Here is a 55844-nt window from a genome sequence, read left to right on the forward strand (position 1 = left end):
TATTCGGGTACTTGGCAATGCCGTCCTTGAAGCCCTTGCCGCGGTCACGCGAGGCCGAGGATCCTGCGATGCCCTGGAGGACAAGGATCTCGCCTTCCTCGCCGATGGCCTCCGCTAGCACGTCAGCTGCTTGCTCACCGCCGGCGACGTTGTCGGAGGCGACGAAGGAAGCGACGTCACCGCCGTTGGAGGAACGGTCCACAGCGATCACCGGAATGTTGGCCTTGTTCAGCGACTCAACGGCCGGTACAACCGCGTCGGAGTCGGTCGGGTTCACAATGACCACCTGCGCACCGGAGGTGGCGGCGTTGTTGAGCTGGTTGGTCTGGGTCGCCGCATCGTCGGAGGCATCCTGAATGTTGAGGTTGATGCCCAGCTCGTCGGCCTTTTCCTGCGCGCCGTCGCGAACCTGCACGAAGAACGGGTTGGTCTGTGTCGACAGCGCCAAAGTGACGTTGCCGCCCCCGCCTGCGGAGTCGCGGTTGCAGGCCGTGAGGCTGAGCGCCATCGCTGCAGCGGTGATGACAGCGGTGGTCTTGCGGAAGATGGATTTCTTGGACATTGGTGCTCCTTCGGGAAACAGGTGACTCGGGATGTGGAGTTGAGAGGACTATGTAGTTGTTTTCTTGCGCAGGACGTCGAAGCCGACCGCAGCGGCAATCACGATACCGATGACGATCTGTTGCCAGAACGAACTGACGTTGAGCAAGTTCAAGCCGTTGCGGATCACGGCAAGCAGGATGGCACCCACCAAGGTGCCGGTCGCCTTGCCGGTGCCGCCGGCCAGGGACGCGCCGCCGATAACGACGGCCGCGATGGCGTCCAGCTCATAGCCGACGCCGGCCTGCGGCTGCGCGGATGAGAGGCGGCCCGCCATGACCAAGCCGGCCAGGGCGGCGAAGATACCGCTAAGGGCGTAAACCGCGACCAGCACGCGACGCACCGGGATGCCGGAGAGCCGCGCCGCTTCGATGTTGCCGCCGATGGCGTACATGGAGCGACCAAGCACCGTCCGCGACAGGATGAACCAGCACAGCACACCGGCGAGCAGCATCATGATGATCGGAATAGGGAAACGCCCGACCGAGGAGCCGAGCCAGTTGACCTCGGGCGCAGTGGCGATCGGCGAGCCCTGGGAGATCACCAAGGTAGCCCCGCGCGCAATGGACATCATCGCCAGCGTGGCGATGAACGCGGGCAACTTACCGTAGGCAGTGGCCAGGCCACTGATGGCGCCGGCGGCGAACCCGGTGAGCAGGCCGAGGATAAGCGTGACCCAGCCCGGCAGTCCCGCGTTGGCCCACATGTGCGCCGACACCATCGCGCTTAGCGCCGCGACAGCGCCGACGGAAAGATCGATGCCTGCGGTGACGATGACGAAGGTCATGCCGAAGGCAAGGATTGCTACCGTCGCTGCCTGGACGCCAACGTTGATCAGGTTGTTGACGGTGAGGAAGTGTGGCGTGGCGATGAACAGCGCGATGCACAGGACGATGAGTCCCACGAGCGCGCCGTTGTTCATGATCCAGTTGATCGCACGTTGGCGCCCGGAGATCTGCTCTGAGGCGGCCGGAGCCGACGGTGATGTCTGAGGCTTTGGTGCCCCAGACGTGGTTACTGACGTGCTCATAGTTGCGCCTCTCTTCTCGTTTTGTCGTTCTCGCCGGGCTCCGCTGCGTCGGCAGCCCCTACGGTGCCTGGCGCATCCACGATGGCGTCGTCCACGTTGGACACGGCCAGCGCCATGATGTCGTCCTGCGACGCACCTCGCGGCAACTCGCCGGCAAGCCGCCCGCCCGACATCACCAAGATTCGGTCAGACATTCCGATCACTTCCGGCAGCTCGCTCGAGACCATGAGCACGGCACCGCCGTTTTGGGTGACGGAGTTAATGATGTTGTAGATCTCCACCTTCGCGCCAACGTCGACACCACGGGTCGGTTCGTCGAGCAGCAGCACATTCGACCCCGCCAGAACCCAGCGGCCGAACACGGCCTTTTGCTGGTTACCGCCGGAGAGGTTGCGGATCTCCTGGTCGATGCCGGCCATCTTGATGCGCAGCGTTTCGGCGACCTCGCTGGCGCGGCGCCGCTGGCCGGAGATGTCAGCCAGCCCCGCTTTGGAGGTAGAGCGCAGCGTCGCAAGCCCGATGTTGTCGGAGACCGATGCCCCCAACACCAGGCCCTGCGCCTTGCGGTCTTCCGGGACGTGACCGATGCCGTGGCTGATGGCATCAGCGACGCTGCCGGACTTGAGCTGGGAGCCGTTGATGATTGCCGTGCCCGAATCCACCGGGTCGGCACCGGCGATGGCCCGCACGACTTCTGTGCGACCGGCACCGACCAACCCAGCCAGCCCGACAACTTCGCCTGCGCGGACCGTGAAGGAGATGTCGTGGAACTTGCCCTCCGAGGTCAACCCGTTGACCTCGAGCAGCGGCTCACCAATCGCCTTTTCTACTTGCGGGTATTGGTCTTCGATGTCGCGGCCCACCATGTGGCGCACCAGCACCGGCTCCGGGGTATCGGCGGGGACCTCCGCGACGAAGTGCCCGTCGCGCAAGATCGCCACGGTGTCCGCGATCTCTTCGATTTCGTCGAGGTGGTGGGAGATGAACACCATGCCAACCCCTTCGGCCTTGAGCTCGCGCATCACCGTGAACAGCTGCTCGATCTCGTGGCCGGTCAGCGCCGCGGTCGGCTCGTCGAGAATGAGCATGCGGGCGTCCATCGAGAGTGCCTTGGCAATTTCGACGAGCTGCTGGCGCGCGATTCCGAGCTCCCCTACCGGGGTGTTCAGGCTGACATCGAGCTTGATCCGATCCAGCGCTTCTTTCGCGCGTGCGCGCAGCTCACGGAAGTTCACCAACCCGCCGCGCTGCGGCGTTCGGCCGAGCATGACGTTTTCGGCTACGGACAGGGTCGGCACCAGGTTGAGTTCTTGGTGGATCGTGGCGATGCCGAGCGCTTCAGACGCTTTGGTATCGGAAATCGTCACCTCCTGGCCGTCGACAAGAATGCGCCCAGACGTCGGCTGGTGCACACCCGCCATCATCTTGATCAGCGTCGATTTGCCTGCGCCGTTCTCGCCGAGCAGTGCGAGTACGCGCCCGGGTTCGACCGTAAGTGAAACGTCCTCAATGACGCGCACGGGTCCGAAGGACTTGGACACGTTCTCGAACTGGAGAATCGGTGTTGTCACCCTTGCACCTCCTTAAAATGATCGGACTGTTGAATATCGCTCTGGCGAGCCCGAGGCTGAGCAGTGCGCTTGGAGGATTCGCGGACAATGAGCCGTGTGGGCAGGACTTCCTCCGACTCGTAGTCCTCGCCCTGCAACATGGCGTGGAGTTTCGCCCATGCGCGGCGGCCAAGCTCGGTGACGTTTTGGTCGATCACCGTCAGCGGGGCCGGTTGAATCCGAAACGCGGGCTGGTCGTCGAAACCGATCAGCGCAAGGTCCACACCGGGCTGCATGCCCATCTCGTAGCAGGCCTCGAGCGCACCCGTGGTCATCATGGAGTCGCCCGCGATCACTGCTGTCACCTGGTCCCGCAGCAGCGTCATCGTGCCGGCGTGACCTTCTTCGCGACGATACCCGCCCCGGTAGATCACCGGTTCAAGGTCGGGGTGGTTGGCCACAGCGGATTCGAAGCAGGCCAGGCGCTGCACACCAGTGGATGTGCTGCTCGGCTCCGCAAGGTAGCCAATCCGTCGGTGGCCGTTCTCGTACAGCAGCCCAACCGCTTCGTGAATCGAAACCTCCGGATCGGAGACCACCGACGGCAGGTCAAGGCCCTGAAGTCTGCGGTCCACTTGCACGATCAGGTGCCCGTTCTGCTTCAGCTCCTCGATAGCGTCTGCGCTTTCCGCCGCAGGCACGATGATGAACCCGCTGAGCTGCTGGCTCTGAAATACGCGCAGCGCGGCATCGAACTGGGTGGCGTCTTCGTGCGTCGAGGCAGTGACCGTCGAATAGCCGTCGCGCTCGGCGGCCTGCTGGATCGCCGTGGCCATCTCCGCAAAGTATGGGTTGACCAGGCTGGGCACCGTCAGTCCGATGGCCGCGGAGTTGGAGTTCCGCAGGCCCCTCGCCTGCAGGTTGGGCAGATAGTTCAGCTCGCGGGCGGCCTTTTCCACCCGGTCTCTCGTGGTGGTTGAGATCGCGGGGAATCCGGAAAGCGCACGCGAGGCGGTGGAGACGGACACACCGGCCTGCTCTGCGACGTCTCGCAAAGTCGCGCGACGAGGACTCACCGTGACCACCTCCTTCGATTCCGGGCTAGCAGACTGCTGCAATTGCTTGTTGCAAACGTTTGCATCTCACCCTCAACCCTAGGAAAATCCAGCGAAAGCCGTCAAGTGATTCAGTTCACCAATAGCCCCTTTAGTGCCCCCGGTCGCGCAGCTAGAGAAATTATTTACTCAACTTAGTCGAAGTGGCGGTGATGCGCCACATCATTGAATGCTCGCACAACCCCGAAGTCACCGTAGAACTCGACCACGGACACGCTCGCCAGATCAAGGAAAATGTGTTTGAACGTCTCCGCGTTCGTGCCCAGTGCCTGCCGGATCACCGACTTAATCGGCGTCATGTGCGCCACAACCAGCACCGTCTGCCCCTCGTGCGCCTCCTGCACCTTCAGTCGCTCGCGGGTCACCCGTCGGTGCAACTTGGCCAGGGATTCGCCGTTCGGAGGGCTTTCGCTTGACGACGCCTCCCACACGCCCACCTGCTCCGGGTACCGCTCAAGAGCCTCGTCCCGAGTCAGGCCTTCGAAGTCCCCGAAATCAACTTCTCGGAAGCCGTCGTACACCTCGATGTCCGACGCGTCGCGGCCGAGGGCTTCAGCACAGTGCTTTGCAGTCTGCAGCGCGCGGCGTTGCGGCGATGAGATGATCGCATCGATCTGCCCCATCTGTGCGACTGCCGCGGCAGCGCGCTTCGCCTGCGCGTGACCGATATCGGTGAGCTCCGGTTCGGCAGCGCCGGAAAATCGGCGCTGTGCGGAGTGCTTAGTCTGGCCGTGGCGCAGGAGGACGAACCGGGTGCGCGGCGCTTTCGCATCGGACCAATGCGCAGGGCCAGCGACAACGTGTGATTGCTTCTTCTCAGCCTGCGCTTCGCGCTCCGCAGTCGCGGGAGAGGCCGACACGTCCAGCACCCGCGGGGTGCCGTCCTTCGCGGCGGCGTCCATGGCCACGTTGGAAAGCTCGTCGGCTTTCTTGTTCTTGGCGCGCGGCACCCAGGTGTAGGTCACCTCATCGAAACCCTGCGCAATCTTGCGGGCCTCAAGCGCGAGCTCTTTCATGTCCGGGTGCTTGATCTTCCACCGCCCGTTCATCTGCTCGACAACCAACTTGGAGTCCATCGACACGTCCACCGCGGTGGCCCCCAGGTCGCGCGCGGCTTCGAGCCCGCGCAGCAGACCGTGGTACTCGGCGACGTTGTTCGACGCTTTCGCGCCAACTACGTAGGCAATCTCCGCGAGGGTCTCGCCGCCCTCGCCGTAGACCACGGACCCGGAACCAGCCACACCCGGGTTGCCGCGGGAGCCGCCGTCGCAGAACATCGCTACACGCATGCCAGCCCCTTCTACCTACTGTTCCGGGGTGACGCGCACGAGCAGCGCCCCACAGTTCGGGCACGTTGGCAGCTCGTCGGCATCCGCACCCATGACTTCAGCGCGCTCCGCCGGCGGAAGCTGGATAAAGCAGGAGTTGCAGGTCCGGCCGTTGAAGGCCGCGGCGCCAATGTCGTCGTAAAGCGAAAGAAGCTCCTCCGGCAACCCGGCGCGAAGTGCGGCCGTGTCCACCTGCTCGACCTCGGGCAGAGCGTCGACGGCACGCTGAGCGGCCTCGACTTTGCGGTTCGCCTCGTCCAGGCGTGCGCCGTGGTTGTCGCGGTTGTTGCGCAGCGCGGCGATCTCGTTGTGTGCCTCCTTGAGCTCGGAGAGCAGATCTGCGATGCGCGACTTCGCGGCGTAGCGGTCATGCTCCAGATCCTTGCGGCGCTCCGGGTCAGTCTCGGCGGAAAGCTGGTGCTTGTCGTCCAGCTCGCGGCGCTTGAGCTTGCGCTCGTCTTCTTGGATGCGGAGGATCTCCAGCTCCATGTCATCCACCGCCATCTGTGCGGCAGATGCAGCGGAGGTAATGCGGTCGCGTTCAGCGGTGAGGCGCTCGAGCTCCTTCTCCTCCTCGCGTTTGCCGCCAGGGTGGGCGGCTGCACGCTCGGCATCGGCGAGCTGCAGGAGTTTCAGCTGCTGGTCTTTGGGCAGGTGCATGACGTGACTCCTTCAGTGCTTCGGGTGCTCGGTCTTCGACGGGTGCGCGGACACGGTCCACGGGTCGGTGCGGATCGGGATGATCTCGGTCTCCACACCCAACTCGGCCACGATACCCGCGGCCTGCTCGGTCCAGGGGAACTCGCTGGCCCAGTGGGCGGTGTCGATCACGGCAGGCCCGCCTGCGCGCAGGTGCTCATCGACGGGGTGGTGGCGCAGATCCGAGGTCACATACACATCCACACCCAGCTTGGCGACGTCTTCGAGGAAGCCGTCGCCCGAACCGGACGAGACCGCGACCTTCTGCACGATCCGCTCCGGGTCGCCGGCGGCGCGCACGCCCCAGGCGGTTTCCGGCAGCGCGTCGGCGACCTGCTGCGTGAATGCCGCGAGCGTCATCGGTTCCGGCAGCTCTCCGACGCGACCCAACCCGGTGGCCTTGGAAAGCTCCCGGGTCTCGGCCATTTGCACCACGTCGAAGGCGGGTTCCTCGTAGGGGTGGGCGTTGCGCAGGGCGTCGATAAGCTTGCGACGAAGTGTGGTGGGTGCGACAAACTCGACGCGCGTCTCGCTGTCGCTGTAGTGCTTGCCGATCGCGCCTTCGGTGGGGTCGGCACCTTCGACCGGGGTGAAGCGGCCGGTGCCGTCGATCGCGAAGGCGCACTCGCGGTAGTTGCCAATCTCGCCCGCGCCAAGCTCGAACAGCGCCGCCATCACGCGCTCCACATCAGCCGGTGGGATGTGCACGCCCCACTTGTCAATGCCGTCGAGGTGCACCGGCTTGATCGGCCGCCCCGGAGTAATGCCCACCAGCTCGGCCAGCTTGTCCGAGACTCCCGGGCGCGCGGAATCCGCGTTCGTGTGCGCCGCGAACAACGCCACCCCACCTTTCAACAAAGTGTGGATGACCTTGCCCTTTGGCGTATCCACTGCCACGGAAGACACCCCTCGCAGCAGCAGTGGGTGGTGCACGACCAGCATTTGCGCTTGGCTTTCGACGGCAGCCTGCGCCACCTCCAAAGTGCAATCCAGCGCGAAAGCGACTCGGCTCACCCCGTCGTCCGGGTCGCCACAGATCAACCCGACCTTGTCCCAGCTTTCGGCGAGCTGCGGCGGGTAGGCGGCCTCCAGCGCGGCGACGACATCTGCAACGGTGACACTCATGGCACCCAGCCTACAAATTGGGCATGCTGGTGCGCGTGACTGCATCATCTGGCCCCACCACCTTGCTCCTTGACGTCGACGGCACTCTCATCGACTCCTACCCCGGCATCCGCGAAGGATTCGTGCGCGGGCTCGACGCGGTGGGCCACCCGCTGCCCGACGAGAGCTTTATCAAGCGCATCCCCGGCCCACCGATGCGGGAGTCGATGGCGGCGGCCGGTCTCGACGAAGCCGACATCGACCGCGCGCTAAGCGTGTATTCGGAATTCATGTCGATCGAGGGCTGGCAGGTCTTCACCGTGTTTGACGGCGTGGTCGAGGCAATCCGGGAGTGGAAGGAACAAGGGTTGCAGGTGGTCACGGCGACGTCGAAAAGCGAAAAATTCGCTCGGCTGGCGCTGGAAGAAGCTGGAATTCTGCCGATGATCGACTTCCTGGGGGCCGCGGACTACGACGTAGACCGCACCACGAAGATCGAGGTGATCCGGCACGTGCTGGACTCGGTGAACCCGCACAACCCGCTGATGGTGGGCGACCGCAAGCACGACTTTGCGGGCGCGGCGGAGTTCAACCTCCCGTCCGTAGCCGTGACGTGGGGCTATGGTGATGCAGACGAATGGGCGCAGGCGACGCACATCGCGCGCGACACCGAGGAGCTGAAGGAGATTGTGAGGAACCATGTCGGACGCTGAGCAAAGCGGCAACCAGGGCGAGAACACAGCGCAGCTGCACATCGACTTTGTGTGCACGGGCAACATCTGCCGCTCGCCGATGGCGGAGGTCATCGTTCGCCAGAAGCTTGAGGACGTCGACTTGGGCGACGCCGTGCGCGTCACCTCCAGCGGCATCGGCGACTGGCACGTCGGCCACGCAGCAGACAAGCGCGCTCTGGTTGAGCTGGCCGAGCACGGTTACGACGGCTCCGAGCACCGCGCGCAGCAGTTCGGCGCGGAACAGCAGAACGCGGACTTGATAATCGCGCTGGACACGAACCACGTCTCTGAGCTGGTCGCACGCGGCGTGCCGGAGGAGAAAGTGCGCCTGCTGCGTTCCTTCGACCCGGATGCGGACGGCGAGGGCGTGGCCGATCCCTACTACGGCGGCCCGGAAGGCTTCACCACCACCCGCGAGCAGATCGAGGCCGCAGCTGACGGCATTATTGCTTGGGTGGGCGAGCGACTAAACTAGCGCCTTGTGAGTACCCAGCAAGCCGGAAATAAACCGTGGTGGAAGACCTTTCTCACCCCGGGCTGGGTCATCGCCGCGATTTTGATCGTGGCGTTTTCCTACTTCGCGTTCACGTTCCTCGCGCCCTGGCAGCTGGGCAAGAACGAGCGCTTGGAGCATCGCAACGAGCAGATCGTCGAGGCCTTTGAGCAAGACCCCGTGCCGCTTGCCCAGGTGCTCGGCGCAGACGGCTCCTTCGACCCCGAACAGGAGTGGACGCGCGTCACGGCCACGGGCCGCTTCACCTCCGACGAAGTCCTGCTGCGCCTGCGCCCCGTCGACCGCACGCCCGCATTCCAGGTGCTTGCGCCGTTCGAGCTTGAAACCGGCCAAACCATCCTGGTCAACCGCGGCTGGGTCCCCGCCGAGGACTCCACGCGCGTGCCCGCATTCGACGCCCCGCCTACCGGCGACGTCACCATCACCGGCATGATGCGCGTCGACGAAGGCACTCACCCCACCGCGCCGAACCACGACCAGGGCTACCAGATGGTCTACTCCATCAGCCCAGGCCAGGTGGGCGAACTCATCGGCACCGACCTCGCCAGCCCCTACATCCAGCTGCTCTCGGACTCCCCCGGCGTCCTCACCGCCGTCCCGCTTCCGCAGCTCGAAACCGGCAACCACCTCTCCTACGGCCTGCAATGGATACTCTTCGGCATCCTCGCTCCCGCCGGCCTCATCTACTTCATCGTCGCTGAAACGCGCGAGCGTCGCCGCTTCCGTCAGGAGCAAGAGGAGCTTTTGCTTGACGACGCCACCGTCAACGGCGCCGAACCTAATCCCGATTCCGGTTCTGTGGAAGAACAGGAGGGCGTCGATAAGCAAACTGCTCCTGCTGCTGGTGCCACTGCTGCTCCGGCCCCCGCACGGGCGCGCTACGGCGAAGCCCGGCGCAACCCGTGGGCTTCGGCCTACGATAGGCAGCGCGACCGCACCCGCTAGCTGTAGTTGAGTTAGACGACGGCCCGCTCTAGAATCGGCTATGGACGCACTCCGGTGCTCCAATTCCGAGGCTCGTGCTAACCGCACGAGCTTTCGTGTGTCAGGGGGACAATGTACTTAGGCTATTTCGACGAGTTCGGGCACAACGGGGCATTCATCTCTCGGCATCATCCCAAGTACAACACCCACCCAGTATTTGGGATAGGTGGGTTCATCATTCCCGCCGACAATGTTCGTCAGCTGTCGGGGGTTTTCGCCACGTTAAAGAGGCGGGGCTCAAAGAAGGGATCCATGCGAAAGTTATTGCCAAGGGAAAGCCGGTTGAGCATTGGGAGAAGAAGGGCGCCTCACTACTCACGACTAACAATGTCCGCAAATACCGCGAAGTCCGGGGCATGGTGAACCGACTGCTGAACACCTTGGATCGTCTCGATGCGAAGATGGTGTTTTACGGGCAAGAGAAACCCCGCGGCCCTAATGATGAGACTGCGGAGAACGAAACCTCACGGTACGACCACGCGATGAAACAGCTCATCCAGCGCGTCAACCGTTCTCTTCCCGACGGTGAAAACTACCTATTGCTCATGGATAAGCAGGGCCCTAAAGAGCGGATGGAGATTTTCGCCTCTAGTGCCGCCTTTATGTTCTCCCATCGCGAAGCCGACCGGTTGCTTGAGCCGCCTCTCGAAGTGGAGAGTCACTTGTACCAAACCGTGCAATGCGCAGACTGGCTATGCGCACTTGTAGGCCGCATAGCTGGTTACAAATACGATCCGGGGTTCAATGAGCATTCTTGGGCCGTGACATACTTCGGCGAGCGACTCGCGAAAATAGTCTCTGAGCAGAGCAAGATACGCGCCGCCGACAATGGAAAAGACATGTACGGCAATCATCTTGGGAGTCACACTCAGTGTTTCTCATATACGGAGATCCGACGTCATCTGGAGCGTCGGTAGCCCCGGCGCGGGCGCGCTACGGCGAAGCCCGGCGCAACCCGTGGGCTTCGGCTTACGATAGGCAGCGCGACCGCACCCGCTAGCTGTATCCGACGAAGGGGACGCCATGCACCCAGGTTCTGTGCCGACCGATGCTGACATCGCGCTTGTGGAGTCCAGCCTTGAAACGTTCGCGCGCGTGGGCATCACGCTTAACGACGACATCGAGGCTGAGGATGTCGAAGATGCCGTGGCCGACGACTTGGCCACTTTCCGCTCGTACCCGCTGACCACTGTCGCGGGGTTGCACGACCCGGATGGTGCGCCGTTTCTGAACGGTGCCGTGGTCTCATCCGTCGAGGTGGAGGCCGGTGTTATTTCCGCTGAGGACATCGTGGCAATCGTCGAACGCTTCGCAGGCGCAGCAGGTTCCGAAGCCACCGACGTCGCGGTCATGCCCGACCCGGAGACCGACGGGGCGACCGGATCCGTGCGGGTGCGCTTCGGCGAATGGGATGTCACCGACATCAACTACGACTTCCTGCCGACTGACGGCGACGGCGCCGACGCTAACGGCACTGACGCTGGCACCGCGAGCCGGACGTTCGAGCTCGACGTCATCGCAGCGGCACTGCCCGTCGACGCTGCGGCTGCCACCTTCCCCACCCCGGACGGCCGCGACGTGACGCTGTTCATCCCCGCTGGCGCTGGCTCGGATGTCGCCGAAGCGCTGTTCGCGGCGATCGAGGCCGAGTTCGAGATTCAATAGACACTTGAATATCATCCGAATAAAGATAGACATTCGGAGGTATTCGTGAAGCGACTAACTGCAGCTGCGGCGACCGTGGTGTTTTCCGGTGCTGGTTTGTTGGGATGCGGAAGCCAAGACGAGCAGCCCAGTTCCCCTCCTGCGGCTTCCAGCTCATCATCGGAGACAACACCTGCTGTTTTCACACACCAGGAAGTAGGAATCGGTGAAACGTTTGACGTTGGGGAAATGGGAGACCAAGTCAACCTGACCATCACGGAGTTGACGGTCGGAGGAGATTGCCGATACGGACCCAATGAGTACGGTCTGCAACCCGAGGCGGAAGAAGAATATCTGCAGATTTGGGCAGAGGTGGAACCGGTTCAGCTAATCCACAACACCTGGACCATGCTCAACGATCCGAAGTTCGTCGACAAGGATGGCTTCACACAATCGCTCAAGATGGACTCCGAATGTCGACCTCCCAGTGATGGCTTCGAGAGCTGGTCTCAAACCGTCGATCAAGGTGAGAAGATACGGGTTTACGGTGTTTTCCACATTCCGAACGAAGCCACGGAGCTGAAGTTTGAGTCGTACCGGTTGCCGCTGAACGAGGCCACACCCAACACAGCTTCCATTCGTCCGCCTGAAGCCACGGTGGAGGCCGACCTGGTTGAATCAGCTCCATACGTCGCGGAATGCCTTGAAGGCACTCCCGGCCCCGCACTCTGGTCTGATGGAGAGGTCCGTTACTCGGAGGATTGCTTCCAGAAACTTGGAGGCCCTGCCTACCTCGAACAGGAGGGCCAATCAGGGCTTAAACCTGGCGGCGCAGCGGTCAATGGGTATGGCTACGACGAGTACGGGTACCCGAACAGAACAAGTGGCGAGATTCAGGCCGAGTGGGGCTGCCAACAGGGTTACATCACCGACCCGGCGATCTGCTCCCATTTCGAATAACCGAGCCTTTGTAGAGTTGGCAGCCATGGGGACTTACCGCAACCTGCCGCCGGAGCGCTTCGCGAACCTGGCGGGCCGGGTCCTCAGCGGCGAGGATTTCTCGGACTACGACCTGTTGGAGGCCGACTTTTCCGGCAGCATTTGCCGAGGCTGTGACTTCACCGGGGCGATGTTGGCTTGGTCGAATCTCCGCGGCGCAGACTTTACCGGCGCGAACTTCACCAACGCGATTCTCTGCGAGGCGGAAATGTACGGCGCGATTCTCACCGACGCCGTGTTCACGGGAGCTGGCCTCGGACCGGTCTATGCGGACCCGGCACAATTCGCGGATGCTCGCGGCGTTGACATGGAGAGCGCCGACATCCTGTAGTGCGCTTTAACCGCGCCCTACTCCTCGTAGTTGAAGCTGTGGAAGATGATTTCGTCGCCCCTGGCCGTCGAAAAGCCTTGGTATCCTTCCCTATCCTCTTGCTGCGAGGTCCAGATGTTGATGTGCACCTGCTGTGCATTGTCGCGCGGGATGCGGGACGTGCTCTCCGTGTCTGAAAGTACCTGCCCATCGGCGGTAGAGGTGACGACTCGTAGGTAGCCGTCGCGCCACTCCGCGCGGGTGGTCAGTGTCTGATGGCCGGCGGGGATCTCAAATGCTGACGGGATGATGCCGGTGCCGGGGCGGGCGACCTCGAGGTCATCGGGGTAATACGTGACGCTCGCGTGTGGGAGTTCCAGGTGCGGGGCGTTCCAGCGCGAGATCTCGATGAAGTCGATCTCCGAGTAGCCACCGCCGTGGTTGAACTCGATCCAGTCGTAGGTGAACACGCCCAGGACGTTGCTGGGGTGCATGGCGTTGAAGTCCGCGCTGTAGATGAAGGTGTAGACGCCGTATCCGAGGGACGGCACGGTGAGGATCTCCACACCGCCGTCGATACCCTCGCTGCGCAATGCGAGATCACCGTTGTCTCGCACCTCGACTCCGTTCACCCACTGGCGCTCGCCGGTCTTGGGGTGTTCCGCCTGCGGCTCGCCCCGTGGGCCATGGATCGACCACTCGTATCCGGACCACTCGAAGGTGATCTGGCCCCAGTCGTCCGAGAAGCGCTTGCCGTAGTGCTCAACGTATGTGGGTCCGTTCGGGTCGTTGCCGTCTGCGTTCACCGTTGCTATTTCTCCTGTTTGCCGATGCTAAAGCCCCTCTCCGATCATACGAAGAGGGACTTTGAGCTGGTGCGCCATGACGGGCTCGAACCGCCGACCTACTGGGTGTAAACCAGTTGCTCTTCCAGCTGAGCTAACGGCGCGCGTGCGGAAAATCTTAACAGACGAGCTGTCGCACGCCCAAACCCGCGTGTTTAGGACTTGCCTGCCTTCGGCGCGGTAAGCAGTGAACCCTGCCAGTCACCGAAGCGGTCGGCCTTGGTCTGCACGAGGCCGGCGAGCTGGGCAGATTCGGAGATCTCGCCTGGGTTCACACCGCCGGGCTGGCCCGCACCGGGCGTCATCAGCCACACGCGCCCGCCCTCTTCAAGGTTGCGGATCGCATCCACCAACGAGTCGACGAGGTCGCCATCCTCATCACGGTGCCAGAGCAGGATGGTGTCGCACAGCTCCACGGAGTCTTCGTCGAGAAGCGATGCCCCAATGGCATCCTCGATGGCCTCAGAGATGGCCGTGTCTGCGTCGTCGTCCCAGCCGATCTCTTGCACTACGTCGCCATTCACGACGCCGAAACGGGCGGCGTAATCTCCACCGGATCCCAAGGTGGTAGTCCTCCTTCAAGGGCCTTTTGCTTAACGACGGTTCACTTTACCTGTGATACCGCCCCCGTGTGCTCCCCCAAGGTATGACTTTTCTTATAGACGGCGCACGTGAGCTAGCAAACGCTCTAGACTCGAGTGCAAAACTGATCACCAAACTTTGGAGGATTTCACGTGGCTGATCCCACCGACAAGGCCAATCTGGAAAGCACCGACGTGTACGGCAACGCTCCAGATACCAACATCCCGATGCTGCGCGACGGTGTCGCCTCCTACCTGCACGACGCTGACCCCGAAGAGACCAAGGAGTGGATGGACTCCCTCGACGGTCTGCTTGACTCCTCCGATCCGGAGCGCGCTCGCTACCTGATGCTGCGCCTGATCGAGCGCGCGAACGCGAAGCGCGTCCCCCTGCCGGCGTTGTCTTCCACCGATTTTGTCAACACCATTCCGACGAAGCTCGAGCCGGAGTTCCCGGGCGATGAGAAGATTGAGAAGCGCTACCGCCGCTGGATCCGTTGGAATGCGGCCGTGATGGTGCACCGCGCACAGCGGCCGGGCGTAAAGGTGGGCGGCCACATCTCCACCTACGCTTCCGCCGCAGCCCTCTACGAGGTAGGCTTCAACCACTTCTTCCACGGCAAGGACGCTGAGCAAGGCGGCGACCACATCTTCTTCCAGGGTCACGCATCGCCGGGCATGTACGCCCGCGCCTTCCTTGAAGGTCGCCTGAGCGAGGACGACCTCGACGGCTTCCGCCAGGAAGTGTCCCGCCCGCAGGGTGGCCTGCCGTCCTACCCGCACCCGCACGGCATGCCGGAGTTCTGGGAGTTCCCGACCGTGTCCATGGGCCTTGGCCCGATGAACGCGATCTACCAGGCCCGCTTTAACAAGTACCTGCAGAACCGCGGCATCAAGGACACCGACAAGCAGCACGTGTGGGCCTTCCTCGGCGACGGCGAGATGGACGAGCCGGAATCCCGCGGCCTGCTGCAGATGGCTGCACTCTACGGCTTGGACAACCTCACCTTCGTGATCAACTGCAACCTGCAGCGTCTCGACGGCCCGGTGCGCGGCAACGGCCAGATCATCCAGGAGCTGGAGACCTTCTTCATCGGTGCTGGCTGGAACGTGATCAAGGTGGTCTGGGGCCGCGAGTGGGACGAGCTGCTGGAGAAGGATAAGGACGGCGCGCTGGTGCACATCATGAACACCACGCCGGACGGTGACTACCAGACTTTCAAGGCTAACGACGGCGCGTACGTCCGCGAGCACTTCTTCGGCCGCGACGAGCGCACGCGGAAGCTTGTTGAGGACATGAGCGACGAGGAGATCTGGGCACTGCGCCGCGGTGGCCACGACTACCGCAAGGTCTACGCTGCCTATAAGCGCGCGCTGGAGACCAAGGGCAAGCCGACGGTCATTCTCGCCCACACGGTGAAGGGTTACGGCCTGGGCCACAGTTTCGAGGGCCGCAACGCTACCCACCAGATGAAGAACCTCACGCTGGAGGATCTGAAGCTCTTCCGCGACAAGCAGGAAATCCCGATCTCCGACGAGGAGCTGGAGAAGGATCCGTACCTGCCTCCCTACTACCACCCGGGCGAGGACGCAGACGAGATCAAGTACCTCAAGGAGCGCCGCAAGGAGCTCGGCGGCTACCTGCCGGAGCGCCGCACTTCCTACACTCCGCTTGAACAGCCGGACTTTGAGAAGACCTACAAAGCGCTGTTCAAGGACTCGGGCAAGGCTCAGGTGGCTACCACCATGGCGCTTGTTCGTACCTTCAAGGCGCTCATGCGCGATAAGGAGATTGGCAAGCGCGTTGTGCCGATCATCCCGGATGAGGCCCGCACCTTCGGCTTGGACTCCTGGTTCCCGACGCTGAAGATCTACAACCCGAACGGCCAGAACTACGTGCCGGTGGACCACGATCTGCAGCTGTCCTACCGCGAGGCCAACGACGGCCAGATCCTCCACGAGGGCATCAACGAGGACGGCTCCTCCGCATCCTTCATCGCGGCGGCGACCTCGTACGCCACCCACGGCGAGCCGATGATCCCGATGTACATCTTCTACTCGATGTTCGGTTTCCAGCGCACCGGCGACAACTTCTGGGCCGCCGGCGACCAGATGGGCCGTGGCTTCATCATCGGCGCTACCGCCGGCCGCACCACCCTCTTCGGTGAAGGCCTGCAGCACATGGACGGCCACTCCCCGATCCTCGCATCGACGAACCCGGCTGTGGTCACCTACGACCCGGCGTTCGCCTACGAGATGCCGTACCTCATCTCCAAGGGCATCGACCGCATGTACGGCCCGGACGGCGGCGAGAACGTCATGTACTACCTCACCGTGTACAACCAGCCGACCCACCAGCCGGCGCGCCCGGAGAATCTCGACGTCGAGGGCCTGCACAAGGGCATTTACCTTTACGACGAGGGCGATACTTCCAAGGACAACCGCGTCTCGCTGCTCGCATCCGGTGTCGGTATGCAGGCGGCGCTGCGCGCGCAGCAGATCCTGCAGGATGACTACAACGTCGGCGCTGCGATTTACTCCGTGACCTCGTGGGTGGAGTGCGCCCGCGGCGGTGCGCACCTGCGCGATGAGCAGCTGTTGCACCCAGGCGAGGACGTTGGCGAGCCGTTTGTAACCAAGCAGCTCAAGCAGACCGAGGGTCCATACATCGCGACCTCCGACTTCGCCTCTGACTTGCAGGAGCAGATCCGTCCGTACGTCCCGGGCCAGTACATCACCCTGGGTGCTGATGGCTTCGGCTTCTCCGACACTCGCGAGTCCGCCCGCCGCTTCTTCAACATCGACGCTGAGTCCATGGTGGTCGCAGCCCTGATGGGTCTGGCCAACGAGGACAAGATCGATATGGAGATCGCCGCGAAGGCCGCAAAGGATCTCAAGCTCGACGACCCGACCGCTGCCGTGCCGGATCAGGCGGGTGAGCAAGAGGGCCCGGAGAACGCAACCGAGTAGGTCTCACCCTGGTCGCGCTAGTTCCCACGGTCGCGCCCCCACATCCCCGAGCGCCTGGAGCTGGCCCCAATTGGCCGGCTCCAGGCGCTCACGCTTTTTGGAGCACACATGCAAGATTCTGACTTTGCCGCAGCAGTCGCCGCCGCCCAGGAAGGCCGCGACGATGATCTCATCGCCTTGTTCAGACGCTTTCCGGCGTTGGATTGGCTCAGCGACGGGTACGACTGGAAATCTGACCACGCGCATGAGTTCAGCGAGGTCATCCAGCGCCTGTGCGTCATTCTGCCAACGGAGAGTACGTCGTGGGAGGACTTCTCCATCCTCACGGAGAATTACATCGGCCCCATTGTCTGGATTCCGGACTCGATCGACCTCGCGGCACAAGCCGCGGTCACTTACTGGAACCGGAAACCGGGCAATGATCCGCAGCCGCTTCGCGACTACTTAGACCTGCTGCGCGACCACCCCGACGGCGAACGCATCGACGAGATCGCCGCGACCGCCACAAACCTCAACTGACCGCAGCGTACGGCCCGCTAAAACACGTCCTAATCCACCACCGTAACCACGACATCAACTTCCCGCCCCGACACAAACCCGGACAATGGCGACAAACCCGGATAACTAGATACCCTTATGTAGCCAGTGCTGTACGTAAGGGTCTGTAGATATCCGGGTTTGGTTCGCCAGCGGCAGGAGGCGGCGCCACGTGGCGGGTGGCGGGGTGGCGGGGTGGCGGGTGGCGGGGCGCCGGGCGCGCACTCCACGCCCCTACGAGGTGTGATGCACTTCCGCCAGCTCGTAGACCGGGGTGTCCATGCCTTCGTAGCGCGCCTTGAGCTGCAGCGCCATGTAACGCGAGTAGTGGCGCGACTGGTGCAGGTTGCCGCCGTGGAACCAGAGGTTCTCAATCTGCGTCGGCTTCCACATGTTGCGCAGCTCGCCTTCCCATGGACCCGGGTCCTTCGTGGTGTCGGAGCCCATGCCCCACACCTTGCCAACCGTGTCCGCGGCTTCCTTCGAAATGAGCATTTCGACCCAGCCATTCATCGAGCCGTAGCCGGTGGCGAGGACGATGACGTCGGCGGGGATCTCGGTGCCGTCGTCAAGCAAAACTGAATGCTCCTTGACTTCCGCAATATTGACCCCCGAGTAGACGGGCACGCTACCGTCGATGACCAGCTCGGAGGCGCCGACGTTGATGTAGTAGCCGGAGCCGCGGCGGAGGTATTTCATGAACATGCCGGAGTCGTCGTCGCCGAAGTCGATGAGGAAGCCGGCGTTTTCCAGCGCGTCGTAGAAGTCTTTGTCCTCCTCGCGGATGACGTTGAACGCCTTCTTCTGTTCCGCGGGCAGGAGTTTGTACGGCCAGGAGGCGAAGAGGAGGTCGGCGGTATCGGTATCAATGCCGGCTTCGAGCGCGTCCTCGGAATACAGTGCGCCGAGCGCGTGCGTCAGCACCGCATTGGATTGGACGATCAGCGTTGAGGAACGCTGCACCATCGCCGGCCGCGCGCCATTGTGGAACAGGTCCGCCGCAATGTCGTGCGCGGAGTTGTTCGCACCGAGGATGACCACGTCCTTGCCCGCATCGCCTGCGCCGCCCGCATGCTCGGAGGAGTGGCGGATCTCGCCCGCGAACTTCTCCTGGCCCGGCAGCTGCGGCCGGTTCGGCACACCGGACATACCGGTCGCAAACACGAGCTGCACCGGGTGAAGCTCCATCTGCTTGCCGTCGCGCGTGAGCGTGACATTCCAGCGCTGCTCCGTCTCGTCGAACTCGGCGTGCTGCACCTCAGTGTTGGACCAGTAATCCAGGTCCATGATCCCCACGTAGTGCTCCAGCCAGTCCCCCATCTGATCCTTCGGGGTGAACACCGGCCAGTCGTCAGGGAACGGTAGGTACGGCATGTGGTCGTACCAGACCGGGTCGTGCAGGCACAGCGAGTGGTAGCGGCCCCTCCACTGGTCACCAGGTCGCGCATGCTTATCGACGATCAACGTTGGCACCCCCTGGCGCTTCAACCGAGCCCCTAACCCAATTCCACCCTGGCCGCCACCAATGACGAGGACGTACGGCTGCTCGGTGATGCCGAGGGTGGCGCGGCGCTTCGCGCGGCGGTCGGCCCAGTTCTCCGGATCCTGCTCCGGACCGTGCTGTGCTCCGAGGATGCGGTTGCGGCCGCGCTTCTCCGGGAACTCCTTGAGCTCGCGGGCGGACGTGAGGAGGGTCCACGCCTTGCCGTCGCGAAGCCTTGCGATCGCCCGGCAATGGAAATCTGCGGTGTCGCAGGTGAACTGGATGCGGGTAACGCCGTCGCCTTCGTCAACCTCATCGGTGAGCTCGGTGTTGGTGATCACGCAGTTCGGGTGGGTCTCGCGAACCATCTTCGCAATCTCTTCGTGCCCCTCCGCGGTGTGCAAATTCCAAGTGAAGCCGAGCAAGTCGCGCCAGAAGCCGTCCGTTTCGAAGAGCTCCGTGACCTGGGTGGCTGCGGTGTCCGCGTCTTGGGCGTCGGTAGCGCGCTCGAGGTTTTGCAGCCACTCCTGGGCGGCGGTGGATGTGGTGGTCATGGTGCTCCCTTCTAGTTTGGACGTGATGTAGAGCACACTATAACCGTTAGTATGGTTTAAGGAACTAGATTTCGCGGGGACGTTTCTCCTCGCCGGGGCACGGGCACGGGGCACGGGGCGCGATTCGCCTGTAAAAATTTACAAATAGCGTCGTTTCAGACCGCGTTCGTGCAGGTCACTAGTTACGTGCCGCAAACTCCTACAATCCGGAACGACCATCTCACATCGTGATTTAACGCCTCTCGAACCCCCGATGGCAGACTGGGTGACGTGACCGAAGAAGCCGACCTCGCTCAAAAGCCGCAGCCGCGCCGCAAGATCAACTGGCTGGCGATAGGTGCCATCGCCTCGTTCGCCAGCGTCTTCCTGTTCGTCGGCAAGAACGACGTGGCTGCCACCGTCGCCTTCGTGCTCACGTTCGCGCTCACCTTCGGTAGCGTCTTCCTCCGCGGCCGGGAGATGGTGTCGGTGTTCATCGCCACGGTGTTGTCGATGCTGCTAGTGATCATCGCCGTCTTTGTCGGCCTGGTGCGATTTAGTTCTCACCAGCACCTTGGCCTCACAAGCTCGCTGGGCATCGGCTAGGCAGAGCATTAAACCCCGTGGCCGCTCTCTAGCTGCCTCCGGGACCACCGCTTAACCGCTGCGGCGGCGCATCTTCGCGCGGCGCACGTCAATCGCCAGCGCGATACCAATTACCGCAGCGTGCTGGCGCTCGTCGAGCCCCGGCTGCATGCGCACCCGGTAATTCGTTTTGCCCATCACCGCACGCCCAACACCGGAGAATTCAGCATCCACCGAAGCAATCGGACGGCCCTGGGACGTCAGCGTGTAGTTGAGCTGGAATACCTTGCCTTCGATTTGCACCTCAGGAAAGCCAGCAACCACGACGTCGAACTTCGATCCGATCCACGCAAACCGCTGCGTCAGGCGCGCCAGTTCCATCGGCGGGTTGACCAGGTGCACGGCGTAGGTGTCGCGGATGAGATCGAACGGGTCCTCAATACTGAGCACGTGCGCGCCCGCTGCGTCGAACACCTCCACCCCGCGCGACGCCTTGACAATGTCGCCCATTTTCCGCGTCTGCCGAGCCGTGCCCAGCAACTCGCCTGTGGGGGTCTCAATCGCGAACTCATCGCGCCCGACCGCTTTTGTTTGCTTGACTACGATCTCTTGCTCTTTCAGCATGCCCCTGAGCGTAGTAGTAATTCCGGCCCCTCAGACGTTGTCAAAGCTCCCGACCGCCCGCTCGCGGACCCCTAGCGCGATCACACGCTCAATCGCGGCCGTCACCGCGCCCGGCGCGTCAAGCGGCGGCATATGCCCGGAGTCCGGGAGCACCTGCACGAACGCCCGCGGCCACAGCTCCCAGAGGCGCGCGGACTGCGACACCGGAGTGACGTGGTCGCGGTCGCCTACCAAGATGTAGCCGGGAAGATCGGCCAGCACATCCCCCGCCTCAAGCTCCGAGTGGTCAAGCAGGTCGTCGAAGTACCCGGCGTAGGTGGCCAGCGGCGTCTGCTGGATCATGTCCGCGTGAAAGCGGATCACGTCGTACGGCATCGGCCGGAAGTAGAACCCCAACGCCAGCACCGGCGCCAGAGACCGCGTCACTGCGCGCCGCACCCCCTCAGCAAAGTGCGGCGTGCGCGCCACCACCCACTCCAGCGCGTGCCCGATCGGCCCGGCCAAGACCTGCGGCATCCCCTGCATCGCAAACGGTTCGACGGCTGAAGAAATCTGCACCGACCCCGCCCACTCAAACTCGCCCGCGTACCTGCGCATCAGTGACAACGACACCGGCCCACCCAGCGAGTGCCCCACCACCACAACGGGCCCGCGCACACCCCTCGCGCGCAACACGGCAGCAACGTCGTCGGCCGCGTTGTCAATGGTGAGCAGCTCGGGCGAGCAATAGCCGGTGTTGCCGTGGCCGCGGACGTCGATAAGCAATTGCCTGATGCTCTGGCCGCGAAGAGCTTCGACCTGGAACACGAACTCCGGCGCGGCGATGTTGAAGCCGTGCACGTAGACCACGGTAACGTTCGCAGACTCGGGCCCGACCTCGTACCAGTGCACGCGCACGCCGCCGGATTCGACGGTGCCGGTGCGATCGGGGCGCAGTTCCAACATGCCGAGGAGTTTATGCGAGTGTCGCGATCCTAATGAAAACCCGTACATGAAAGCGCTTCCAACATTTCCTCACCCCTTAAAGCTCCCTTAACCGAGAATTAACGAAGTTGGCGGAACATACCCCATGAAAGCGCGTTCATGCACGAAGTGACACTCAGCTTGGTTACAGCAACGTGCTTCCCGACCCGGACATCTTGCAATCGAAAGGCAATCTTGTGAATCGCTCATCTTTCATTAAGAAGGCAGCTGCGGTGGTCACCTCCGCAGTGACCGCACTTTCCCTGGTGGCTTGCTCCTCCGAAAGCGGATCAGATGAACCGCTGATCATCTACTCCAATTCCACCTCTGATGGTCGCGGCGAGTGGCTCGTGGAGCAGGCTGCTGAGGCTGGCTTCGAAGTTGAGTTTGTCAATCTCGGTGGCGGCGACATCCAAGACCGCCTGGTTGCTGAGCAAGCTAACCCTATGGCCGATGTTGTTTTTGGTCTCAACAACGTTTTCTTCGAGCACCTCAAGGATGACGGTGTACTGGAAGCCTACGAGCCGTCTTGGTCCGACAAGGTCGAAGCCGGCATCGGCGATGACGAACAGTACTGGCCAATCGTGCGCGAGCCGATCATGCTCGTTTACAACGACGAGGCGTACTCCGAGGCTGATGCACCTAAGGACTGGCCAGATCTGTGGGAGCAGGATCGCTTCCACAACCGCTACGAAGTTCCGACCAGCATGGGTGGTGCTACCACTCAGATGGTTCTTTCCGGCATCCTCTCCCGCTATCTCGACGAGAGTGGCGACCTCGGTGTTTCCGAGGAAGGTTGGTCGGCCATCGAGGCTTACTTCAAGAATGGCAATAAGGCCGTGAAGGGTACCGACCTCTACGCCCGCATGCAGGCTGGCGAGGTCGACGCTGGTCAGATGTGGCTTGCGGGTAAGGCAAACCGTGAGAAGGAGTACGGAATCCAGACCACCGCGGTGCACCCGGCGATCGGCGTACCTATGGCAACCCAGCACATCGCGAAGGTCGCCGGCAGCGACAACGAGAAGGCCGAGGAATTTATCGATTGGTTCGGCTCCGCAGAGGTTCAGGCGGCATGGTCGCGCGAGTTCTTCACTGCACCAGTTAACTCCGACGCGCTTGCGGACGCAGATCAAGATGCCGTCGAGCAGACCGACTCTTTTACGGGTCAGGAAATCGATTGGCCGACTGTGGCAAAGAACCTGCCGTCTTGGATTGAGAAGATCGAGCTGCAGTACCTGTAGCTCCTCCGTATTCCCCTAAACACATGGCCTCGTTCGCACACAGACGAGGCCGTGCTTTTCTATCTCCCCTTTCACCCCTCGGAGGCCCTAATGATCACCTTTGACCACATCAAGGTCATCTATGGAGATTTTGTCGCGATCCCCGACTTCAACCTGGACGTACAGGAGGGCGAGTTTTTCACATTCCTCGGCCCCTCCGGGTGCGGCAAGTCTACTGCGTTGCGAACCCTTGCCGGTTTTATCTCTCCTTCCTCAGGGAAGATCCTCATTGACGACAAGGACGTCACGTTTGCGCACCCCTCCAAACGTGGCATCGGAATGGTTTTCCAGAACTACGCACTGTTCCCCTCCATGAACGTGCGCGAAAATATTGAGTTCGGACTCAAAATGGCGAAGTTGCCTAAGACTGAGATCTCTGAGCGTGCGCTTAAGGCAGCCAGGCAAGTCTCGTTGACAGACGAGCAGTTGGGCAAGCAAATCTCGGAGCTCTCGGGCGGACAACAGCAGCGAGTCGCTATCGCGCGTGCATTGGTTATGGAGCCGAACATCTTGCTGCTTGACGAGCCACTATCCAACCTTGACGCTCGTCTTCGTAAGCAATTGCGTGGCCAGCTAAAAGACATTCAGTCTGAAGTCGGAATCACTACGGTTTATGTCACCCATGACCAAGAAGAGGCACTGTCGATGTCCGACCGCATTGCAGTTCTCAACGAAGGGCGCATAGAGCAGGTTGGCACGCCACGCGAGCTATACGAGAAATCCGAAACGGAATTCGTCTGCACCTTCCTCGGGCAGGTAAATCCTCTCAGCGAAGCTCAGATTGACGAGTTGAACAACCAGGGTGCTCGCCTGTCCCCGGCACACAAGCATTACATTCGTCCCGAGCGTCTCACCGTGCAGCGCGACAACACGTCGAGCATCGGTAACGAGCTCCGGCTACCGGCGACAATAACTGGTGAAAGCTACCTAGGTGATCATTCAGTCATTGAAGTGAACGCCATGGGTTCGCCATTGCGGGTCAACGTTTCAGGACTGCACCCCCTGGGGACTACAAACAGCGATGTGACCCTGTTGCTGGATGACTCAGCAATCAGCAGTTTTGACGCCGATGGACGACGAGTCGCAGAGTGAGGATGACTCTTCAAATGAACAGAAATCTGTTATCGATTCGCTCGATGTTGAAGTCTCCGCTCAACATCGTGATTCTGATTGCGATGGCGTATGTCCTCATCGCGTTCCTCATCTGGCCAAACCTCTCGCTGCTTCTCGGAGTCTTTCGCCGCAGGGCGAGTGGAGTCTGGATGTCTTCCCTAAGCTCTTTGCTTCTGAACGCGCGATGATGTCGCTCCGCAACTCAATCATTTTGGCGTTTGCGCTATGCATCACTGTTAACGTGATCGGCATTTTCATTGTGCTGGTCACCCGATACTTCGATATCAAAGGCTCGCGAATCCTCTTCCTCGGGTTTGCTACACCGCTTTTGTACGGCGGTGTTGTGATGGTATCCGCTTACAATCTGATCTACGGTCCGAACGGTTACCTGACCAACGTCGCCACGCGCTTCTTTCCCGGAATTGATACCCACTGGTTTCAAGGTGCACTGGCCGTAATTTTGGTGATGACCTTCTCTGGGACAGGAAGCCATCTGCTCTTTCTCACGGATTCGATATCGAAAATCGACTACCAGACCATTGAAGCATCCAAGCAGATGGGCGCATCGACCTGGCAAACCTTCCGCGCTGTGGTGCTGCCCGTGCTCCGCCCGATGGTCTTTGCCATCACCATCCTGACCTTCCTTGGTGGTCTTGGAGCGCTGACGGCGCCGCTGATCCTTGGCGGCGAGAATTTTCAAACCATCTCGCCAATGATTCTGACCTTCTCAAGGACAGTCAGTTCCCGCGACCTCGCGGCAACTCTGGCGATGTTCTTGGGCATCATGACCATCATCATGCTGGCCATCCTCAACAGAGCAGAGAAGGGCGGCACATATTTCTCTGTGTCGAAGGTGCCGGTCGCGCTTCAGAAACAGAAGATTGATAATCCCGTAGTCAACGTGATCGTCCATGTTCTCGCATGGTTGCTCTGGCTGATCTACGTCATTCCTCCAGTGCTGATCTTCGTTTTTTCGTTTACAAACGCCTCTGCGATTGCCCGCGGCCGCATTAGCTTGGATGACTTCACGCTGAGCAACTATGCCCGCATTTTCACCGATCCTGCGGCAATTAAGCCGTTCGCGATCTCAATCGCCTACTCCGCGGTCGCATCAGTTGTGGTCGTATTCGCCATGCTGTTTGTGGCGCGATTGATTCAGCGCCACCGCAACACCGTGACCATCTGGCTCGAATACTTGCTACACATCCCATGGCTGCTCCCCGGCACGATGATTGCACTCGGCCTGCTCCTGACCTTTAGCAAGCCGCAGCCATTGGTATTGGGGCAAGTGTTATCCGGAACGATTGCGCTGCTCGCAATCGGTTACGTCATTGAGAAGATCCCGTTCACGTTGCGAATGCTGAAAGCGTCATACACCGGTATTCCTGACAACCTGGAAGAAGCAGCGTCCCTGCTCGGCGCAAGCGATTTCAACATCTTCCGACGGATTCTGTTGCCTATCGTGCTTCCGGTTGCGGCGGCTATTACTGCCCTGAACTTCAACTCGCTTTTGGATAACTACGACACCGCGATCTTCCTTTCGCACCCCTTCTACCAGCCGCTGGGTATCTTCATCTACAACGCGACTGAGTCGGACACTCTCACCGACACAACTGCACTGACCTTCGTCTACACAGTGCTGCTGATGATCATTTCCGCCGTGGTTCTTTACCTGGTTTACGGGGGCAGCGGGAAACCAACCCGAAATCGCGGACGCATTTGGGGTCGTCTCCGCGGTGTTCTTCAGCGTCGGGCCCTTCCCACCGAGACCAAGGAGGCGATGAAGTAGTGAGGTTCGCTGCTCTAGGGAACCCGACTTACGTCGACATCAATAGACGCTTGTTGGCTGCCGCAAACGCACGAACACCACTGGTGGCGGTCCATCGCGGACAGAACGCTGGAAGTGTTGTGGAAAACACCGCGAAAGCCGTGCGCGCCGCGATTGTCTCAGGCGCCGATATCGTCGAGATCGACGTTATCGAATCGACAGACGGTGACTTCTTCACGTTCCATAACGGTTATGAAGAGGCATACTTCGGTCTCGATCGAGACATTCTCACTTTGAGCACTTCAGAACTGGAGGAGCTACAGTTCGACCTCTATGTGTCTGCTGAGGCCGAGAAATACGGGCTCGAACGACTTAGCTTGATCTTGAGTTCATTCCCGGAGACCATCCTCAACATCGATCGCTCTTGGGATTACTGGGATCGGCTCCTTCCATACATGGACGAGTTCGAATGTGCTGATCGGGTTCTTCTAAAGTCGCCGGTTTCGGAGGAGTGGCTCGGAAAACTTGCTTCCCACCCGGTTAAGTACCCGTACATGCCAATCGTGAAGACCATGCAGGACGTGGAACTTGCTCTAAACTGGCCCGACATTAACCTTGTAGCGGTCGAGATCGTCGCCGCATCTACCGACTGCGCGCTGGCATCCCCATCGTTTGTGGAGCAACTGCACGAACGGAACCTGCTGGTTCAACTGAACGCACTAAACCTTCCAAATCGTGTCCCGCTTTTCCTCGGCTGGGACGATGAAGTCTCGGTTCTGGATGAACCGGAAAAGGGTTGGGGCCGACTGGTAGATCACGGCGCCGACATCATCCAGACCGACTGGCCGATGCTGCTCCGACACTTTCTCGCCTCGCGTAAGTAGGAGTCGGGCAGCATCGGTCCGGGTGGGCCTATATTATTGGTTTCGTTTACCTGTCACAGCAGCGACGAGGCCTCGGACTATGAATATTCCACGCAGCCGCACAGCGCGCGTCACCATGGATGAAGTCGCGCGCGTCGCGGGCGTTTCTCGTGCAACAGTCTCCCGGGTGATGACGGGCAACTCCTCAGTGAGTAAGGAAACGATCGACCGGGTGAACGAGGCAATCGCGGCACTTGGATATGTACCTAACGCGGCTGCCCAATCCCTTGCGGGCCGCAGAAACGAAGTGCCAGTTGTGGGACTATTGCTTCGTAATCCAGCCAGCACCTACTACGGGTTTCTTTACTCCCAAATGCAGCGCCAGTCCGACGAGTTCGGTTTCCAGCTTGTAACGTCGGTCCCGACCATTCGGGGCAAAACTGTCGACGAGCTCTCGGCGCTTGACCGTCTTGTGAAGCTCGGAGTCAACGGCATTTTCCTAGCGACAGGATCCATTCGACCTTCTGATGTTGAAGTGCTCTTGGATACCGTCCCAATGATTTCCGTTGGCCGCCCGGAACTTCATGATGAGATAACCGCAATCTCGTATGATGAAGACGCCCACGGCGAAATCATGGCAAAAAACGTGATCTACCACGGACATCAGGCCGTTTGCGTGGTGAACGTATCACCCGAGGTTTCCCCTTCTGAATCTCACCGCTCTCAATCGATGATCCGCACGCTCAGGCAAGCCGATATAGATGTGGTCGTGGTCGAAGCGGGCGAAGATGTTCAGCGGATGGCCACGGTTCAACGCGTTTTGCATCTCGTGCGGGAACAACGCATCACCTGTGTGATGTTTCCAGCAGATTACTGGGCGTTACAGTTCATCGACTATTGCACGATGGCGGGTCTTCAGATCCCCGATAACGTTAGCGTGACAGGTGTGGATGGGGTTTTCCCTCGATGGCAGCATTTGGGACTAGCGACGCTTCGTTTGCCGGTTGAAGGTGTTGTAACGCGCGCAGCACAAGTTATGGGTTCCCGCCTCGAGAACCCGCGCCAGCCTGTTACCCATGAAACATTCGTTGGTACCTTTGTGCCGGGACGCACCCTGGCTTCCGCCCATAGATTTTCTGGCGGAGCTCACTAGTTCGCGAATGCACGCAGGCCGCCAACCAATGAAGGCACAATCGGAAGACCTGAGTAGAAACCCTCCGAAGCGGGCACACGCTTTGGAGGGTTCACAAATCTGGCAACAGGCCTAAGGCCTGAGCGAAACTACAACTGCAAGAACGCTCGAATCCGTTCAATTACCGAGGTGAGCACGCCGCCAAGTTTCGCGATGACAGTGACTGCGACTGCAAGAACACCCAGTACTCCACCGCCGATCGTCTTTACAGTGCTGCTAGTTGGCTCTGGGGAATCCGTTCTCGTCTCCCCCGTCGAAGTAGCTTCCGTAGAGGTCTCCACCTCCGGCGCCACCGTGGTCGTAGTAACTGTCGGAGCAGCCGTTGCTGGAGTCGTCGAAGTTGTGGCCACGGGCGAAACCATATCCGCTTGCACCCAGTCAACAGACATGTAATCAGGGTGAGTGAAGGTGAACTTTATTCTGTTAGTCCCCTTCTTTAACTCGAATTCTCCAAGGCTAAGGACCGTGAAGTGTCGGTTGTGCGTGGTGTTGGGAGTGTCTATCGTCCGCTTCTGCCCATCAACGGTCTCGACTGTCACCGTGCCGCCTGGCTCGGTATCTGCGGACTGACGCATCGTGAGTTCGTAATTGCCGTCAGCCGGAATCTCGAAGTCGAGCGCCCAGAATTCGCCGTCTCGGATGTACTGGACAACTTGAGCTCCGTCCAGATCGCACGCATCCACCGGATTCTCCGGGTAGGTCACCGGAACCTTGCATTCGTTCTTCGGATTTGCGTCGTAGTACCACGCTGGATCGTTCACATAGTTTTCGGCTTGAACCCGGATCGAGCCCTCATTGAGCAGGTACTTCGTTACATCAGTGCCAGAGCGCCATGCAGCAATGGCTTCAATGTTGTCAGTCTGGATCATGTCTGCGCCCCGGGAGACGTGGTAGTCCCATCCCTTGGCCGGGTCAATCAGGGATGCTTCGTCGGTGTAACCACCCGAGACAGAGTTCCACATGGAGTTCGCAAAGATGGCGGTTCTTCCATCAAGCTTCTTCCAAAACTCATCGGTGCCTTGGACGTCTTCTGGGGAATCCCACGCGATCTCGAACGCATCCGGCAAGGTGTCGCCGAATTCATCCACGTGGGAAACTTCTTTGTCGTTGATGATGTGCATGTAGAACACATCGGGGTGCTCCTGCATGAATGCCACGGCTTCTGCCACGTTGGGAGACCCCTTGAAAAGTAGATAGTCGAGCATTCCGGCCTCAGCCGCTTCGCGGTAGAGCTGCTCGCGATATTCCCAACCCTTATCCAAGTTGAGCAGCACATTCTTTCCCTTGGTTGCTGCTAGAACCTCTTTGAAGGTCGGGACCTGGTACTCGGTTAGCGGAGCCGGACCGTTGCCTTGCCGCTCCCGTAGCCGAAGCGCCTTGATTTCTTCCAAACTGAGATCGGCCACATCACCAGTCCCGTTCGTAGTCCTGTCGACAGTCTTGTCATGCATCAGGACGAGATGACCATCTTTGGTTCGTTTGATGTCGATCTCGACGATGTCTGCACCATCTTCGATAGCCCCAAGAACCGCGGGAATCGAGTTTTCCGGGGAATCACGCCACTGACCACGGTGCGCAGCAATCCAAGGCGTTGGTACCGGCTCCAACGGCAGACGCAAGCGAGAAACCGAATCATGGGATTGGGTGATCGCCGGTTCAACGGCATCGGCTACAGCGACAGAAAGGGACGTGGCCTGCGCCATTCCCACCAAAACAGCAATTGCACTAGCAAATCTCAGGTTCTTCTTCATATTTTCATTGAAGCACCTAATGGAAGCGCTTTCACGGGGGCGCCTACACAATACGCATTCTTTAAGAGAAATTTCTCCGGTTGGTCACTTAACGTTTACTTTCATCTGAGATTTCAAAGCCCCACATCGTGATTCGCTGCGGGACTTCGCGGGATACCTGCCGATCCAGGTTGAGTTGCCCTATCGCGTCACAAGTTCACGAAGCTGCTCAATTACCGGTATGAATGCACCGCCAAGCCCAGCGGTAATCAACATGCCGATTGCCAGAATCACTGCGATTACAGCACCGATGGCTGGTCCGGTACTGCTTCCAGGCTTGGCAGCATCGGCAGTCGGCTCGGCCGGGGTCCTAGTAGGGCGTAGCGGTGTACCGGACACTTCAGTCGGCGTAGTAGTCGCGGTGGCCTCCCCCGTAGATGCCGTGGCCTTCGGGGCGGCCGACTCTTGTGTGGAGGTTGCGGTTGCTGTAGCAACCGGTGCCGAGGTGGTGATGACTTCAACCGCTGGCGCAACCAAATCTGCTTGCACCCAGTCAACAGACATGTAATCAGGGTGAGTGAAGGTGAACTTGATCCTGTTCGTGCCCTTCTTCAGCTCATAGTTGCCGAGACTGATGACGGTGAAGTGTCGGTTGTGCGAGGTGTTGGGAGTGTCTATCGTCCGCTTCTGCCCATCAACGGTCTCGACTGTCACCGTGCCGCCCGGCTCAGTGTCGGCGGACTGGCGCATCGTGAGTTCATACTCGCCGTCAGCCGGGATCTCGAAATCAAGGGCCCAGTACTCGCCGTCGCGGATGTATTGGATAATCTGCGCCCCATCCAAGTTGCAAGCATCAACCGGGCTCTCCGGGTACGTCACCGGAATCTTGCATTCATTCTTCGGGTTGACGTCGTAGTACCACGCCGGGTCGTTGACGTAATTCTCAGCTTGCACCCGGATGGAACCATCCCTCAGCAGGTATCCTGTCACATCTACACCAGAACGCCACGCGGCTACTGCTCTCACGTTGTCAGTCTGAATAACATCTGCCCCGCGGGAAACGTGATAACCCCACCCAGCGGACGGATCCAACAATGATGCCTCATCCGTGTACCCGCCCGACACGGCGTCCCACGGAGAATTTCCGAAAATGGCGGACCGAGCATCAACTTGCTTCCAGAATTCATCGGTGCCCTGAATGTCATCCGGGGAATCCCAGGCAATCTCGAACGCGTCCGGCATGGCGTCACCAAACTCCTCTAAGTGCGAGACCTCCGAGTCATCGATGACGTGCATGTAATAAGCATCCGGGTGAGCTTTCATGAACGCCACAGCATCATCTACGTTGGGCGACCCCTTGAAAATTACGTAGCTCAGCATGTCTAACTCAGCGGCCTCGCGGTAAAGCTGTTCGCGATACTCCCAGCCTTTATCTAGATTGAAAAGAACATTCTTTCCCCTTACTGCCTCGAGCGCCTCCTTGAAGGTCGGGACCTGGTACTCGGTGAGTGGAGCCGGTCCGTTACCCTGCCGCTCGCGCAAACGCAGAGCCTTAATTTCCTCCAGGGTGAAGTCAAGGACTTTGCCCGAACCGTTGGTCGTCTTGTCCACGGTCTTATCGTGCATCAGGATAAGCTGCCCATCCTTGGTGCGATTGATGTCCATCTCGACAATTTCTGCACCGTCTTCAATTGCTTGCAGAATCGCTGGAATCGAGTTTTCGGGAAAGTCGCGCCATTGACCACGGTGCGCAGCAATCCATGGGGTTGGTGCTGGCTCTAGTGGAAGACGCAAACGAGAAACTGAATCATGGGATTGGATGACTGCCGGTTCAGCGGCATCGGCTACAGCGACAGAAAGGGACGTGGCCTGCGCCATTCCCACCAATACAGCAATTGCACTCGCAAATCTCAGGTTCTTCTTCATGCCTTCATTGAAACACCTAATGGAAGCGCTTTCACGGGATGAGTGCACCGAGGCCGAATTGTTCAAGAACTTTTGTCCGACGCTTCACCTACAGTTTTCCTAGCTGTCAGATCGCGTGCTGTGCATGGCACATCTTTATTATGAGGGCATGGAGCTAAGCGAACGCCTGGGGTTGGACAAGATCGAACTCGTGCAGGAAGACACGGTTTCACGGTTGCTTTCGCTTATCGACGATCATTTCAACGCCAACCTCTCCCCCGAAACGCCACTGACCGATTCGGCGCTGTCATCGCTGGATCGGATCGAGCTGGCGATCCGGATCGAGGAGGAGTTCGGAGTGCGCATCGACGAGCGCGTGTACGACAAATGTGCAACCGTAGGTGAGCTGGCGGAATATCTCGAGGAGAACTCGGAGGAAGCATGATTTCATATCTGACCGACATGGACGGGGTGCTGCACCGCGAAGGCAGCGTAATCCCGGGCGCGGAGGAGTTCATCGGCACGCTGCGTGATGAGGGCATCGAATTCATGGTGCTGACGAACAACTCGATGCAGACCCCGCGCGACCTCTCCGCGAAGCTGGTGCGGATGGGTCTGCACATTGAGCCGGAGCGGATTTGGACGTCCGCGACGGCGACCGCGCGGCTGCTTTCACAGCAGGCTGGTGCGGCTTCGGCGTACGTGATCGGCGAAGCTGGTCTGACGACCGCGCTGCACGAGGTCGGGTGGATCCTCACCGACGCCGATCCAGATTTCGTGGTGCTTGGAGAGACCCGCACCTACTCCTTCGAGGCGCTGACCACGGCCTGCAACCTGATTCTTCGCGGCTCGCGTTTCATCGCAACGAACCCGGATATGACGGGCCCGGGACCGAACGGCGTCATCCCGGCGACCGGTTCTGTAGCGGCGATGATCACCGCGGTTACTGGCATGCAGCCGTACTACGTGGGCAAGCCGAACCCGGTGATGATGCGCACCGCGCTGAACCAAATCGGCGCGCACTCGGAGTACACCGTGATGATCGGTGACCGTATGGACACCGACGTCAAGGCCGGTCTGGAAGCCGGCATGCGCACTGTGCTGGTGCGCACCGGTATTGCCGACGACGCCGAGATCGCCCGCTACCCGTACCGCCCCACCCTGGTCCTGGACTCGGTGGCGGAGCTGATTGATCGCGTACGTGATCCGTTCGGCGACGGACGCTACAACGACGACGGCGAGGGCGAAGGCGACGCCGGCGGCGAAGTCAACTAACCGCGGCGCCGGCTAGACGCGGCTCCGGCTAGCGCTGGAGCGAACGCAGCTGGTCAGCGACCGTGGCGGCACGCTGGACACCCGCGAAGTTGCCGAGCACGCCGATGATTGCAGCGAGAATGCCGACTACCGCTGCGATCGCGATACCGATCCCGGCGCCGGCCTTGCTGGATGCATCGGAGCTCTTCTCCGGCTTGGTCGGGTCACGCGGAACGTCGACGTAGGTCACCGGGTGGATGATGAACTTCGCCATGGTCGCGCGGTGGTCGGAGATCCACGGGGCAGTCGGGGTGAAGATGGTGTCCTCGGTCTGGTCGACCACGGCCTCGCCCTTCTTCACCGTTTCCTTCGGACCGACCAGCTGCGCCGAGTCCAGGGTGATTCGGCCGGTGGGCTGGTAGAAGATGAAGTCGATACGGTCGCGCTCGTCAGCGTCCTTCATCCAAGCGGACTGGGATGCTGGTGCGTGGGACTGCTTCACAGGCCACGTGGTGCCCGGGGCCTTCGCTGGGTCCGGGTGCATGGTTCGGTAGGTGTCGACGTAGCCGGCGTCGATAAGCAACTGTGTGGTGTCCCACTTGTACGCGAGACCGTTGCGCTGGAAGGAATCCTTGGTTTCTTCGGTCCAGTCGAGCGCGGAGGCCTCGTTGAAGTCGCCGCCGAAGATGACGAAATTACCCTGCTCGGTCTCCTTCTTGGCGTCCTCGATGAGCTGCTTTGCGGCGTCAGGGCGGCCGGACTGCTGGTTGATCTTGCGGATGGTCTCGGCGTCGGTGACCGGGCCTTCGAGCTTGTCCCACTTCTTGTAGTTCTCGGGCCACTCGTCGCCCTGCGCCATGCCTGCGTAGCCGCGCGGCCAGTAGACGGCGTAGTCCTTGTACTCGAGGTGGCCGGAGTAGACGGCGATGATGTCGTCGCCGACCTTCAGTCGAGCCTTGGCCCAGCGGTTGTTCTCGCCGGCGTCGATGAAGTGCTTCGTGTCGATGATGTCGAAGCGCGAGATCACCGAAGCGCTGCCCGGGTAGAACTCGTTGTCGCGCGGGGAGAACGAGTTCCAACCGAGCTCCTCCGCGATCGGCTTCGCTGCGCCGATCGGGTCGCCCTTGTAGGTGACGGTCTCCTGGAAGAAGACGATGTCGGCGCCAACTTCTTCGATGGTCTTGGCGACGTCCTTGTACGCCGGGCCGTCCGGTGCGACCTGTGCGCCGTACCAGAGGTTCATGGATAAGACGGTGATGTCTTGGTCTTTGGTTTCGGCGTGAGCCGGCGGCGTGGCGTGGACACCCGCGAGCACGAGGATCGCGGACAGGATCATGGCAAGCAGCGCCTTCGCGCGGCTAAAAGTTGTGGTCATGAGCTCCCCCAGGTGGATGGATAATTTAGAGGCCATGTGGCCTGAGACGATCTTCACCTGAGTATGTGCTGTGCGCAACATGGGAGCGGGGGTGGTGGAGGGAGAAGGTGTCGCGTCGGACAGCGTGGCCAACAAGCCGACTTCGAAATTCACACGGGGGCATCCCAACCAACTCCTCGGGGCACCTAGTCAAGCACGCTACTCAGTGTGCGAAGATGCAGGATGACGACTCGGGCTGTCCCTCGCGGCTACGGCCTCAACCCCTTCCTAGAGGTTTAATATGAAGGGCGAATAATGTCGCGACAGGAGTACAATCTGAAGCGCTTCTATAGAGATCAAGCCACACCCGAGAGCTGTTTCAGCCTCGAATCCAGGACATTTTGTATATCCGCCCTTTCCAACTCTTCAATCCGCAATCTCGCAGGAATGTGCACTGACGAAATGGCGTGCATCATTAAAAGCGTTTCTTCAACATACTGGTGATAATTGCGTTCCGAAAGGGCCGGAGCCAAGGTGAGATTGAGAGCGAGGAATTGATTTCTTGAGTGTGAATCCGTATTGACGAACACGCGCCCCGGGAATCGCTTGACAAACCTCTCCGCATGGGGCGATACAGCTTTAATGTGTTCTAACACACTTTCGGAAGTTGAGGCGTCGGTCAAATTCTCCCCCACCTCGAAATGCGTGAATGCTTCCCATACCCTACGGACCTCATTTGCACTGGGGGCGGCATGAGTGGATGACCCATCCGCATTAAGACCACCAGATTCTCCAAACGCGTACAAGTACATTTTCTCCAGCAACCCTTGGTAGAGATCGTAGCTTGCGAAATGAGCGCGAGCGAGCTCCTGTCCTTTGAGTTCCACCGAGACGTTTTGCCCGTTGAGAAGCTTATTGACAACCTTCTCCAAATCGATTGCTGCCGTAATATCGTGCGTGAGGATAATCGCCCGTGAATCGGAGTTCCCATCGAAAACACGCCCCAGCGCTTCTTGGATCAGTGAAACCACACCGTACCGGTTATCAAAGTCGAAACTCGATATCGGATCGTCCAGAACAATTAAGTGGGCACCATCAAGAGGCTCGTCATATCCCTTGCGCTCGGAAAGCGAGACGAAAAAGTAGCACAGGGCGAGAATGTTGCGTTCACCGGTGGACAGATGCGCCGGTGACAGGCTGCGGTCACGGTTCACGACGATATAACCGGTCTCACTCGGCTCCAGCCTAATCGCGCTCGCGCCGAAAACGCGATTGAGTAAGGCATTAATTTTAGCTGCCGCTTCAGCGCTATCGAGGTTTGCGGCCTCTAGCTCTGCTTTTCTACTCTCAAGCCGGTACATATCCCTCTTTAACTTGTCTACCTCAGTACGCAACTGCATGGTTTCCCACTCGAGCGGAACGAGGGTCTCGTTTACTCCGTCTATTTCCAGTCTCGCGATTTGGTCATTCAGGTCGTAAAGCCTCTGCCGACTTTTGTTTACACTTCGAACGGAGCGATTCCATTCCACGACGGCTTGTTGCAAATTGTTTCGAGCTAGCTGGGCATCTTCAAAGACCGAACTAATCTCCTGTAGGTCAAAGTCAACCCGCACATTAGGATTGCCAACCTTATATTCCAGCTTTTCGTTAATTTGGTCGAGCAGCTTGTTGCAGGCGGCGATCTTTTCATTGAATTCAGCTGCGCCGGGAAGCCGATTAACGTGCAACTCTGTTAAAACGAGCGGACTGATCGGCCTGGTGCGAAGACCGCGAGCTCTGCGCCCCAGCTCGTGTTTATCTCGCTCCTCCAGCTCCATCTGTATCAGAGATCGGATTCTGCTTCTGTAGTGCTTGTCTAGTTCTTGATAGCACTCGGCACAAAACTGGTTTTCGAGAGCGAATGTCTCTCGGAGTTTTCGTCTAAGCGTCGCGTGATCCTCGACACCAATAGCGTTAAGCTCTCTCGTTCTACCCTCTCTCTCCTCAGCACCTGGTGAGATAGTGTGATCGAGTAGCGCCTTTATCTCCCTGAGGTTCCCCGGAAGCTCGATTTTGGGGCATTCGAGAGACACCTCCCCGGAGCCATCTAGATCCCGATATTCGTCAAGAAGAGAGTCAAACTGTTTATACAGCAGGTCCAACGAAGTATTTGGTTTAGCCGTGGAACGGATCTCGCCAATCCTCTTACTAGTGAGATTGGGTCTACGGTGAGGGTCAATCTTTACCAAGCGCGCTTTCCATGAGGAATGCGCCCCTTGAGCGCTTAGCGTCTCCTTTATCAGACTCAATTGCTTATCTTTGTCAGCCGTCGACCTCGATAGACGAGCCTCCCCGTCGTCGTACTTTTCCTCAAGCTCGGTGATCTCAGCTTTAATTTTCTCGATTTCTTGAGTCCTTGTCACTTGTTGGCCAATTAAAACAATTGGCTTTATGCCGTCAGCCTCGGCGGCCTCCACGTGTTGTTGGACATACTCCTCATCGAAGACATGTGTTTCGAATACACAGTCGCTCCAGGACACCCGTTGCCCATCAAGTATTGGCCACGCTCTACCGCCATCACGCTGCTTGAGTGCCCGAGCGATTGATGACTTGCCTGCTCCATTTCTCCCGAACAAGACGGCAGCCCTCGGCAGTTGCCGGTTCCCGGCGGTTCTTTCTGACCCTTGCCCGTTCTTGCTGGATCGTTTTGCCGGCTTGGGAGGGTTAAAGATGGGAAGAACAGTCTGCCCTAGATGTTCAAACTCGAAACTGAAACCGTCGATATCACGCAAAGCAGCCATTCAAATACACTTTCTCTAACCTATAGGTCCAAGCAGGGCACCTTAAAAGTTTAGATCGTTGACCGTACGTTCGTCGCAAATGATTCGAAAAGTCCCGCAGACACCCAGGCAAGAAGTGTCTGCGGGACTTTGCGTGTTTCATTGACCGCCAAAAACCAGCGGATAGAGCACTGATTCCGCAACAGAAGGAGGGTAACCAGCCCTGCTTCTGCTAATTTACTTAGCCTAACCTTTACTAAGTTAGGTAGGGGTGAGTTAGCGGCACCCCCGCAGCTAGTCGGCCACGAAGTAGCGCTGGACGTTCACGAACTCGTCCATGCCCAGCGGCCCGAGCTCGCGGCCCATGCCGGAGTTCTTCACGCCACCGAACGGCAGCTCAGCGCCGCGCGCCTGCGGGATGTTCACGTGGATCATGCCGGTGTCAATGCGGTTCGCCACCTTCTTGGCGCGCTCCTCATCCTCCGACATCACGGCACCGCCGAGGCCGTACAGCGAGTCGTTGGCCAGCTCAATGGCTTCCTCCTCGGAGGACGCCTTCCACACGGTCACCACCGGGCCGAAGAATTCCTCGTAGAAGGAATCGGAGCCGACCGGAATACCGGTCATCACGGCAGGAGAGAAGTACGCGCCCTCGGTGTCCAGCTCGCCGCCGGTGTGCAGGGTCGCGCCAGCGTCCACGGCCAGCTTGACCTGCTGGGCCAGCTTCTCAGCGGCATCGCGCGAGGAAAGCGGGAAGTACTCGTGCTCGCCTGCCTCCCCGGGATTGAGTGGGTCGCCTTTGACGTAGGCGTCGGCAAGCGAGATAAGCTCCTGGACAAACTCATCGTGAATGTCTTCCATGACGATGATGCGCTTGTTGGAGGTGCAGGCCTGGCCGGTGTTGCCGATGCGCTTGTTCCACGCGGTTTGCGCGGCTTCTTTGACGTCGGAGGCGTCGAGGACCACGTACGCGTCGGTGCCGCCGAGCTCCAACACGCACTTCTTCAGCGCCTGGCCGGCCTGCGAAGCGATCTGGCGACCGGCGCGCTCGGAGCCGGTGAGGGAAACGCCCTGGACGCGGGAGTCCTCGATCAGCGTCGCGATCTGGTCGTGCGAGGCGTACAGGTTGGTAAATGCACCCTTCGGGAAGCCAGCTTCCTCGAGGATGTCCTGGATCTGCTGCGAGGAGCGCGGGCAGATCTCAGCGTGCTTGACCATCACGGTGTTACCGGCCATCAGCGCCGGCGCCGCGAAGCGTGCGACCTGGTAGTACGGGAAGTTCCACGGCATGATGCCCACGATCACGCCGAGCGGAACCTTGCGCAGAATTGCGGTGCCATCCTGGTTGTTCGGGATCTCCTGATCCGCGCCGAACTCCGCGCCGTTGTCGGCGTAGTAGTTGAAAATCTCGACGACGTCGTCGACCTCGCCGTCGCCTTCCTTGATGGACTTGCCCATCTCCTCAGCGATGATGCGGGTCAGCGTGTCGCGGCGCTCGTCGAAAATCTGCGCGGCCTTGCGCAGCTTCTCCGCACGGTTGTCGTAGCTAAGCTCGCGCCACTCTTTGAACGCGTCGTGCGCGGTGGCGAGGGCGGATTCAAGGTCGTCGTCCGAGATGAAATCGAACGTCTCAATAACAGTGTTTGTCTTCGGGTTTTGTACTCGATACGGGTTAGACATACGTTCCAGCGTACGGACGGTGTTCCAACTGTGCCATGAACCCCTCCTCCGCCGCGAGCGCCTGCAGCTCAGCCTCGAACTCAGCGAGCGCATCGCGCGGCGCATTCAGGTTCTCACGGCAGGAGTAGGAGCCATTCGCCTGGCGACGCCACCGCGTGAACCACACCTCACCCGCCTCGTTCGACTCAGGCAGCAGGAGCAAAAGCTTTTCGACGGCCCGTCGAACCCGCTTATCCATCCCCTCAATGATCAAGGTGGTGCGCTCTGTCGCGGGCGCTGCGGTTGCGGGCTGCGCGAGCGCAGACTGTCCGAGCGCGAAGAAGTCGTAGTGTTCCTGCGGCGCGGCTTTGTGCGCGGCCTGGCGTGCGGTTGCAGAGGTGTTTTCGCGTGCGGCAACGAGCGTGGTGGTCATGGCTGGGGACCCTTCCGTGTTTGTTCGCGGTCATTCCGCGTTTTCGGCGGCGCACAGTGCCGGTGGCGAAGCGGTGACTACTTCCACTTCCCCACCGACACAGTGCGAGACGAGAGGTTCGTCTTCCCCAACGGCCTCTAAAGTATCGCTGGACACCTTCGATCTCTGTTGATCTCTCCGGCATCTCTGGTCGTGGAGCCGATCATGCGTCACACGAGCCACCCCGGCAACCCTAAACCCGAGCTTGATCCCCCTATTCGCTCTAGCTAAAGTAGAGCTTTAGACATCTTGGTTTTAGAGGGCTGGACCCCGTTAACCGGATGTTTCATTGTTTTCCATTTGAGGTCTCGACCTCCATCCCGAAATGAGGATCACTCCCCATGTCCAGCGTTTACCAAGGCCCCGGCCAAAACTCCCAGTTTCCTCAGGGTCCGAACTATCCAGTTGATCCGATGGCTGCAGGACCCGCTCCCGCCCCCGTCGCGAAAGAGAAGAACACCATCGGCCTCGTAGCACTAGTTTGTGCGGTCATCGGGTTCATTTTCGCCTGCGTCCCCGGAGCGCTGATCATCGGGTGGATCCTGCTTCCGATTGCATTCATCCTTTCCCTCGTTGGGCTCTTCGCGCGCGGCAAGAAGAAAGGCATGGCTCTCGCAGCACTGATCCTTTCGATCGTAGGCACCCTGGTTGGATTCATTGTGTTCTTCACCGTTATCGGTAACGCGGTCGACGAGTCGTTCAACGCCGAGCCGACTATCGCACCCGCTGACCCGGCAAACCAACTCTCAGATCAACCCGCTTCGGACGCAGACAAGAACAACGATGCAGCTGGCGGCGCTGGCGATTCTCGCGAGAACCCACTTCCACTCGGTACTGCAATTTCGGGCAGCGACTGGACCGCAACCGTTAACAGTGTCGACCTCGATGCCACCGAAGCCGTTATAGCAGCGAACCCGTTCAACGATGCGCCTGGCGAGGGTCAGAAGTACATTTTGGCGGACGTGACGTTGACTTACACGGGCGATGACCCGCAGGGCTCTACCCCCTGGGCTTCGATCGACTACGTCACTATCGACGGCACGACAATCAGCAGCACCGACAACATTGCGGTCGCTCCGAATCAGTTAGACACGCTCACCACCCTCTACGGTGGCGGCAGCGTGAGTGGCAACATCCCGCTTCTGGTGCCGGCTGATACTGCAGACCAGGGTGTACTGGCTGTCGAGCCAGACATGTTCACGAAGAAGAAGTTCGTCGCTGTTAAGTAGCACAACCTCGAATTTGGCCTGCGGTACTTACCCGCAGGCTTTTTCTCTTTCTGCTCACGTATGGGTCACCGGATAACCATTGACTGATTCGGCTTTGTAGAGGGGTCGGCACATTGCCCGATTTCGACCTGGGGTTTTGCAGCTCGATTTACGGACTCTTCTACAACGGTTGTAGACGGGTCGGTGCATAACCAGGCAACCTTGCAGTCCGAGGTTTGGGCGAGGTGCCGCTAAATTTGGGCGGACTGTTACTGGGGAGGCTCGCGAAGCTGTGAGCTAGAGCAGGCGAACGGCGACTACGCCCGCGAAGATGAGCACGAGGCCGAGTAAACGCGCTCCGTCGATACGCGTCTTCGTGGCACCGAACGCGCCGACGGACTCCATCAGCTGGCCACCCGCAATGTTGCCGGCGTTGAACGCGATCACCGTGGTAGCGGTACCGAGGATCGGAGCCAGCGTCGCGCCGGCGATCACAAACATCGCGCCGACGAAGCCGCCGAGCCACATCCACCAGGGTCCCGCAGTGGGTTGCGTGACAAGCTGCCGCGGGCTCGACACCAACACCGTAATTAAAAGCAGCACCGCGCCGACGGCAAGGTTGATCTCGGACGCGTGCAACGACGAGCCTGCGATCGTCCCCATGTACCCGTTCACCGCGGTCTGCATCGCGGAACCCATGCCAACCCCAACGCCAATCAAGCGGTAGAGCCACACCTCTGGCCCAGACACCGGCGACGACGTCATCGCAGGCGAACGACCGACGCGCATCACCAGAGCGATGCCGATCAAAACCACCGCTGCACCGCACAGACGCAGCAAACTCACGTCGACCTGCTTCGCGCGGAAGAGACCGAACTGGTCGATGGCCAGGCCCATCACCACCTGCCCCAGAATCGGCAGGACAACGGTCTGCACCGGACCGAGCTTGGGAAACAGCAGGATGTTGCCAATCACAAAAGCCACACCGAACAGACCACCGAGCCAACCCCACCACGGCGGTGAGTCACTGAACTGTGGAAGCGGGTTGCCTTGCAAAACCAGCGTCGCCAAGCAAGCGATCGTCAGCGCGATAGAAAAAGAGATCAGCGCAGAAACGATCGGGCGGTTGCCAACCGACAGGCGCAGGCGCGCGTTGGCTGCGGTCTGCACGGGCACAATCGCGCCGACGAACACCGCAATGGGCAGGTAAAGCATGGTCTTAACTTACGCCTTCGCCTCGGTGCGCTCTTTCACCTCATTGCGCAACAACACACGCAGCGCCGCAACAAGCTGTGCATCAGAGGCAGCGTCAAGCGCCGCGACCACCTCGCCGGCGGCCTCTTCCGCCCCGTCGAAATCACTCTCCAACCCGAGGGCGTCGGCAAGCTTCTCTTCCAGCGGGCGCTCGGTACGCTTCGCATCCAACGCGGTGATGTAGCGCCCGCCGAAGTTCAGCGCCACAGCCAAGATCGGCGCGATCACCGCCGCCACCAGCATGCCGCCGTAGAGCATGCCGAAGTGGTTGAACACCAGCATCACCACGCTGGCCGCGATCGCGGGTAGGACGTACATCTTCTGCTCCGTGAACAGCGACGGAATCCGCCGCAGCACCACGTCACGCACCAGCGTGCCGCCAATCGCGGTGATAATCGCCAGGATCACGCACGGCACCCAGTTCAGCCCGTTAGCCAGCGCTTTCAGGGTTCCGCCGACGGCCCACACCCCGATCGTGGTCAAGTCGGCATAGAACCTAAACGTCTCCCACGCCTTGCCTCTGAGGTCCACAAGATACGCGAACAACGCTCCCGCGGTGGCGGTGATGATGTAGCCGGGGTGGGTAAGTGCGGCGGCCGGGCCGTCGTTAAGTACTGCGTCCCTGATCAGCCCTCCTGAAAGGGAAGAGATCAGGGCGACGAACGCGAACCCGATGATGTCAAAGTTCATCCGCTTGGCAATCGTGCCGCCGATGGTGGCCGCGAGCCCCACGCCGGTGTATTCCAGCACGAAGAACAATGTCTGCACGTTTTCGGACAATTCCATTGCCCGGATGCTAGTCGCGCAGCTAGCGCAACGCCTCCCAGATCGCCGTGTTCGTTTCCTGCCACAGCGGCTTCGCCCAGTCGCCGAACTCGCGGTCCGTCAGCGCCACCATCGCCTGCCCATCAGCCACCCACAGGTACGTGCCCGCCATGCCGAAGTGGCCGCAGGTCTCCGGCGGCATCCCGTCGCCGGTCCAGTGCGGCGATTTCTCGCCCTTCAGCTCAAAGCCCAGGCCCCAGGGACACGGTTTTTGCATCCCGTAACCAGGCACAACGCCGCGCAGGTCGCCGAACTGGTTCGTCCGCGCCTCGCGCACGGTCTGCGCACTCAGCAGGGTCGGTTCCAGCACCTCTTGCGCAAAGCGGAGCAAATCACTTAACGACGCCTCCGTCCCATGCCCAGCACTTCCCACCAGCCGAGTCGAATCCATTTGCAAGGGGGCGAAGACCCCCTCTGCCAGGTAGTCCGGGAAGGCGATGCCGGTGGTCTCCTCGACAAACTCGGCGAGGATCTCGTAACCGGCGGAGGAGTAGATGCGCCGCTCCCCCACCGGCTTTTGGGGTTCGCGCGAGTCAAAGCCGACGCCCGAGGCGTGCGCCAGGAGGTGGCGAACGGTGGCTCCTTCGGGGGCGTTGGACGGGGCGTCGTCAAGCTCAAAAGCTCCCTCCTCGACGGCCATGAGCACACCGTATGCCGAGAGAAGCTTGGTCACACTCGCCAGCTCGAAGACACGGTCCGGGTCGCCGAAAGTCGCTTCATGCTTGCCGACGAGTCCCGCCGCCACGTTGTCGACCGGCCATTTTGCAAGGTGCTGTTCGAGGATCTCCACGCGCCCGATCCTAGCTATCGCGTCGTTGGCTCATCGACCTAGTTGACTTAGATATCCGGCGTGCCAGGCGTGTCAGGCGCGCCGGGAGCATCGCGACGCAGCCGCTGCCAGCGCCGCGTGAGCCACCACGTCAGCAGCACGAGCACGCCCGCGAACAGCCCCGGCCAGATCGCAGGCTCGGGGCTGAACAGGTTCAGCACCGCCTGGATCACGGCGAGGAACGCGAAGAACCCGAGAAAACCGATGCAGGCCTGGTAGGTGAGGTCGGTGCGCTGGTTCACGCTGGCAGTCTAACCCGTGCTCGGCCACGGCGATCACGCACTACGCACTGCGCACTGCGCACCGCGCACTGGCGCAACAACACCCGCCTGTAACAATGGGGCCCATGACCATCCCAGAATCCCTCGCCAAAGACCAACTCGACCAAATCCTTAAGGATGCGATGGAACTGGTGGAGCGTGAGTCGCCGTCGACAAGCAAGGCCCACCTCGATGAGACCCTCGACGGACTGCTGGCGCTGACCCGCGAGCGACTCGGCGAACCGGACCACTTCGAGCGACTTCCGCACGAGGACAAGGGCGATACCGCGGTGCTGACGTACAACGGCACGCAGGACGCGAACGTGCTGCTCGTGGGGCATTACGACACGGTGTGGCCGGTGGGCACGATGGCCGAGTGGAACCCGCCGGCCGTCGACGCTAGCGAGGACCAGCGCGAGCGCCTCTCCGGCCCCGGCCTCTACGACATGAAGATCGGGCTCGCGCAGACGATCTGGGCACTCAAGCTGCTCAACGACTCCGACACGCCGCGCCCGACCGTGACCGTGATCTTCAACGGTGACGAGGAAATCGGCTCCCCGACCTCTTCCCCAACCATTCGCGCACACGCGCGCGAGGCCACCGCCGCATTCGTCATGGAGGCGCCCGCGGCCGGCGGCAAGGTGAAGGTGGGCCGCAAGGGCATCGGCAACATTCAAGTCACGGCGACGGGCATCGAAGCGCACGCGGGCCTCGAACCGGAAAAGGGCGCGAGCGCGATCACCGGGCTCATGGAATGGTGCCTCGAGGCGGTCAAACTCGCCGACCCGGACGCCGGCCGCACCATCAACGTCGGACTGATCGAGGGCGGCACCAGCGCAAACGTCACCGCCGGTCGCGCCACAGCCACCCTCGACATCAGACACTGGGACAAGGAAGAGCCTTCGCTTATCGACGCCTCGTTAGACCGCATTTCCATCTCCGACGAACGCGTTTCCATCGCGGTGGATCGCGACTGGGGTCGCCCGCCGATGCCGACTACCAAGGGCATTAAGCGCCTCTTCGCGCTGCTGAAGGCCGAGGCGGAGGCGATGGGCCGCGAGTTAGATAGCGCGAAGGTGGGCGGCGGCTCAGACGCGAACTTCATCGCGGACGAAGGCACGCCGGTGATCTGCGGGATGGGCGCGGACGGCGGCGGGGCGCACGCCCGCCACGAGTTCATCTACCCCGATTCGGTGCCGTTCTTCACCACCCTGCTGGCCAACGGTATCGCCGCCGTCGGCCGGGAGTGGAGCTAGCGGCCGATCTCAGCCAGCGTGCAAATGTAGGCGTTTTGGCGGAACGCTTCTGGTGCTCCGAGATCGTTGAGCTTGTAGCCGTTGAAGCAGCCGAAACGCTGGTTGCCGCGGGTGGTGTAGCCGTCATAGTTGAGGATTTCCCAGCGCCCGTTGCGGAAGATGAAGTCCACGGTTTCGCTCGTCCCGAGTGCGACAGCGGCATCGGCTGCAGCGGAGGAGCCCTCGGCCGCGGTGGCGGTTGGAAGGTGTGCACCGGATGGTGAGATAACGGAGGCGATGGTCAAGGCGGCAGCCGCAGTCACGGCGAGCAGTGGCTTTTTCATAGACAGCAACTAGTTCGATCCCACGCTCTCTGCACCGAGTGTTACGTTTCCGTTATTGGAGTTTTAAGGTGAGGCGATCTCTTCAGGTGTGCAGTGCAAAAGTTGCCGCGTGAACTCCTCCGGTCCGCCCATCTCGCTGATCCGGTACCCGTTGTAACAGGGGTACCCAGATGGCTGGCTGAAGCCATCGGGCGAGATGGCGTGCCACTGTCCGTTTTGCCAGTTAAAGTGCGCCACCCAATCGGTGCCGTTGGCGCCTGCGGTGGCGAAAAGGCCATCGCAATAACTAACCGTTGTGCCCAGCGGCGCGGGCCAGCCATCGACCACAGCGTCGAACTCCGCCGAATCGCATGACCCTTGGTTCGGTGTAACCCCAGGTACGCCCATGTCATAGCCTGCTTGGGCGATTGCATCCGGCAGAGTGACTAGGCCGTTGGTTACAGCGAGGTACGCGCCTCCGCCAATAACACCCAGGAGCGCCAAGACCACCGTCACGCCAGTGAGGGTATCGTCCGATTCCTCCGACCCTTCAAGTTCCGCGCTGCTGGGCTCAGCGCTGCCGACCTCGGAGCTGCCAGGCTCATCACCATCGATTTCAGCGCTGCCGACCTCGGAGCTGCCAGGCTCAGCGCCGCCGAAATTGGGCGAGAGTGGCTCCACACCATCAGCAATAGCGCTGCCACCGGCACTCGGGCTGTAGTCCTCAGCTACAGAGACCAGGTCAGCGATTTCGTCGTTAGTAGCGGCGTGAGCTACCAACGTCGAAGCGGAAAGCGCCGCCGCGGTAGCCACAGCGAGAATCGGCTTGTTCATGGATTTCACAATAACCGCTCCTTGCGGAAATGTACATCCAATTTGAAGCCTTTTAACAGGGGCGCGGGAAAACACTGCGACCGCATGCGAAAGAACGGTCGATGTTTTGTAAGGTGCCTACCGTGCAGTGCCCCGTAACGGAAAGTGTGCCCCGATGACCGGTTCAACCAAAGTCACCGCCGACGACGCCCAGAACGGCAACGGCAAGAAACGCGACGATAAGAAGCAGAAGAACGAAGGCACCCAAAGCGGTGTGCTCGGCTGGATCGAAAAGGTCGGCAACAAGCTGCCCGAGCCGTTCTGGCTCTTCGTCATTCTTGGCATCATCACCGTCGCCTCCTCCTGGATTGGCAACCGCATCGGTATGCAGGCGACCAACCCAGGCAATGGAGAGACCGTCCAGGTCGAGAACCTTCTCACCGGCGAGTACATCTCCAAAATGGTCACCGATGCGGTGCAAAACTTCATCGCGTTCCCTCCGCTCGGCGTGATCCTCACCGTGATGCTGGGCGTGGCCGTCGCGGAGCACTCCGGCCTGCTCTCGGCGATGATCCGCGCGATGGTGGCCAAGGTCAGCCCGCGGATGCTCACCTTCATGGTGGCGCTGGCAGGTGTGACCGGCTCCATCGCTTCCGACGCGATCTTCGTCATCATCGTCCCGCTCGGTGCGATGGCCTTCCACGCCGTGGGCCGCTCGCCCCTGGTGGGCACGATGGTCGGTTTCGCCGCGGCCGCCGGTGGCTTCAACGCCTCGCTGATCCTGAATATCACCGACCTGCTGCTCGCCGGCATCTCCACCACCGGCGCGAACATCATCGACCCCAACTACGAGGTCTCCCCGCTGGCGAACATCTTCTTCGTCATCCCCTCCGCCATCGTCTTGGCAATCCTGATCACGGTGCTCACAGAGCTGTTCACAGAGAAGCGCATGGAGCACATGCACGAGGACGAGGACATCGTCGACGAAGAACTTGACCTGGACAAGGCAGGTGAAGACAGCGACGAAGACAACGACAAAGCAGACAACGACAGCACCTCCGACCAAGACCTCACCCTCACCGACATCGAGTCGAAGGGTCTGAAGTGGTCCGGCATCGCGCTGCTGGCATTCTTCGTGGCTTACTTCGCACTGCTTTTCATCCCGGGTTCGCCGTTCGCGCGCCCAGAAGAAGGCTTCATGGAGTCGCCGCTCATCCGCTCCATCGCGGTGCCCATCGCGCTGATGTTCTTCGTTGTCGGCATCGTCTACGGCTTGGTCACCAAGTCCATCACCGGCTGGAGCGACGTCCCCGAGTTCATGACCAAGGGCATTACCACCCTGGTGCCAATCCTGGTGCTCTTCTTCGCTGTGGCGCAGTTCCTCGCCTGGTTCCAGTGGTCCAACCTGGGCAGCTGGACCGCCATCAAGGGCGCGGAGCTGCTGCAGCGCTGGGACCTGCCCACCGTGGTCCTTTTCTTCGGCTTCGTCATCATGGTCGCGTTCGTGAACCTGTTCATTACATCCGGCTCCGCACAATGGGCGCTGATGGCCCCGATTCTGGTGCCGATGATGATGCTCGTCGGCGTCTCCCCCGAGGTCTCCCAGATGCTCTTCCGCATCGGCGACTCTGCCTCCTCCATCATCACCCCGATGTCGCCGTACTTCGCACTCACGCTCACGTTCATGCAGAAGTACTACAAGAAGGCCGGTGTGGGCACGCTCATCTCCATGGCGCTGCCCTACTTCTTCACCATCCTCATCGGCTGGTTCGCCTTCTTCCTCATCTGGTACTACCTGGGCATTCCACTCGGCCCGGGCGCCCCAATGACCTATGAGGTCTAAGCAGGAGCTTTTGCTTGACGACGGCTACGCCGGTACCACAGCAACGCCGCCCCAAACAGCACCTGCGCTAACCCGAGAACTACCCACGTCAGGCTGTTCAGCTCCAGCGGGTAGATCAGACTCAGCACGGCGAGCATCAGGTGCATGCCGCCGTGCGAGCCCGCCGCCCACCAGAAGCTGCCGAAGGTGTAGACCAGCGCAGCGCCGAGAATGGACATGCCGAGCGGCACGGTGAGGTACAGGATGTGGTCGAGCGCGCTGGTCTGCCCGCCGGACGACATCAGGTGCGGAAGCGTGAACGCCACGGTCGTCCACGCAATCGTGAGGGCTTCGCGGTGGCGGGTGACGTCGAAAAGCCATCCGCGAAAAATGAGCTCCTCCGGGATGCCTTGGAGCAAATAGGACCGGACGAGGATCCAAACGACCACTGCTGCCAGCGGCACGCCCTCTGCGTCCTCGATTGCCGGCCCGCGGCCTTGGACCGCAGCCAGAATCACCCAGCCCACCACCATCGGCACCGCGACAATCAGGGTGCCGCCGACCAGTCCACGTGCTCCGGACCAGTCGATGCGTGAACGCTCGACCCACCGCACCCAAGCGGTGACAAACGCGACGATGACGGCGGGAGTAAGACACCACAGTGCAGCCTCAACCAGCGGCGAGTCGCCAGCAAGTTGATGGAGCGGCACACGGATCTTGTTCGCGACATCAAGCAGCGCGATGGCGACGACGGCGCGCAGAGCAAGTCCCCACGCATTGACAGGAATTCTCGGTTTCATAGCTGTTCAACCTAAGTTGCGGTTGGAGCGGCGGGAAGTGGATGCGGTCACGAGAATTAGTGACCAGAGTCATGGGTCGTGCCAGGTAGCTTTGACTCCATGAACGCCCCGTCTCGCAGCCACCTCTACTTGCTGGACAGCATTCTGATCTTGGTCGTACTGCTCTATCTCAACTACGGCCCAACCGCGCTCGCTGCTGGTCGGACCATCCTCGCGGTCGCCGCGTGCACCGCCCTTTCCTGGATGATGTGGCGCCGGACGGAGCACTCCTTGGCTGCCCTCGCATTCGCATGCTCTGCGTTCGCCCTGTTCCAGACCGCGAACAACCTGATCAGCGCGATTGTGCTGTGGTGCGCCATCGTGGCGCTGCGATTGAGCACGGGAACCTGGGCTGCCTACTGCTACGCCGGGCTCATCGCCGCAGCCAACTTCACCGCGCAGGTAGCCCTACACCAGGTGCCTGTGCGAATCATCGCCGAAACCGTGACAGCCGCGGTGGTCGGCGTTGTGGGAATCAACCTTGCAAACACCATCGTCCGCCAGCGCGGGTACGAGCAGGAGTTGCAGGAGATGGCCTTCGTGCGCGAGCGGCAGCGCATCGCCGCCTCGCTTCACGACGGCCTGGGCCACCGCCTCACCACCATCGGCATGAGCCTCGACTACGCGCAACGAGTGCGCGACCCAGACAAAGCGCGCGCGGAGATCGCTCGCGCCCGCGCCGATGTCTCTGCAGCGCTGGATGAGATGCGCGCAACCGTGCGCGCAATGAAACCCACGTTCACACCGGACGAGGGCATCGAAGCGTCACTTGCGCAACTCGCGGAGTCGTTCGCCACGACGTCGCTAGACGTGCGCTTTACCCGAGGCCAGCCTGCGAAGTTCACGAACGAAGAAAGTCTGCTCCTGCTGCACTTTGTGCAGGAATCGCTGACGAACGTGCTCCGGCACGCGAACGCGTCACGGGTGGACATTCACCTCGATGCCCGCACGCTTTCCGTCGCGGACAATGGGACGGGCAATACGGCACCGGAGTCTTACGGGATTTCGTCGTTACGCGAGCGCACCCAAGCCCTCGGCGGAACCGTTGCCACCGACGCTCACGGCGGCATCGACGGCGGGTTCCGGATTGCATTGCACCTGAAGGAGAAACGATGGCCACCACTGCCCTTCTGATCGACGACCACGACATGCTGCTTCGCGGGTTGAGCCTGATTCTGGAAACCAGCGACGACGTCGAAGTCGCCGCGACCTCCACCGACGGTTCCAAAGCCCTACAGCTGGCGCTCGAGTTCAACGTTGATGTCGTCGTCACCGATGCTGCAATGCCCGGCACTGACGGCCTGGCAGTGGTGCAAGCTTGCAGCCCGCACGTACCCGTGCTGGTGCTCACGACCTTTGACGACGCCGCGCTAGTGAAACAGCTTCTCGACGCCGGCGCCTCCGGCTACGTCCTCAAAGACGTCTCCCCGGAAGAGTTGATCCGCGCAATCACCGCTGTGGCCCAAGGCGGCATGATCCTCGATCCCCGCATCGCCCGGCACGCCGTGGAGAACCCTCAGCTGGCTATCCTCACCCCCACCGAGCGCAAGGTCGCGGAATCGGTTGCCCGCGGCCTGAACAATCAAGAGATTGCGGAGACCCTTTTCCTCGCCGAGGGCACGGTCAAGAACCACGTCTCTGCACTCCTGCGCAAATTCGACGCGCGGGACCGGACGGTTCTGGCACTCCGTTTAGCCAAGGCGCTCGGCCTCTGAGCACTGCGCTTCCCATCCAACTCGCTACATCATCTGATTCGCGCAGGTTTGGGTCCAGCCCGAGGTGCCGTCGGTAAAGAAGGTCGTCCCGGTCTCGTGCAGGCCCGGTTCGCCGCAGTACGAAATCGTCTTGTTCATCACGGTCGGCTGCGCAATCCCGGGCGCCTCGGTATATCCGATGACTGGATCCGCCTCAGGCTGGGCCGGCCTCGGTGCCGGGGCCGGTGCTGGCAGCGTATTCTGCTCCGGCACGGGTGCGGCGTCCGGTGCCGGTGTCATCGTCTCGGGCGTCGTTGCTTCTGCTTTCCCTTCGCCAACGGCGTTGAGGTCAAACCGTGAATGCGCAATGCCTAGCACTTCGCTATTCTCCGGCACCCAGAATGCACCGTAGATCCGCACTTTCTCATCGGTACGAGCGTGGGTGTTCCACACCTCGTAGTTCTGTGGTGGCAGACAGGTTGCCACGGTGTCGACGGTGTTCTTGAAATTGTCTGCGTCCCACGTCTCCGGGATGTCCAGCAATACGCCGATTTCGTTGCCCGTGGCGTCATCGATTTTGGCGGTCGCGCTGAAGACGCCACGAACCTGCAGAAGCTTCATTCCCGCCATCTCGTCGGAGTCCAAAAGATCCTGGCATTCGCCGCCGAAGGTGATGTCCTCGATCTCGAACTCGCCATCGCACCCTTCGTACCTACAGGCGACTTCGATGGTGTCCCCGACCTTTGCAAAATCCGATTCAGGAGACGCTGAAGAAGACGTCTCCTGCGGCTCGTCGGTGATCGACGTGATCTCCGAGGCGACTTCGTCGGTCTGCGCGCACCCGTTGAGAGCGAGTACACCAACAGCAACAATCGCAGCAACAGAGCGTTTCATCGGTAACAACCTTCCTAGATTTGGATGTAGTTACCTTTTAAAGTACCTCCGCGCTGAGCGACTCACCCCCGTCGTACCCCTCGTGCCTAATCACAATCAGAACGATCTCAACGACCACCCACGCCAGCACGAACAACCCGATCCACGGCACCCCAGCAACGGCCAGGAGCGTGAACACCAGTTGCAAACCTCCGTAGTCCCAATTCCCCAGGTAGAAGTTGTGCGCCCCGAGCATGCCGAGCAGCACCGCAAGCGGCAGTGCAACCCAACGTGATCTCATGCGCTCAACCCTAGCCACCCATCAACCCATCACATCACCACAGGCTGCGGCCGAACGGAGTGTCCCCCGCCGCCGGGAAGAGCGCCAATCCCCACACCCCCACCGCAACAGCCACCGCTACGAGCACCCACCACCACGCTCCATTGGGTCGCGCAAACCAGCGGTCCGCCACCAGCCACACCAACCCAGGCACCAGCAAGGCCACCCCGACAAACGCCAAAGATCGCCAGTCCTCCGCCCGCGGCGCGGTAAGCAGCAACACAATTCCAAACGCCACAGCCGCGCCCGCCACCGAGTACGGGCGCGATCCGCGCGCCAGAAAGAACCTCATGGCTTCAGCGTAACACCGCTCGAAAACCCGGTTTGCCTGCCGATTTTGGATTCCGCACCCCAGGCATTACTCTTACTAACCGTTGCAAATACAGCAGCACATATTCCTCCATAGCTCAGTTGGCAGAGCATTCGACTGTTAATCGAAGGGTCACTGGTTCGAGCCCAGTTGGAGGAGCCGGAAGATAAGCCTCGATCAACTTGCAGGTGCAGGTTGGCCGAGGCTTATGCGTTTTTGCTTACCCGGGTATGGTTCAAAAAGTCTCTACCGCTGCCCATCGGCCGCACTCCATGCACGCCGAGCGCCAATCGAACGCTACGCCGGCAGACAACGGTAGCCAGTCACAATGAAACCCCTCGACCCGAGTTGTGGGCCAAGGGGTATTCGCGGTGGGCATTACACCAAGCGCAGCTCGAGTGCTTTATACAGACACTGCGAAGTATCGGGAGTGGGTGTGCTTGAGGCTTTCTTCGCTTGGGCTGGAGACGGCAACGATTTCCCGATCCGGATCGGAATTCTGCCTATCCAGACGCCTACGCTCGCGGGTTGCCTCAACTAACGAGGGAAACTCCTGGCAGCTCACAGCGCCGCTGCGTCTGCTGTAAACGATGAGGAACGCTGGCATCATTCACCATCTCCTTCACTCATCATTCGTGCTCGTGGTTCGACCAAACGGTTCTCCGGCTGCGAAAGTATGCCATAAATTTCAGCCGATATCTGGTGCTCCCGCCCGGTTCGAGCCCAATTGGAGGAGCTGAGAGTTAATCGACAGCTCGTTGAAACCCATCGCTAACGCGGACATTTTCGTTGTTATCCCCGTTGGACCTCATCCCCAACGCGGGCGTTTTTCATTTCGCCTGTGCACGCAGCTCTAATCCATCCAGTGCGATGTCGATGAGGCTCGCCGCCAGCTGGTCCACATCTACCGGCACTGGGACTCCCGCAGGCAGCGGTCGTGTGATCACGCCAAGCCCCATGTGAAACTCCAGCGGGTCGAGGTCAGCAGGACACAGCCGCGCATTCTTCGCGGGCACAAGGAGGCGGTCGTAAACGTCCCGGATTTCCGCCATTCGGCTTTCAACCAATTGCCCCCGGCGCGAAAGTGTCTCGGGGTTCTGCATCGTGTCGGTGATAATCGCCTGCGCAACTACCGCGAGCTGCAGGTTGCCAATCTCATGGACTGCGCCGCGCCAGGCCGACCTGGCATCGCTGCCAAACTCCCCCAGGTGCCTCTCGACGATCTCGTTAATGTCGGCCGCAGCCTGCGCACCGATGGCGTCAAGAAGCTCAATGCGTTCGGGGAAATGACGCGAGGCCGTAGCAACCCCCACCGAGGCGGCTTTGGCGATGGAGCGCAGCGAGACGCCGGGGCCTTCGTCGATAAGCAATTGGCGAGCTGCGGCCACGATGGCCTCGCGATTGTCGGCTGCATCTTGTCTCATGCTTGACACTCTACCAAGTGGAACACTATGTTCTACTTACGTAAGTAAAACATACCGTTCCACTTAGGAGCTCGTCATGAGTACCGCCACCACCCGTAAACAACCCCCAGCCATAACAAAGGCCATCGGCGCAATCGTCGGAATCCCCATCGCAATCGGCCTGATGCTGTTCGCCTTCCTGGCACCGAACTTCGCTTCCGGGCCGGAAGGCGTACCCATCGCTATTGCCGCACCCGAACCAATGGTCACGCAGCTCACCCAAAACCTCGGCGAGGACGGCCCCGACATCACCGTCTACGACTCAGATGCTGACGTCGTCTCTGCGGTCGAACACCGCGAAGCCGTCGGCGGCATGGTCATCACCCCGGCCGGCGCAACGGTGTACACCGCCTCCGGCAACGGCGCGCCGTACACCCAGATGATGGAAGGCATGGCCGCACGGCTAGAGGCCCAGGGCATGGAAGTCGCCCGGGAAGACTTGGCACCTACCTCAAGCGAGGACCCGCAGGCCTCCGGACTCGCAGTGCTCGGCCTGCCGCTGGCGTTCGGCGGCATCATTTCCGCAGCTGTCGCCACCTTCGCGTTCCGCGGCAATAAATGGGCCAAGCTGGGAGTGCTTGTCGGCATCGCCGCACTCGGCTCCCTCGTGGCAACGTGGATGCTGCATTCCGTCTACGGCACTCTCACCGGTAGCTTCGGGATGGAGTGGCTCGCAGTCTCGCTGGGCATTCTCGCTACCTCACTGCTGACCACGGGTCTCGCGGCCATCATCGGCACTGCAGGTGTGGCGATCGGTGCGATCCTGACCATCTTCGTCGCCAACCCTCTCTCCGGCTTAGCTACCGGCCCATGGCTCTTGCCGGCCGGCTGGTCGACGCTGGGCCAATGGATGCCCATCGGCGCGACCGGACACCTCGTACGCTCCCTCTCCTTCTTCGACGGCCTCGGCGCCCAGCAAGCTTGGTGGGTGCTCGCCATCTGGATCGTGGCAGGCTTCGCGCTACTCCTGCTGGATCGCTCCAAGCGCGCAGCTCAAGTCGAGGGCTAAAAAGCTTATCGACGCCCCGTTGGACCCACATTCCAACGCGGGCGTCTTTCACTATTGGCGCTAGCTGAAACGCTCCCCTCACATCGTGCGATACCCTGACTGAGAGCCTCATCACATCGCACTCTAAGGAGCTACCAATGAACACCATCAAGCGCACCGCATTCACCGCCGCCGCCGCTGCTGCCCTCACCGCCACTTCCTTCAGCGCCCTGCCCGCCAACGCGCAGCCCATGGATGCCAAACTCTTCACCAACTCCGCGAACACCGTGCGCTGCGAGATCATCACCAACGACGGCAAGACCTTCACCCTCTGCACCAGCGACATCGGACGCGAGAAACAGCCGGAGTGCAACCCGCCAAACGAGCTCGTCCCGTCCGTGTACATCTACCCGAACGCGATCGACGTTGCGTGCTGGAACCAAGGCTTCGGTGGTGAACCCGTTGCTCTCAAGCCCTTCCAGATCCAGCGCCACGGTAGCGCCACGGTAATCCCGAGCCCCACTGGCGACCTCTACGTCTTCGACTCCTCCAAGTTCACCCTCATTCGCGCAGGCAAGGCCAACAGCGTCATCTTCAGCCTCCGGTAGATACGCAGAGCACAAATCGCCGATGAGCCCGCGAGGAACATCTTCAGCCGAACCTCTGCAGCGGTTGCCGCCATCACCGTGACGCCCGTCGCGTTTGCTACTGCACCTGCGGCGGCGCAACAGCTGAGCAACGCCAGGTTCTACTCCAGCGCCGCTAACATTGTGCGCTGGCGCATCGCCACCGAGGGCGGCAAGACCTACACCATGTGAATGTACCCCACCACATGAACTCATCCCGCGCGTTGGAATCGAACCGAACTGGGTAGGTGCCGCCTGCAGGAACCAGGGCTTCGGCATGGAGCCAATCCCACTCAAGCCGCTCCAGATTCGTCGCCACGGTAGCGCCACTGTCATCCCCGGCCTTCAGCGGCGATCTTTACGCCTTTGACATCACCAAGCTCGCCATCATCCGCGCAGGCAAAGCCACCAGCGTGATCTTCAGCTTCGGGTAGTTCCTCCAGAACCGTCGGCTTCAATGGGCAGGTGCCATTCAGAGAGACCGGTGATTTACTGTAGGTAGTAACCGAAAGTCAGTACAACCAGAGGAGCGATGTTGACTAAACGAATAGTAGGTGTCTACGGAAACAAACCTAGCTTGCCTTACAGCTTTCCTCTGGCGTTTCCAGAGAATGCAGGAAACATGATCCACGCCCGAGCACCGTTGCAAATGCTCCCGGACAACGCGGTCGAATTCTTCACCGGAGACTGGCGACTGTTAGCCGACGGATCATTCGCGGAGTTTGTGAATAAACGATGCGACGGATTGATCGTGACGATGGCTAACACCATCAGAACCAATGACGAAGACGGATCCCTCTACTCTCGATTCCAGAGGATGCTCGAGCAGTACACGGTACCCCTTACTGTGTTTGGCCTGGGTTCGCGCTCCGCAACCGAAGATCTCGACCAAATCTCTCTCACTCCGGAAGCTGTCGAACTTCTGCAGTATCTGGAAGACCGAGCTGCCCCCATTGGAGTAAGAGGTGAGTTTACAGCCAAACTATTACGGCTTAAGGCCGGAGTAGAAGACGTCGTGATCACCGGCTGCCCGTCGTTCTACTCGGAACCAGACGCGTTTC

At 60.6% G+C, this 55844-nt stretch carries 56 protein-coding genes and 2 tRNA genes (2 of these 58 running past the window's edge); 28 read left to right on the forward strand and 30 right to left on the reverse strand.

Annotated features, from left to right (window positions below):
* The 7 genes from CGLAU_RS08785 to CGLAU_RS08815 form a co-directional block, all read right to left on the reverse strand.
* Positions 1-562: the 5' portion of a D-ribose ABC transporter substrate-binding protein gene (locus CGLAU_RS08785; RefSeq protein ID WP_095660369.1), read on the reverse strand. 374 nt of this gene lie to the left of the window's left edge; only the first 562 of its 936 coding nucleotides appear in the window; it begins with the start codon at positions 560-562; its stop codon lies off the left edge, out of view.
* A gap of 48 nt (positions 563-610) precedes the next feature.
* Positions 611-1522 carry an ABC transporter permease gene (locus tag CGLAU_RS08790; protein ID WP_232507265.1) on the reverse strand — a complete coding sequence of 304 codons (912 nt, stop codon included), beginning with the start codon at positions 1520-1522 and terminating at the stop codon, positions 611-613.
* 104 nt (positions 1523-1626) lie between these two features.
* Positions 1627-3201: a sugar ABC transporter ATP-binding protein gene (locus CGLAU_RS08795; protein ID WP_095660370.1), complete on the reverse strand. Its 1575-nt coding sequence runs from the start codon at positions 3199-3201 to the stop codon at positions 1627-1629.
* Positions 3198-4256 carry a LacI family DNA-binding transcriptional regulator gene (locus CGLAU_RS08800; protein WP_198304891.1) on the reverse strand — a complete coding sequence of 353 codons (1059 nt, stop codon included), beginning with the start codon at positions 4254-4256 and terminating at the stop codon, positions 3198-3200. The genes CGLAU_RS08795 and CGLAU_RS08800 overlap by 4 nt, the downstream gene beginning before the upstream one ends.
* A gap of 173 nt (positions 4257-4429) precedes the next feature.
* Entirely contained in the window at positions 4430-5584 is a 1155-nt protein-coding gene (locus CGLAU_RS08805; RefSeq protein WP_095660372.1) for a bifunctional RNase H/acid phosphatase, read from the reverse strand.
* A 15-nt stretch (positions 5585-5599) separates the two neighbouring features.
* Positions 5600-6283 carry a zinc ribbon domain-containing protein gene (locus CGLAU_RS08810; RefSeq protein WP_095660373.1) on the reverse strand — a complete coding sequence of 228 codons (684 nt, stop codon included), beginning with the start codon at positions 6281-6283 and terminating at the stop codon, positions 5600-5602.
* A gap of 12 nt (positions 6284-6295) precedes the next feature.
* Positions 6296-7447 carry a Nif3-like dinuclear metal center hexameric protein gene (locus tag CGLAU_RS08815; RefSeq protein WP_095660374.1) on the reverse strand — a complete coding sequence of 384 codons (1152 nt, stop codon included), beginning with the start codon at positions 7445-7447 and terminating at the stop codon, positions 6296-6298.
* Between the two features lie 35 nt (positions 7448-7482).
* On the opposite strand from CGLAU_RS08815, the gene CGLAU_RS08820 reads away from it, so the two are divergent.
* From CGLAU_RS08820 to CGLAU_RS12385, 8 genes are all read left to right on the forward strand, one after another.
* Complete coding sequence (locus CGLAU_RS08820; RefSeq protein ID WP_232507092.1) at positions 7483-8139, forward strand: HAD hydrolase-like protein; 657 nt, start codon at positions 7483-7485, stop codon at positions 8137-8139.
* Positions 8126-8635 carry a low molecular weight protein-tyrosine-phosphatase gene (locus CGLAU_RS08825; protein ID WP_095660376.1) on the forward strand — a complete coding sequence of 170 codons (510 nt, stop codon included), beginning with the start codon at positions 8126-8128 and terminating at the stop codon, positions 8633-8635. The genes CGLAU_RS08820 and CGLAU_RS08825 overlap by 14 nt, the downstream gene beginning before the upstream one ends.
* A 6-nt stretch (positions 8636-8641) precedes the next feature.
* Positions 8642-9619: an SURF1 family cytochrome oxidase biogenesis protein gene (locus CGLAU_RS08830; protein WP_095660377.1), complete on the forward strand. Its 978-nt coding sequence runs from the start codon at positions 8642-8644 to the stop codon at positions 9617-9619.
* Positions 9620-9730: 111 nt separating this feature from the next.
* Positions 9731-10021 (forward strand): DUF3800 domain-containing protein, encoded by a 291-nt coding sequence (locus CGLAU_RS12625; RefSeq protein WP_415877156.1) that lies wholly within the window; start codon positions 9731-9733, stop codon positions 10019-10021.
* The gene (locus CGLAU_RS08835) at positions 9907-10575 is read left to right on the forward strand and encodes a DUF3800 domain-containing protein (RefSeq protein WP_415877157.1); all 669 of its coding nucleotides are present in this window, start codon (positions 9907-9909) and stop codon (positions 10573-10575) included. The genes CGLAU_RS12625 and CGLAU_RS08835 overlap by 115 nt, the downstream gene beginning before the upstream one ends.
* Before the next feature lie 106 nt (positions 10576-10681).
* Positions 10682-11323: a hypothetical protein gene (locus tag CGLAU_RS08840; protein WP_095660378.1), complete on the forward strand. Its 642-nt coding sequence runs from the start codon at positions 10682-10684 to the stop codon at positions 11321-11323.
* A 45-nt stretch (positions 11324-11368) separates the two neighbouring features.
* The gene (locus tag CGLAU_RS12380; RefSeq protein WP_198304893.1) at positions 11369-12262 is read left to right on the forward strand and encodes a hypothetical protein; all 894 of its coding nucleotides are present in this window, start codon (positions 11369-11371) and stop codon (positions 12260-12262) included.
* Between the two features lie 25 nt (positions 12263-12287).
* Positions 12288-12632 (forward strand): pentapeptide repeat-containing protein, encoded by a 345-nt coding sequence (locus tag CGLAU_RS12385; RefSeq protein WP_198304894.1) that lies wholly within the window; start codon positions 12288-12290, stop codon positions 12630-12632.
* Positions 12633-12649: 17 nt separating this feature from the next.
* Here CGLAU_RS12385 and CGLAU_RS08850 read toward each other — a convergent pair whose 3' ends face one another.
* The 3 genes from CGLAU_RS08850 to CGLAU_RS08860 form a co-directional block, all read right to left on the reverse strand.
* Positions 12650-13417, reverse strand: a complete 768-nt coding sequence (locus CGLAU_RS08850; RefSeq protein ID WP_095660380.1) for a hypothetical protein — start codon at positions 13415-13417, stop codon at positions 12650-12652.
* 67 nt (positions 13418-13484) lie between these two features.
* Positions 13485-13560 (reverse strand) — tRNA-Val (locus CGLAU_RS08855).
* Positions 13561-13611: 51 nt separating this feature from the next.
* Entirely contained in the window at positions 13612-14019 is a 408-nt protein-coding gene (locus CGLAU_RS08860; RefSeq protein ID WP_095660381.1) for a DUF3052 domain-containing protein, read from the reverse strand.
* Between the two features lie 246 nt (positions 14020-14265).
* Here CGLAU_RS08860 and aceE point away from each other — a divergent pair, with 246 nt between their 5' ends.
* Positions 14266-17007, forward strand: a complete 2742-nt coding sequence (aceE, locus tag CGLAU_RS08865; protein ID WP_095661148.1) for a pyruvate dehydrogenase (acetyl-transferring), homodimeric type — start codon at positions 14266-14268, stop codon at positions 17005-17007.
* A gap of 108 nt (positions 17008-17115) precedes the next feature.
* Complete coding sequence (locus CGLAU_RS08870) at positions 17116-17526, forward strand: hypothetical protein (protein WP_095660382.1); 411 nt, start codon at positions 17116-17118, stop codon at positions 17524-17526.
* Between the two features lie 252 nt (positions 17527-17778).
* On the opposite strand, the gene CGLAU_RS08875 is transcribed toward CGLAU_RS08870, so the two are convergent.
* Positions 17779-19581 carry an NAD(P)-binding domain-containing protein gene (locus CGLAU_RS08875; protein WP_095660383.1) on the reverse strand — a complete coding sequence of 601 codons (1803 nt, stop codon included), beginning with the start codon at positions 19579-19581 and terminating at the stop codon, positions 17779-17781.
* A gap of 270 nt (positions 19582-19851) precedes the next feature.
* Between CGLAU_RS08875 and CGLAU_RS08880 the strand changes: the two genes are divergently transcribed.
* On the forward strand, positions 19852-20166 hold the full coding sequence (locus CGLAU_RS08880; protein WP_095660384.1) for a hypothetical protein: 315 nt from the start codon (positions 19852-19854) through the stop codon (positions 20164-20166).
* A 51-nt stretch (positions 20167-20217) separates the two neighbouring features.
* Here CGLAU_RS08880 and CGLAU_RS08885 read toward each other — a convergent pair whose 3' ends face one another.
* Both CGLAU_RS08885 and CGLAU_RS08890 read right to left on the reverse strand, forming a co-directional pair.
* Positions 20218-20769, reverse strand: a complete 552-nt coding sequence (locus tag CGLAU_RS08885; protein WP_095660385.1) for a phospholipid scramblase-related protein — start codon at positions 20767-20769, stop codon at positions 20218-20220.
* 30 nt (positions 20770-20799) lie between these two features.
* Positions 20800-21714, reverse strand: a complete 915-nt coding sequence (locus CGLAU_RS08890) for an alpha/beta fold hydrolase (RefSeq protein WP_232507093.1) — start codon at positions 21712-21714, stop codon at positions 20800-20802.
* Positions 21715-21929: 215 nt separating this feature from the next.
* On the opposite strand from CGLAU_RS08890, the gene CGLAU_RS08895 reads away from it, so the two are divergent.
* The 5 genes from CGLAU_RS08895 to CGLAU_RS08915 all read left to right on the forward strand — a co-directional run bounded on the left by CGLAU_RS08895 (position 21930) and on the right by CGLAU_RS08915 (position 27909).
* Entirely contained in the window at positions 21930-22973 is a 1044-nt protein-coding gene (locus CGLAU_RS08895; RefSeq protein WP_095660387.1) for an extracellular solute-binding protein, read from the forward strand.
* A gap of 90 nt (positions 22974-23063) precedes the next feature.
* Complete coding sequence (locus tag CGLAU_RS08900; RefSeq protein ID WP_095661149.1) at positions 23064-24104, forward strand: ABC transporter ATP-binding protein; 1041 nt, start codon at positions 23064-23066, stop codon at positions 24102-24104.
* Complete coding sequence (locus CGLAU_RS08905) at positions 24052-25914, forward strand: ABC transporter permease (protein ID WP_198304895.1); 1863 nt, start codon at positions 24052-24054, stop codon at positions 25912-25914. Before CGLAU_RS08900 ends, CGLAU_RS08905 begins: the two co-directional genes overlap by 53 nt.
* The gene (locus tag CGLAU_RS08910) at positions 25914-26777 is read left to right on the forward strand and encodes a glycerophosphodiester phosphodiesterase family protein (RefSeq protein ID WP_198304896.1); all 864 of its coding nucleotides are present in this window, start codon (positions 25914-25916) and stop codon (positions 26775-26777) included. The genes CGLAU_RS08905 and CGLAU_RS08910 overlap by 1 nt, the downstream gene beginning before the upstream one ends.
* Before the next feature lie 79 nt (positions 26778-26856).
* A complete protein-coding gene (locus CGLAU_RS08915; RefSeq protein ID WP_095660388.1) occupies positions 26857-27909 on the forward strand; it encodes a LacI family DNA-binding transcriptional regulator in 1053 nt (350 codons plus the stop codon).
* Positions 27910-28037: 128 nt separating this feature from the next.
* Here the strand turns inward: CGLAU_RS08915 and CGLAU_RS08920 are convergent, their stop codons facing one another.
* Positions 28038-29699 (reverse strand): glycerophosphodiester phosphodiesterase family protein, encoded by a 1662-nt coding sequence (locus tag CGLAU_RS08920; RefSeq protein WP_095660389.1) that lies wholly within the window; start codon positions 29697-29699, stop codon positions 28038-28040.
* Positions 29700-29879: 180 nt separating this feature from the next.
* Positions 29880-31604 carry a glycerophosphodiester phosphodiesterase family protein gene (locus CGLAU_RS08925; protein WP_095660390.1) on the reverse strand — a complete coding sequence of 575 codons (1725 nt, stop codon included), beginning with the start codon at positions 31602-31604 and terminating at the stop codon, positions 29880-29882.
* A 124-nt stretch (positions 31605-31728) separates the two neighbouring features.
* On the opposite strand from CGLAU_RS08925, the gene CGLAU_RS08930 reads away from it, so the two are divergent.
* The gene (locus CGLAU_RS08930) at positions 31729-32028 is read left to right on the forward strand and encodes an acyl carrier protein (RefSeq protein WP_095660391.1); all 300 of its coding nucleotides are present in this window, start codon (positions 31729-31731) and stop codon (positions 32026-32028) included.
* A complete protein-coding gene (locus CGLAU_RS08935; protein ID WP_095660392.1) occupies positions 32025-32858 on the forward strand; it encodes an HAD-IIA family hydrolase in 834 nt (277 codons plus the stop codon). The genes CGLAU_RS08930 and CGLAU_RS08935 overlap by 4 nt, the downstream gene beginning before the upstream one ends.
* Before the next feature lie 28 nt (positions 32859-32886).
* Here the strand turns inward: CGLAU_RS08935 and CGLAU_RS08940 are convergent, their stop codons facing one another.
* The 4 genes from CGLAU_RS08940 to CGLAU_RS08955 all read right to left on the reverse strand — a co-directional run bounded on the left by CGLAU_RS08940 (position 32887) and on the right by CGLAU_RS08955 (position 39042).
* The gene (locus CGLAU_RS08940; protein WP_157731310.1) at positions 32887-34248 is read right to left on the reverse strand and encodes an endonuclease/exonuclease/phosphatase family protein; all 1362 of its coding nucleotides are present in this window, start codon (positions 34246-34248) and stop codon (positions 32887-32889) included.
* A gap of 299 nt (positions 34249-34547) precedes the next feature.
* Entirely contained in the window at positions 34548-36971 is a 2424-nt protein-coding gene (locus CGLAU_RS08945; RefSeq protein ID WP_095660394.1) for an AAA family ATPase, read from the reverse strand.
* Between the two features lie 273 nt (positions 36972-37244).
* Positions 37245-38630: an NAD-dependent succinate-semialdehyde dehydrogenase gene (locus tag CGLAU_RS08950; RefSeq protein WP_095660395.1), complete on the reverse strand. Its 1386-nt coding sequence runs from the start codon at positions 38628-38630 to the stop codon at positions 37245-37247.
* Positions 38623-39042 carry a hypothetical protein gene (locus CGLAU_RS08955; protein ID WP_095660396.1) on the reverse strand — a complete coding sequence of 140 codons (420 nt, stop codon included), beginning with the start codon at positions 39040-39042 and terminating at the stop codon, positions 38623-38625. Before CGLAU_RS08955 ends, CGLAU_RS08950 begins: the two co-directional genes overlap by 8 nt.
* Before the next feature lie 452 nt (positions 39043-39494).
* On the opposite strand from CGLAU_RS08955, the gene CGLAU_RS08960 reads away from it, so the two are divergent.
* Positions 39495-40310: a hypothetical protein gene (locus tag CGLAU_RS08960; RefSeq protein ID WP_198304897.1), complete on the forward strand. Its 816-nt coding sequence runs from the start codon at positions 39495-39497 to the stop codon at positions 40308-40310.
* Between the two features lie 276 nt (positions 40311-40586).
* Here CGLAU_RS08960 and CGLAU_RS08965 read toward each other — a convergent pair whose 3' ends face one another.
* Genes CGLAU_RS08965 through CGLAU_RS08980 form a run of 4 tightly spaced genes read right to left on the reverse strand, consistent with a single transcriptional unit; the run spans position 40587 to position 43439 of the window.
* A complete protein-coding gene (locus tag CGLAU_RS08965; RefSeq protein WP_095660397.1) occupies positions 40587-41504 on the reverse strand; it encodes a DMT family transporter in 918 nt (305 codons plus the stop codon).
* Between the two features lie 9 nt (positions 41505-41513).
* A complete protein-coding gene (locus CGLAU_RS08970) occupies positions 41514-42329 on the reverse strand; it encodes a trimeric intracellular cation channel family protein (protein WP_095660398.1) in 816 nt (271 codons plus the stop codon).
* A gap of 22 nt (positions 42330-42351) precedes the next feature.
* Positions 42352-43158 carry a serine hydrolase domain-containing protein gene (locus CGLAU_RS08975; protein ID WP_095660399.1) on the reverse strand — a complete coding sequence of 269 codons (807 nt, stop codon included), beginning with the start codon at positions 43156-43158 and terminating at the stop codon, positions 42352-42354.
* A 47-nt stretch (positions 43159-43205) separates the two neighbouring features.
* Positions 43206-43439, reverse strand: coding sequence for a PEP-CTERM sorting domain-containing protein (locus tag CGLAU_RS08980; RefSeq protein WP_198304904.1), 234 nt, complete (start codon positions 43437-43439; stop codon positions 43206-43208).
* A gap of 104 nt (positions 43440-43543) precedes the next feature.
* Here CGLAU_RS08980 and CGLAU_RS08985 point away from each other — a divergent pair, with 104 nt between their 5' ends.
* Entirely contained in the window at positions 43544-44713 is a 1170-nt protein-coding gene (locus CGLAU_RS08985) for a M20 family metallopeptidase (protein WP_095660400.1), read from the forward strand.
* Here CGLAU_RS08985 and CGLAU_RS08990 read toward each other — a convergent pair.
* Both CGLAU_RS08990 and CGLAU_RS08995 read right to left on the reverse strand, forming a co-directional pair.
* A complete protein-coding gene (locus CGLAU_RS08990) occupies positions 44710-45036 on the reverse strand; it encodes a hypothetical protein (protein WP_095660401.1) in 327 nt (108 codons plus the stop codon). The two genes, CGLAU_RS08985 and CGLAU_RS08990, sit on opposite strands and share 4 nt — an antisense overlap.
* 63 nt (positions 45037-45099) lie before the next feature.
* The gene (locus tag CGLAU_RS08995; protein ID WP_095660402.1) at positions 45100-45849 is read right to left on the reverse strand and encodes a hypothetical protein; all 750 of its coding nucleotides are present in this window, start codon (positions 45847-45849) and stop codon (positions 45100-45102) included.
* A gap of 154 nt (positions 45850-46003) precedes the next feature.
* Here CGLAU_RS08995 and CGLAU_RS09000 point away from each other — a divergent pair, with 154 nt between their 5' ends.
* Positions 46004-47671, forward strand: a complete 1668-nt coding sequence (locus CGLAU_RS09000) for an AbgT family transporter (RefSeq protein WP_095660403.1) — start codon at positions 46004-46006, stop codon at positions 47669-47671.
* On the opposite strand, the gene CGLAU_RS09005 is transcribed toward CGLAU_RS09000, so the two are convergent.
* The gene (locus CGLAU_RS09005; protein WP_095660404.1) at positions 47668-48450 is read right to left on the reverse strand and encodes a CPBP family intramembrane glutamic endopeptidase; all 783 of its coding nucleotides are present in this window, start codon (positions 48448-48450) and stop codon (positions 47668-47670) included. The two genes, CGLAU_RS09000 and CGLAU_RS09005, sit on opposite strands and share 4 nt — an antisense overlap.
* Before the next feature lie 99 nt (positions 48451-48549).
* Between CGLAU_RS09005 and CGLAU_RS09010 the strand changes: the two genes are divergently transcribed.
* Both CGLAU_RS09010 and CGLAU_RS09015 read left to right on the forward strand, forming a co-directional pair.
* On the forward strand, positions 48550-49623 hold the full coding sequence (locus CGLAU_RS09010) for a sensor histidine kinase (protein ID WP_095660405.1): 1074 nt from the start codon (positions 48550-48552) through the stop codon (positions 49621-49623).
* Positions 49602-50204 carry a response regulator gene (locus CGLAU_RS09015; protein ID WP_095660406.1) on the forward strand — a complete coding sequence of 201 codons (603 nt, stop codon included), beginning with the start codon at positions 49602-49604 and terminating at the stop codon, positions 50202-50204. The genes CGLAU_RS09010 and CGLAU_RS09015 overlap by 22 nt, the downstream gene beginning before the upstream one ends.
* Before the next feature lie 24 nt (positions 50205-50228).
* Here CGLAU_RS09015 and CGLAU_RS09020 read toward each other — a convergent pair whose 3' ends face one another.
* From CGLAU_RS09020 to CGLAU_RS09030, 3 genes are read right to left on the reverse strand one after another with little or no spacing between them, the layout of a single operon-like run.
* Positions 50229-51077 carry a hypothetical protein gene (locus CGLAU_RS09020; RefSeq protein ID WP_095660407.1) on the reverse strand — a complete coding sequence of 283 codons (849 nt, stop codon included), beginning with the start codon at positions 51075-51077 and terminating at the stop codon, positions 50229-50231.
* 37 nt (positions 51078-51114) lie between these two features.
* Positions 51115-51357: an NINE protein gene (locus CGLAU_RS09025; RefSeq protein WP_157731312.1), complete on the reverse strand. Its 243-nt coding sequence runs from the start codon at positions 51355-51357 to the stop codon at positions 51115-51117.
* A gap of 34 nt (positions 51358-51391) precedes the next feature.
* The gene (locus CGLAU_RS09030; protein ID WP_095660409.1) at positions 51392-51688 is read right to left on the reverse strand and encodes a hypothetical protein; all 297 of its coding nucleotides are present in this window, start codon (positions 51686-51688) and stop codon (positions 51392-51394) included.
* 104 nt (positions 51689-51792) lie between these two features.
* Here CGLAU_RS09030 and CGLAU_RS09035 point away from each other — a divergent pair.
* Positions 51793-51865 (forward strand) — tRNA-Asn (locus CGLAU_RS09035).
* 671 nt (positions 51866-52536) lie between these two features.
* Here CGLAU_RS09035 and CGLAU_RS09045 read toward each other — a convergent pair.
* Positions 52537-53130 (reverse strand): TetR/AcrR family transcriptional regulator, encoded by a 594-nt coding sequence (locus tag CGLAU_RS09045; RefSeq protein WP_095660410.1) that lies wholly within the window; start codon positions 53128-53130, stop codon positions 52537-52539.
* Between the two features lie 76 nt (positions 53131-53206).
* Here CGLAU_RS09045 and CGLAU_RS09050 point away from each other — a divergent pair, with 76 nt between their 5' ends.
* From CGLAU_RS09050 to CGLAU_RS09060, 4 genes are all read left to right on the forward strand, one after another.
* Positions 53207-54178: an MATE family efflux transporter gene (locus CGLAU_RS09050; RefSeq protein ID WP_095660411.1), complete on the forward strand. Its 972-nt coding sequence runs from the start codon at positions 53207-53209 to the stop codon at positions 54176-54178.
* A 137-nt stretch (positions 54179-54315) separates the two neighbouring features.
* Positions 54316-54765: a hypothetical protein gene (locus CGLAU_RS09055; protein ID WP_095660412.1), complete on the forward strand. Its 450-nt coding sequence runs from the start codon at positions 54316-54318 to the stop codon at positions 54763-54765.
* Between the two features lie 78 nt (positions 54766-54843).
* Positions 54844-54975, forward strand: coding sequence for a hypothetical protein (locus tag CGLAU_RS12565; RefSeq protein WP_269768541.1), 132 nt, complete (start codon positions 54844-54846; stop codon positions 54973-54975).
* Between the two features lie 340 nt (positions 54976-55315).
* On the forward strand, positions 55316-55844 hold the beginning of the coding sequence (locus CGLAU_RS09060) for a polysaccharide pyruvyl transferase family protein (protein WP_095660413.1). Its footprint extends 602 nt past the window's final position; only the first 529 of its 1131 coding nucleotides appear in the window; it begins with the start codon at positions 55316-55318; the stop codon falls past the right edge of the window.

Source organism: Corynebacterium glaucum (assembly GCF_002287505.1).
Lineage (GTDB): Bacteria > Actinomycetota > Actinomycetes > Mycobacteriales > Mycobacteriaceae > Corynebacterium > Corynebacterium glaucum.

Excerpts from the sequence above, each read along its gene's own strand:
- CGLAU_RS08945 (WP_095660394.1), bottom strand. The coding sequence starts at position 36,971 with ATGGCTGCTTTGCGTGATATCGACGGTTTCAGTTTCGAGTTTGAACAT.
- CGLAU_RS08990 (WP_095660401.1), bottom strand. The coding sequence starts at position 45,036 with ATGAAAAAGCCACTGCTCGCCGTGACTGCGGCTGCCGCCTTGACCATC.
- CGLAU_RS09025 (WP_157731312.1), bottom strand. The coding sequence starts at position 51,357 with ATGAGATCACGTTGGGTTGCACTGCCGCTTGCGGTGCTGCTCGGCATG.
- CGLAU_RS12625 (WP_415877156.1), top strand. The coding sequence starts at position 9,731 with ATGTACTTAGGCTATTTCGACGAGTTCGGGCACAACGGGGCATTCATC.
- CGLAU_RS08810 (WP_095660373.1), bottom strand. The coding sequence starts at position 6,283 with ATGCACCTGCCCAAAGACCAGCAGCTGAAACTCCTGCAGCTCGCCGAT.
- CGLAU_RS08885 (WP_095660385.1), bottom strand. The coding sequence starts at position 20,769 with ATGCTGAAAGAGCAAGAGATCGTAGTCAAGCAAACAAAAGCGGTCGGG.
- CGLAU_RS09010 (WP_095660405.1), top strand. The coding sequence starts at position 48,550 with ATGAACGCCCCGTCTCGCAGCCACCTCTACTTGCTGGACAGCATTCTG.
- CGLAU_RS09055 (WP_095660412.1), top strand. The coding sequence starts at position 54,316 with ATGAACACCATCAAGCGCACCGCATTCACCGCCGCCGCCGCTGCTGCC.
- CGLAU_RS08955 (WP_095660396.1), bottom strand. The coding sequence starts at position 39,042 with ATGACCACCACGCTCGTTGCCGCACGCGAAAACACCTCTGCAACCGCA.
- aceE (WP_095661148.1), top strand. The coding sequence starts at position 14,266 with ATGCTGCGCGACGGTGTCGCCTCCTACCTGCACGACGCTGACCCCGAA.
- CGLAU_RS08840 (WP_095660378.1), top strand. The coding sequence starts at position 10,682 with ATGCACCCAGGTTCTGTGCCGACCGATGCTGACATCGCGCTTGTGGAG.
- CGLAU_RS08875 (WP_095660383.1), bottom strand. The coding sequence starts at position 19,581 with ATGACCACCACATCCACCGCCGCCCAGGAGTGGCTGCAAAACCTCGAG.
- CGLAU_RS08825 (WP_095660376.1), top strand. The coding sequence starts at position 8,126 with ATGTCGGACGCTGAGCAAAGCGGCAACCAGGGCGAGAACACAGCGCAG.
- CGLAU_RS09020 (WP_095660407.1), bottom strand. The coding sequence starts at position 51,077 with ATGAAACGCTCTGTTGCTGCGATTGTTGCTGTTGGTGTACTCGCTCTC.
- CGLAU_RS09030 (WP_095660409.1), bottom strand. The coding sequence starts at position 51,688 with ATGAGGTTCTTTCTGGCGCGCGGATCGCGCCCGTACTCGGTGGCGGGC.
- CGLAU_RS08890 (WP_232507093.1), bottom strand. The coding sequence starts at position 21,714 with ATGTTGGAACTGCGCCCCGATCGCACCGGCACCGTCGAATCCGGCGGC.
- CGLAU_RS08805 (WP_095660372.1), bottom strand. The coding sequence starts at position 5,584 with ATGCGTGTAGCGATGTTCTGCGACGGCGGCTCCCGCGGCAACCCGGGT.
- CGLAU_RS08935 (WP_095660392.1), top strand. The coding sequence starts at position 32,025 with ATGATTTCATATCTGACCGACATGGACGGGGTGCTGCACCGCGAAGGC.
- CGLAU_RS08970 (WP_095660398.1), bottom strand. The coding sequence starts at position 42,329 with ATGGAATTGTCCGAAAACGTGCAGACATTGTTCTTCGTGCTGGAATAC.
- CGLAU_RS09000 (WP_095660403.1), top strand. The coding sequence starts at position 46,004 with ATGACCGGTTCAACCAAAGTCACCGCCGACGACGCCCAGAACGGCAAC.
- CGLAU_RS08995 (WP_095660402.1), bottom strand. The coding sequence starts at position 45,849 with ATGAACAAGCCGATTCTCGCTGTGGCTACCGCGGCGGCGCTTTCCGCT.
- CGLAU_RS09050 (WP_095660411.1), top strand. The coding sequence starts at position 53,207 with ATGAGTACCGCCACCACCCGTAAACAACCCCCAGCCATAACAAAGGCC.
- CGLAU_RS08870 (WP_095660382.1), top strand. The coding sequence starts at position 17,116 with ATGCAAGATTCTGACTTTGCCGCAGCAGTCGCCGCCGCCCAGGAAGGC.
- CGLAU_RS09015 (WP_095660406.1), top strand. The coding sequence starts at position 49,602 with ATGGCCACCACTGCCCTTCTGATCGACGACCACGACATGCTGCTTCGC.
- CGLAU_RS08905 (WP_198304895.1), top strand. The coding sequence starts at position 24,052 with ATGACTCAGCAATCAGCAGTTTTGACGCCGATGGACGACGAGTCGCAG.
- CGLAU_RS08815 (WP_095660374.1), bottom strand. The coding sequence starts at position 7,447 with ATGAGTGTCACCGTTGCAGATGTCGTCGCCGCGCTGGAGGCCGCCTAC.
- CGLAU_RS08965 (WP_095660397.1), bottom strand. The coding sequence starts at position 41,504 with ATGCTTTACCTGCCCATTGCGGTGTTCGTCGGCGCGATTGTGCCCGTG.
- CGLAU_RS08950 (WP_095660395.1), bottom strand. The coding sequence starts at position 38,630 with ATGTCTAACCCGTATCGAGTACAAAACCCGAAGACAAACACTGTTATT.
- CGLAU_RS09005 (WP_095660404.1), bottom strand. The coding sequence starts at position 48,450 with ATGAAACCGAGAATTCCTGTCAATGCGTGGGGACTTGCTCTGCGCGCC.
- CGLAU_RS08920 (WP_095660389.1), bottom strand. The coding sequence starts at position 29,699 with ATGAAGAAGAACCTGAGATTTGCTAGTGCAATTGCTGTTTTGGTGGGA.
- CGLAU_RS08900 (WP_095661149.1), top strand. The coding sequence starts at position 23,064 with ATGATCACCTTTGACCACATCAAGGTCATCTATGGAGATTTTGTCGCG.
- CGLAU_RS08940 (WP_157731310.1), bottom strand. The coding sequence starts at position 34,248 with ATGGCCTCTAAATTATCCATCCACCTGGGGGAGCTCATGACCACAACT.
- CGLAU_RS08960 (WP_198304897.1), top strand. The coding sequence starts at position 39,495 with ATGGCTGCAGGACCCGCTCCCGCCCCCGTCGCGAAAGAGAAGAACACC.
- CGLAU_RS08790 (WP_232507265.1), bottom strand. The coding sequence starts at position 1,522 with ATGAACAACGGCGCGCTCGTGGGACTCATCGTCCTGTGCATCGCGCTG.
- CGLAU_RS08985 (WP_095660400.1), top strand. The coding sequence starts at position 43,544 with ATGACCATCCCAGAATCCCTCGCCAAAGACCAACTCGACCAAATCCTT.
- CGLAU_RS08915 (WP_095660388.1), top strand. The coding sequence starts at position 26,857 with ATGAATATTCCACGCAGCCGCACAGCGCGCGTCACCATGGATGAAGTC.
- CGLAU_RS09045 (WP_095660410.1), bottom strand. The coding sequence starts at position 53,130 with ATGAGACAAGATGCAGCCGACAATCGCGAGGCCATCGTGGCCGCAGCT.
- CGLAU_RS12385 (WP_198304894.1), top strand. The coding sequence starts at position 12,288 with ATGGGGACTTACCGCAACCTGCCGCCGGAGCGCTTCGCGAACCTGGCG.
- CGLAU_RS08925 (WP_095660390.1), bottom strand. The coding sequence starts at position 31,604 with ATGAAGAAGAACCTGAGATTTGCGAGTGCAATTGCTGTATTGGTGGGA.
- CGLAU_RS08930 (WP_095660391.1), top strand. The coding sequence starts at position 31,729 with ATGGCACATCTTTATTATGAGGGCATGGAGCTAAGCGAACGCCTGGGG.